The 57671-nt window shown below is 60.7% G+C and carries 50 protein-coding genes and 6 pseudogenes (1 of these 56 running past the window's edge); 44 read left to right on the top strand and 12 right to left on the bottom strand.

Annotated elements, in window-relative coordinates; genetic code table 11:
* On the top strand, nucleotides 1-244 hold a 244-nt coding region (locus LRX75_RS20500), incomplete at its 5' end, for a transposase domain-containing protein (RefSeq protein ID WP_231816510.1).
* Between the two features lie 48 nt (nucleotides 245-292).
* Here LRX75_RS20500 and LRX75_RS20505 read toward each other — a convergent pair.
* Nucleotides 293-1312 (bottom strand): substrate-binding domain-containing protein, encoded by a 1020-nt coding sequence (locus tag LRX75_RS20505; RefSeq protein ID WP_231816511.1) that lies wholly within the window; start codon nucleotides 1310-1312, stop codon nucleotides 293-295.
* Nucleotides 1313-1352: 40 nt separating this feature from the next.
* A complete protein-coding gene (locus LRX75_RS20510) occupies nucleotides 1353-2702 on the bottom strand; it encodes an ROK family protein (RefSeq protein WP_231816512.1) in 1350 nt (449 codons plus the stop codon).
* A gap of 254 nt (nucleotides 2703-2956) precedes the next feature.
* On the opposite strand from LRX75_RS20510, the gene LRX75_RS20515 reads away from it, so the two are divergent.
* The 11 genes and pseudogenes from LRX75_RS20515 to LRX75_RS20565 all read left to right on the top strand — a co-directional run.
* The gene (locus LRX75_RS20515; protein ID WP_231816513.1) at nucleotides 2957-3769 is read left to right on the top strand and encodes a sugar phosphate isomerase/epimerase family protein; all 813 of its coding nucleotides are present in this window, start codon (nucleotides 2957-2959) and stop codon (nucleotides 3767-3769) included.
* 73 nt (nucleotides 3770-3842) lie between these two features.
* On the top strand, nucleotides 3843-4964 hold the full coding sequence (locus LRX75_RS20520; protein ID WP_231816514.1) for a substrate-binding domain-containing protein: 1122 nt from the start codon (nucleotides 3843-3845) through the stop codon (nucleotides 4962-4964).
* A 120-nt stretch (nucleotides 4965-5084) separates the two neighbouring features.
* Nucleotides 5085-6257 carry a levoglucosan dehydrogenase gene (locus LRX75_RS20525; RefSeq protein WP_231816515.1) on the top strand — a complete coding sequence of 391 codons (1173 nt, stop codon included), beginning with the start codon at nucleotides 5085-5087 and terminating at the stop codon, nucleotides 6255-6257.
* A gap of 59 nt (nucleotides 6258-6316) precedes the next feature.
* Nucleotides 6317-7858, top strand: coding sequence for a sugar ABC transporter ATP-binding protein (locus LRX75_RS20530; RefSeq protein WP_231816516.1), 1542 nt, complete (start codon nucleotides 6317-6319; stop codon nucleotides 7856-7858).
* A gap of 1 nt (nucleotide 7859) precedes the next feature.
* On the top strand, nucleotides 7860-8816 hold the full coding sequence (locus tag LRX75_RS20535) for an ABC transporter permease (RefSeq protein WP_231816517.1): 957 nt from the start codon (nucleotides 7860-7862) through the stop codon (nucleotides 8814-8816).
* Between the two features lie 3 nt (nucleotides 8817-8819).
* On the top strand, nucleotides 8820-9122 hold the full coding sequence (locus LRX75_RS20540) for a putative quinol monooxygenase (protein WP_231816518.1): 303 nt from the start codon (nucleotides 8820-8822) through the stop codon (nucleotides 9120-9122).
* A gap of 541 nt (nucleotides 9123-9663) precedes the next feature.
* Nucleotides 9664-10716, top strand: a complete 1053-nt coding sequence (locus LRX75_RS20545) for an alpha/beta hydrolase (protein WP_231816519.1) — start codon at nucleotides 9664-9666, stop codon at nucleotides 10714-10716.
* A gap of 11 nt (nucleotides 10717-10727) precedes the next feature.
* A complete protein-coding gene (locus LRX75_RS20550) occupies nucleotides 10728-11255 on the top strand; it encodes a DUF4142 domain-containing protein (RefSeq protein WP_231816520.1) in 528 nt (175 codons plus the stop codon).
* 76 nt (nucleotides 11256-11331) lie between these two features.
* Nucleotides 11332-13140, top strand: coding sequence for a YbhB/YbcL family Raf kinase inhibitor-like protein (locus LRX75_RS20555; RefSeq protein WP_231816521.1), 1809 nt, complete (start codon nucleotides 11332-11334; stop codon nucleotides 13138-13140).
* 121 nt (nucleotides 13141-13261) lie between these two features.
* The gene (locus LRX75_RS20560; protein ID WP_269456291.1) at nucleotides 13262-14137 is read left to right on the top strand and encodes an SDR family oxidoreductase; all 876 of its coding nucleotides are present in this window, start codon (nucleotides 13262-13264) and stop codon (nucleotides 14135-14137) included.
* 590 nt (nucleotides 14138-14727) lie between these two features.
* Nucleotides 14728-15020: pseudogene (locus LRX75_RS20565) on the top strand (IS630 family transposase); the annotation flags it as partial.
* 822 nt (nucleotides 15021-15842) lie between these two features.
* Here LRX75_RS20565 and LRX75_RS20570 read toward each other — a convergent pair.
* From LRX75_RS20570 to LRX75_RS20595, 7 genes and pseudogenes are all read right to left on the bottom strand, one after another.
* Nucleotides 15843-16036 (bottom strand): annotated as a pseudogene (locus LRX75_RS20570) (MerR family transcriptional regulator); the annotation flags it as partial.
* A 40-nt stretch (nucleotides 16037-16076) separates the two neighbouring features.
* Nucleotides 16077-16766 (bottom strand): annotated as a pseudogene (locus LRX75_RS20575) (IS66 family transposase); the annotation flags it as partial.
* A 191-nt stretch (nucleotides 16767-16957) separates the two neighbouring features.
* Nucleotides 16958-17110, bottom strand: a pseudogene (locus LRX75_RS23465) (IS5-like element ISNeu3 family transposase); the annotation flags it as partial.
* 252 nt (nucleotides 17111-17362) lie between these two features.
* Nucleotides 17363-18046, bottom strand: a complete 684-nt coding sequence (locus LRX75_RS20580) for a hypothetical protein (protein ID WP_231816522.1) — start codon at nucleotides 18044-18046, stop codon at nucleotides 17363-17365.
* Between the two features lie 5 nt (nucleotides 18047-18051).
* A complete protein-coding gene (locus tag LRX75_RS20585) occupies nucleotides 18052-19185 on the bottom strand; it encodes a glycosyltransferase (RefSeq protein ID WP_231816523.1) in 1134 nt (377 codons plus the stop codon).
* A gap of 13 nt (nucleotides 19186-19198) precedes the next feature.
* Nucleotides 19199-20074: a glycosyltransferase family 2 protein gene (locus LRX75_RS20590; RefSeq protein WP_231816524.1), complete on the bottom strand. Its 876-nt coding sequence runs from the start codon at nucleotides 20072-20074 to the stop codon at nucleotides 19199-19201.
* Nucleotides 20071-22137, bottom strand: coding sequence for an HAD-IIB family hydrolase (locus tag LRX75_RS20595; protein ID WP_231816525.1), 2067 nt, complete (start codon nucleotides 22135-22137; stop codon nucleotides 20071-20073). Before LRX75_RS20595 ends, LRX75_RS20590 begins: the two co-directional genes overlap by 4 nt.
* A 30-nt stretch (nucleotides 22138-22167) precedes the next feature.
* Here LRX75_RS20595 and LRX75_RS20600 point away from each other — a divergent pair, with 30 nt between their 5' ends.
* The 9 genes and pseudogenes from LRX75_RS20600 to LRX75_RS20635 form a co-directional block, all read left to right on the top strand.
* Complete coding sequence (locus tag LRX75_RS20600; RefSeq protein WP_231816526.1) at nucleotides 22168-23238, top strand: glycosyltransferase family 4 protein; 1071 nt, start codon at nucleotides 22168-22170, stop codon at nucleotides 23236-23238.
* Nucleotides 23238-24431, top strand: coding sequence for a glycosyltransferase family 4 protein (locus LRX75_RS20605; RefSeq protein ID WP_231816587.1), 1194 nt, complete (start codon nucleotides 23238-23240; stop codon nucleotides 24429-24431). The genes LRX75_RS20600 and LRX75_RS20605 overlap by 1 nt, the downstream gene beginning before the upstream one ends.
* Nucleotides 24428-25009 (top strand): hypothetical protein, encoded by a 582-nt coding sequence (locus LRX75_RS20610; RefSeq protein WP_231816527.1) that lies wholly within the window; start codon nucleotides 24428-24430, stop codon nucleotides 25007-25009. Before LRX75_RS20605 ends, LRX75_RS20610 begins: the two co-directional genes overlap by 4 nt.
* A complete protein-coding gene (locus tag LRX75_RS20615; RefSeq protein WP_231816528.1) occupies nucleotides 24963-25997 on the top strand; it encodes a glycosyltransferase family protein in 1035 nt (344 codons plus the stop codon). The genes LRX75_RS20610 and LRX75_RS20615 overlap by 47 nt, the downstream gene beginning before the upstream one ends.
* Nucleotides 25998-26113: 116 nt before the next feature.
* Nucleotides 26114-26944, top strand: a complete 831-nt coding sequence (locus LRX75_RS20620; protein ID WP_231816529.1) for a type 1 glutamine amidotransferase — start codon at nucleotides 26114-26116, stop codon at nucleotides 26942-26944.
* Nucleotides 26945-27115: 171 nt separating this feature from the next.
* Nucleotides 27116-27276: pseudogene (locus LRX75_RS23470) on the top strand (IS3 family transposase); the annotation flags it as partial.
* 81 nt (nucleotides 27277-27357) lie between these two features.
* A complete protein-coding gene (locus LRX75_RS20625; RefSeq protein ID WP_231816530.1) occupies nucleotides 27358-27753 on the top strand; it encodes a helix-turn-helix domain-containing protein in 396 nt (131 codons plus the stop codon).
* 40 nt (nucleotides 27754-27793) lie between these two features.
* Nucleotides 27794-28312 carry an IS630 family transposase gene (locus LRX75_RS20630; RefSeq protein ID WP_231816531.1) on the top strand — a complete coding sequence of 173 codons (519 nt, stop codon included), beginning with the start codon at nucleotides 27794-27796 and terminating at the stop codon, nucleotides 28310-28312.
* Between the two features lie 9 nt (nucleotides 28313-28321).
* Nucleotides 28322-28649, top strand: a pseudogene (locus LRX75_RS20635) (IS3 family transposase); the annotation flags it as partial.
* A 687-nt stretch (nucleotides 28650-29336) separates the two neighbouring features.
* Here the strand turns inward: LRX75_RS20635 and LRX75_RS20640 are convergent.
* Complete coding sequence (locus LRX75_RS20640; protein WP_231816532.1) at nucleotides 29337-29786, bottom strand: cupin domain-containing protein; 450 nt, start codon at nucleotides 29784-29786, stop codon at nucleotides 29337-29339.
* A 184-nt stretch (nucleotides 29787-29970) separates the two neighbouring features.
* On the opposite strand from LRX75_RS20640, the gene LRX75_RS20645 reads away from it, so the two are divergent.
* The 3 genes from LRX75_RS20645 (at nucleotide 29971) to LRX75_RS20650 (ending at nucleotide 31592) form a co-directional block, all read left to right on the top strand.
* Entirely contained in the window at nucleotides 29971-30660 is a 690-nt protein-coding gene (locus LRX75_RS20645; protein ID WP_269456287.1) for a LysR family transcriptional regulator, read from the top strand.
* Nucleotides 30618-30890: a LysR substrate-binding domain-containing protein gene (locus tag LRX75_RS23315; protein WP_338110344.1), complete on the top strand. Its 273-nt coding sequence runs from the start codon at nucleotides 30618-30620 to the stop codon at nucleotides 30888-30890. Before LRX75_RS20645 ends, LRX75_RS23315 begins: the two co-directional genes overlap by 43 nt.
* A 192-nt stretch (nucleotides 30891-31082) precedes the next feature.
* The gene (locus tag LRX75_RS20650) at nucleotides 31083-31592 is read left to right on the top strand and encodes a hypothetical protein (RefSeq protein WP_231816533.1); all 510 of its coding nucleotides are present in this window, start codon (nucleotides 31083-31085) and stop codon (nucleotides 31590-31592) included.
* A 238-nt stretch (nucleotides 31593-31830) separates the two neighbouring features.
* Here LRX75_RS20650 and LRX75_RS20655 read toward each other — a convergent pair whose 3' ends face one another.
* The gene (locus tag LRX75_RS20655) at nucleotides 31831-32358 is read right to left on the bottom strand and encodes a Pycsar system effector family protein (RefSeq protein WP_231816588.1); all 528 of its coding nucleotides are present in this window, start codon (nucleotides 32356-32358) and stop codon (nucleotides 31831-31833) included.
* A gap of 229 nt (nucleotides 32359-32587) precedes the next feature.
* On the opposite strand from LRX75_RS20655, the gene LRX75_RS20660 reads away from it, so the two are divergent.
* Nucleotides 32588-36202, top strand: coding sequence for a FecR domain-containing protein (locus tag LRX75_RS20660; RefSeq protein WP_231816534.1), 3615 nt, complete (start codon nucleotides 32588-32590; stop codon nucleotides 36200-36202).
* A 35-nt stretch (nucleotides 36203-36237) separates the two neighbouring features.
* Nucleotides 36238-38049: a CHASE2 domain-containing protein gene (locus tag LRX75_RS20665; RefSeq protein WP_420851244.1), complete on the top strand. Its 1812-nt coding sequence runs from the start codon at nucleotides 36238-36240 to the stop codon at nucleotides 38047-38049.
* A gap of 169 nt (nucleotides 38050-38218) precedes the next feature.
* Here the strand turns inward: LRX75_RS20665 and LRX75_RS20670 are convergent, their stop codons facing one another.
* Complete coding sequence (locus LRX75_RS20670) at nucleotides 38219-39109, bottom strand: LysR substrate-binding domain-containing protein (protein ID WP_231816535.1); 891 nt, start codon at nucleotides 39107-39109, stop codon at nucleotides 38219-38221.
* A 157-nt stretch (nucleotides 39110-39266) separates the two neighbouring features.
* On the opposite strand from LRX75_RS20670, the gene LRX75_RS20675 reads away from it, so the two are divergent.
* From LRX75_RS20675 to LRX75_RS20760, 18 genes are all read left to right on the top strand, one after another.
* Nucleotides 39267-40028, top strand: coding sequence for an SDR family NAD(P)-dependent oxidoreductase (locus tag LRX75_RS20675; RefSeq protein ID WP_231816536.1), 762 nt, complete (start codon nucleotides 39267-39269; stop codon nucleotides 40026-40028).
* Nucleotides 40029-40056: 28 nt separating this feature from the next.
* Nucleotides 40057-40896, top strand: a complete 840-nt coding sequence (locus tag LRX75_RS20680) for a transketolase (RefSeq protein ID WP_231816537.1) — start codon at nucleotides 40057-40059, stop codon at nucleotides 40894-40896.
* The gene (locus tag LRX75_RS20685) at nucleotides 40893-41933 is read left to right on the top strand and encodes a transketolase family protein (protein ID WP_231816538.1); all 1041 of its coding nucleotides are present in this window, start codon (nucleotides 40893-40895) and stop codon (nucleotides 41931-41933) included. Before LRX75_RS20680 ends, LRX75_RS20685 begins: the two co-directional genes overlap by 4 nt.
* 66 nt (nucleotides 41934-41999) lie before the next feature.
* Nucleotides 42000-43004, top strand: a complete 1005-nt coding sequence (locus LRX75_RS20690) for a TRAP transporter substrate-binding protein (protein ID WP_231816539.1) — start codon at nucleotides 42000-42002, stop codon at nucleotides 43002-43004.
* A gap of 56 nt (nucleotides 43005-43060) precedes the next feature.
* Complete coding sequence (locus tag LRX75_RS20695; RefSeq protein ID WP_231816540.1) at nucleotides 43061-43561, top strand: TRAP transporter small permease; 501 nt, start codon at nucleotides 43061-43063, stop codon at nucleotides 43559-43561.
* The gene (locus LRX75_RS20700; RefSeq protein WP_231816541.1) at nucleotides 43558-44817 is read left to right on the top strand and encodes a TRAP transporter large permease subunit; all 1260 of its coding nucleotides are present in this window, start codon (nucleotides 43558-43560) and stop codon (nucleotides 44815-44817) included. The genes LRX75_RS20695 and LRX75_RS20700 overlap by 4 nt, the downstream gene beginning before the upstream one ends.
* An 11-nt stretch (nucleotides 44818-44828) precedes the next feature.
* Nucleotides 44829-46328 (top strand): sugar ABC transporter ATP-binding protein, encoded by a 1500-nt coding sequence (locus LRX75_RS20705; protein ID WP_231816542.1) that lies wholly within the window; start codon nucleotides 44829-44831, stop codon nucleotides 46326-46328.
* On the top strand, nucleotides 46325-47344 hold the full coding sequence (locus LRX75_RS20710; protein WP_231816543.1) for an ABC transporter permease: 1020 nt from the start codon (nucleotides 46325-46327) through the stop codon (nucleotides 47342-47344). The genes LRX75_RS20705 and LRX75_RS20710 overlap by 4 nt, the downstream gene beginning before the upstream one ends.
* A 42-nt stretch (nucleotides 47345-47386) precedes the next feature.
* Nucleotides 47387-48355, top strand: a complete 969-nt coding sequence (locus LRX75_RS20715; RefSeq protein ID WP_231816544.1) for a substrate-binding domain-containing protein — start codon at nucleotides 47387-47389, stop codon at nucleotides 48353-48355.
* Between the two features lie 54 nt (nucleotides 48356-48409).
* Nucleotides 48410-49303, top strand: a complete 894-nt coding sequence (locus tag LRX75_RS20720) for an amidohydrolase family protein (protein WP_231816545.1) — start codon at nucleotides 48410-48412, stop codon at nucleotides 49301-49303.
* 321 nt (nucleotides 49304-49624) lie between these two features.
* Complete coding sequence (locus LRX75_RS20725; RefSeq protein ID WP_231816546.1) at nucleotides 49625-50653, top strand: LacI family DNA-binding transcriptional regulator; 1029 nt, start codon at nucleotides 49625-49627, stop codon at nucleotides 50651-50653.
* Between the two features lie 247 nt (nucleotides 50654-50900).
* On the top strand, nucleotides 50901-51842 hold the full coding sequence (locus tag LRX75_RS20730) for a sugar ABC transporter substrate-binding protein (RefSeq protein WP_231816547.1): 942 nt from the start codon (nucleotides 50901-50903) through the stop codon (nucleotides 51840-51842).
* Between the two features lie 66 nt (nucleotides 51843-51908).
* A complete protein-coding gene (locus tag LRX75_RS20735; RefSeq protein WP_231816548.1) occupies nucleotides 51909-53447 on the top strand; it encodes a sugar ABC transporter ATP-binding protein in 1539 nt (512 codons plus the stop codon).
* A 28-nt stretch (nucleotides 53448-53475) separates the two neighbouring features.
* Complete coding sequence (locus LRX75_RS20740) at nucleotides 53476-54495, top strand: ABC transporter permease (protein WP_231816549.1); 1020 nt, start codon at nucleotides 53476-53478, stop codon at nucleotides 54493-54495.
* 140 nt (nucleotides 54496-54635) lie between these two features.
* Nucleotides 54636-55538, top strand: coding sequence for a sugar phosphate isomerase/epimerase family protein (locus LRX75_RS20745; protein ID WP_231816550.1), 903 nt, complete (start codon nucleotides 54636-54638; stop codon nucleotides 55536-55538).
* A 1-nt stretch (nucleotide 55539) separates the two neighbouring features.
* On the top strand, nucleotides 55540-56550 hold the full coding sequence (locus LRX75_RS20750; protein WP_110802785.1) for a Gfo/Idh/MocA family protein: 1011 nt from the start codon (nucleotides 55540-55542) through the stop codon (nucleotides 56548-56550).
* Nucleotides 56551-56558: 8 nt separating this feature from the next.
* Nucleotides 56559-57344, top strand: a complete 786-nt coding sequence (locus tag LRX75_RS20755) for a TIM barrel protein (protein ID WP_231816551.1) — start codon at nucleotides 56559-56561, stop codon at nucleotides 57342-57344.
* 77 nt (nucleotides 57345-57421) lie between these two features.
* Nucleotides 57422-57671 carry the 5' portion of a bifunctional 5-dehydro-2-deoxygluconokinase/5-dehydro-2-deoxyphosphogluconate aldolase gene (locus tag LRX75_RS20760; RefSeq protein WP_231816552.1) on the top strand. Its footprint extends 1688 nt past the window's final position, so 250 of the gene's 1938 nt are visible here — the first part of the coding sequence; its start codon is at nucleotides 57422-57424; its stop codon lies off the right edge, out of view.

Raw genomic sequence — 57671 nt, forward strand, 5'->3', positions numbered from 1 at the left:
GCGATCCATCAGGCCAATTGCCCTCAATCGCAAGAATGCGCTCTTCGCAGGCTCCGACGCCGGGGCCGAACACTGGGCGACCATCGCCTCGCTGATCGAGACTGCCAAGCTCAACAATGTCGAGCCGATGGCCTATATCTCAGACGTCCTCACCCGAATCGTCAACGGGCATCCAAACAGCCAGATCGACGATCTGCTGCCTTGGGCATACGCCGCAAATCCCGAACTCAAAGCCGTGGCCTGAGAACACCGCTTACATACTTGCGAATGGCTGATGCGTTTCAGGGAGTATTTAAGAAGGCGAGTGACCCTTTACAAGCTTGGCGCTGACAAGCACTTCCCGCGGTGCCTGTTTGCGCCAGACTTTCTGGAAGCTCTCGACGACGTTGTCGCTGGACACCGCAAGGCCCGGGAGTGCGACCCAGTTCGGGGTTTGCTTTCCCAGAAGTGCCAGCACGCAGGTCTGCGCAACAGTGACGCCCTGCAGATAGGGCTGCTGAGCACCAATGCCGCAAATCATACCATCCGAGGCGAGGTTAATGGCGGCCTCGCGTCCGAGATCGACGGTTGTTACCAGAAGGTAGAGGCCTGCCCGTTCCAGCGCCTTGACCACTTCCATGGCAGGCGTATCCCAGACGACGAAAAAGCCCGCGATGTCGTCATGGCGTTCTAACAGCGCCAGAGCGTCGGTGCCGGCGCTTTGGATGCTGTCGAATTTGCGTACATGTAGACAGATGTCCGGGCGGTTGGTCAGCATCCATTTGTTGAAGGCGATTTCCCGCTCATTGGTTGCGAAGAATTCGGCATGATAGGAAAGCACGCCCACGGCAGCGCCGTTGGCCAGCCGCTTCGCCAGAAACGCGGCTGCAATCGTTCCTAGGCCGAAGTTGTCGGCAGAAATCAGCGCAACGTAATCAGAGCCGGGAAGAAGGCCTGTCGGGACGTTATCGAGGAGAAGCAGCCGTATCCCCGCCTGCGAAACGCGCCGGTGCGCATCGGCGACAGTGGAATTGGCGACCGGGATGGAGATGATCGCGTCCGGCTTTTCGCCGCGCAAGCGATCGAGCGCGGCAACCTGCGCTTCCGGGGCGAAGCCGCAATCGACAACCTCGATCACGGCGGTTTCGCAATCGCCGAAGGTCGCCATGATGCCGGCGATCTGCTGTTTTGCCCAATCGCTGGTCATGGTGTGCAGGACGATCGCGACGCGGAAGCGCCCCACGCGGGCGGCGGCAATGTCGTCGGCAAGCAACGCGACGCGCTCGGGCGGCGCTGCGCGTTCACCATGTGGCCCCAATCCGGATATCGTCATTGCATCGATCTCGTTGTTGCTGGAAAGCCGGTATTACGCATCAGGGTGCAATTGCCTGATGGTCTTGCTCTGCGGCAAGTCCGGCCCGTTTTGTAGCACAGGACGTGCGCAGCGCCAGGAAGACGGGGTGAGCGAGGGGCGTGCCGTGCACGATCCAATCCTTCAGGCATCCCGGCTCAAACAGGCTTTCCACGACCACCATGGCCGCGCCAACGAGCCCTGCGGAACTGCCCATCTGCGACTTCGCGATGATCAGGTCGCGCGTGACCAGGGGGTGGCTTTCTCCATAGACCGTTTCGCGAACAGCGGCGAGCAGGAGATCATTGGTTTGCGCCATTGTGCCGGACAGAATGATCAGGTCCGGATTGAGCATGTTGGCGAGCATCGCAACCGAATGGCCGATCATGCGTCCGCTGATTCCGAGGATTTCCATGGAGGTCGGATCGCCGGATTGTGCGGCTTGGCTGACTTCGATGGCGCCGACATCGCCCCCCCGGCGCAGCGTATCGGCGAGCAACGGGCTTTTTCCCGATTGCGCCGCCGCCAGACCCTCGCGTGCGATCATGTCGCTGCCGGCAAGGGCGTCGAGCGTCGAGGTCCGGTCACCTGCCTGCACCGGCATCTGTCCGATCAGGCCGGAAGCGCCTTGGGCGCCGCGATAGAGCCGCCCGTCGAAGATCAGCCCGGCCCCGATGCGTTTTCCAACCTTGATGAACAGCATGTTGCGCGCGGTTTGCCCCGCACCCGCAAAGCGCTCGCCCATCGTCATCGTCTCGATGCTGGAGCGCAACCAGACCGGCGCACCAAATCGATCAACAAGCGTTTCCACGAAGGGAAAACCTTCCCAGGCCGGCAGAAAGGATGGCGTCTTTTCCATGAACGGCATCTCGTCGCCCTCGCTGACGGGGCCGGGAACCGAAACTGCCATGCCCCAGACCGGCCTATCCGGCGCGTGTTTGGCGATCAGCCAGTCAAACAGCGCGAGAATGCGTTGCGAGGTCGACGCCGCATCCGCGCCGAGATCGATGGCCTCGTGGTGCTCCGTGAAGAGCCGGCCTGAAAGATCGGCGATACCGACGCCCAGCGCCGACTGATCCAGCGTCGCGACGAGAATGCAGCCAAGATCGGTCTTGAACCGGACGAGGCGCGGAGCCCGTCCGCCGCTGGCAATGCCGAGTTCGCTTTCGACGATCAGTCCGATCTCCGACAGGGTTGCCAGGCGGTCGGCGACCACAGCGCGTCCTAGTTCGCTTTCGCGCTCCAGTTCCTGTCGCGTCGTCGCCTTGCCCGACCGGATCAGGTTTAGAAGCGCACCAAGGCTTGCTGCGGCCGAGTCACGCGTCGTTGGCCGGCCTTTTCCACGTATTCGGGATGTCGAGGCAATGGGCATGCTGCCGTATTCCCTTAGGCGTTCGCTTCTGAGGCTTCGTATCTCGATGCCGATAGCCACTTTTCATGGCATAAATCGAATACATGTGCGGGGCAAGAGCAAACTTATGCTGAAAATATGCAAAAGTACGATAACTTATGCGCAAATAATGTTGACTTACAAATTAAACGCTCATAACGTCACGGTCGGAGAGCGACGGTGTCGCGAAATGCGAGCGGGCAGGGAGCCTTTCGTTCGCAGCGGAGGAGTACAGAATGTCGGATTGGAAGCTGGCGTATCACGGCAATTGCTGGGGCATGCTTGGTGGCAACGCCCAGGGTGTGACCTCGATCACGCAGCTCAGCTATCGCACGTTTGGCGACATGGATCGCGCCTTCGACGATATCGCCGCGGCGGGATATGAAGGCGTCGAGCTGTTTGACGGAAACCTGCTCGACCACAGCGCTGCCGAGCTCCGCAAGGCCCTTGCCAACAGCGGCCTGACGCTGGTGGCGGCCTACGCCGGCGGCAATTTCATCTTCGACGATATCCTGCCAGAAGAGCTTGCCCGGGTTACCCGTGCCGCTGACCGCGCCGCCGAACTGGACGCGCCGCACCTGGTCGTCGGGGGCGGGGCCAAGCGTTTCGACGGTATCCGGGACGAGGACTATGTGAAGCTCGGCGCAGCTCTGGACATGGTCAAGGCGATCGCCGAGGCCCGCGGGCTGCGCGGCCATTATCACCCGCATCTTTCGACGATCGTCGAAGGGCCTGACACGGTAGATCGGATCTTCGGTCTGACATCGATCGATTTCTGCCCGGACACGGCGCATCTGGCTGCGGCCGGCGGCGATCCGGCAACGCTCATCCGCGATCATGCAGCGCGCATTTCCTACGTCCACCTGAAGGGTTTCCAGAAGGAACCCTTCGCCTTCACGCCGCTTGATCGCGGCGATGTGCCGACCGGCCCCATCCTCGCCGCCCTGCGGGAGGCAGGGTTCAAGGGTTGGGTTTGCACCGAACTCGATGCCTGGTCCGATCCCGCCGAAGGCGCCCGTATCAGCATGGACTATCTGAAACAGGCCTAAGGGCCTGGGTGGCCTGAAGGCCCGGCAAATTCTGGAGGCAATGATGCCTCGACTTCTTGGGAGGAGAAGAACTATGATTACGAGACGAACCCTGCTTGCAACCAGCGCCGTCTTCGCGCTGACCCTGTCGATCGCCGCACCGGCCTTCGCCGATCCGGATGCGGCTCTAGCCAAGCTGCAGGAGTCAGTTCTGTCCAAGGGACCAAATGGCGAAGCGCCGGCCGCTGCGTCCTCGGTCACATTGACCGATGAGGATCTGACCAAGATCAAGGGCATGAACGCCACGGCGGCCATCGTCATGCACTATGGCGGCAATGACTGGAGCCAGGCGCAGATCAACGGGTTGCAGACGCAGTTTGCAGCCATGGGCATCAAGGTCATCGCTGTCACCGACGCCGGCTTCAAGCCTGAAAAACAGGTCGCCGACCTTGAAACCATCATGGCGCAGAAGCCCAGCATCATCGTCTCGATCCCGACCGATCCTGTTGCAACGGCCGTGGCCTACAAGGCGGCTGCGGATGCCGGTGTGAAGTTGGTGTTCATGGACAATGTTCCGGCAGGTTTCACGGCCGGTAAGGAATACATATCCTCGGTGTCGGCAGACAATTACGGCAACGGCGTCGCCTCGGCCCATCTGATGGCTAAGGCCCTCGGCGGCAAGGGCGAGATCGGTCTTGTGTTCCACGCAGCCGACTTCTTTGTCACCAAGCAGCGCTATGAGGCGTTCAAGGCAACGATCGCGTCGGATTATCCCGACATCAAGATCGTGGCCGAACAGGGCATCGGCGGCCCGGACTTTTCTGGTGATGCGGACAAGGCGGCTAGCGCGATGCTGACCTCAAACCCGAACCTCAACGGCATCTGGGCCGTCTGGGACGTGCCAGCTGAAGGCGTGATTTCGGCGGCCCGCGTTGCCGGCCGCGACGACCTCGTCATCACCACCATCGATCTCGGCGAAAACGTTGCCATCTCCATGGCGCAGGGAGGTTTCATCAAGGGTCTTGGCGCACAGCGTCCCTACTCGCAGGGTGTCACAGAGGCGATGCTGGCTGGCTACGGCCTGCTCGGCAAGCAGGCCCCGGCTTTCGTGGCGCTCCCGGCCCTTCCTGTCACCAAGGAAACCCTGGTCGAGGGATGGAAGGCTGTCTACAACACCGAGCCGACCGCCAACGTGAAAACCAGCCTCGGACAATAAGCCTGTTCCGCCACCACTACGTTCTTGCGGGCGGCGCAGACGCCGCCCGCCCTTGAAGGCCGGAGAGGCTTTCTGGGCAGACCGGGCCAAGGCCCGCCCCTTCATTGACGGAGAAAGACGATGACCAAAGTGATGAACGTCGCCATGATTGGTGGCGGCTTCATGGGCAAGGCGCATGCCATGGCCTATGCTTCCATGCCGATGTTCTTCTGGCCGGCACCGGCCATCCCGAACCGCAAGGTCGTTGTCGACGTGACGGATGCGATGGCGCAAACCGCCCGCGACCGCTACGGCTTCGAGGAGGCCTCGAGCGACTGGCGCGCGGTTGTCGCGCGGCCGGACATCGACGTAATCGATATCTGCACGCCAAACAATGTTCACGCCGAAATCGCGATTGCCGCCGCCGAGGCCGGCAAGCACATCATTTGCGAAAAGCCACTTGCCCGCACTGTCGAGGAGGCCCGCTCCATGGCCGCCGCCGTCAAGAAGGCCGGCGTCATTCACATGGTCGCCTTCAACTATCGCCGCACGCCGGCGGTGGCGCTTGCCAAGAAATACATTGAGGAGGGCCGCATCGGCCGGATTCTCAACTTTCGCGGCACCTATCTGCAGGATTGGTCCGCCGACCCGGATGGCCCGCTGTCCTGGCGTTTCCAGAAGAAGATCGCCGGCTCCGGCACGGTTGGCGACATCGCCACCCATGTAGTCGACCTCGCGCACTATCTCGTCGGGCCGATCGAGACGGTCAACGCGATCACCACCACCTACAACAAGACCCGACCCTTGCAGCAGAGTGGCGTCGACAAGCTGGGTGCTTCTGAGAAGGCATCCGGCGATGTCGAGCGCGGCGAGGTGGATGTGGACGATGAAGTCATCAGCATGTTGCGCTTCGAAAACGGCGCGATCGGCAGCCTCGAGGCGACGCGCAACGCCTATGGCCGCAACAACTTCATCACGCTGGAAATCCACGGCACCAAAGGGTCCATCCACTTCAACTACGAGCGCCGCGACGAACTGCAGGTGATGTTTGCCGATGATCCGGCCGACAGTCGCGGTTTCAGAACCGTCTACACCGGTCCGGCCCATCCCTATGGAGACGGTCTCTGGCCGATCCCGGGCCTCGGCATCGGCTATTCCGAGACCAAGATTGTCGAGTGCTTCGATTTCTTCACTGCGATCAAGACTGGACGGCTGCCCTCGCCGAACTTCGACGACGGCCTCTTGACGGAACTGGTCGCGGATGCCCTCCTTCGTTCGGGAGAAACCGGAGCGTGGGAGCGCGTAGGCAGATGAATACCAAGGCCGCAGCCGTCAGCATGCCCCTGGCGTCAAGCATGCCATTGGCCGTCAGCATGAAAGGGATTTCCAAGTCCTTTGGCGGTGTGCGCGCCTTGAACGACGTCAGTCTCGATATCCGGCAGGGCGAAGTGCATGCCCTGTTGGGCGGCAACGGCGCGGGAAAGTCGACCATCCTCAAGGTTCTCAACGGCGTCCACCGACCGGATTCCGGGACAATCACGGTCTGCGGCACACTGTTGGAGGATGTGACGCCGGAGGCGGCACGGGCGGCCGGCATTGCCATGAACTTTCAGGAGTTGAGCCTGATCCCGACGCTGACCGTGGCGCAGAACGTGTTTCTCACGCGCGAAAGCAAAGGCGGTCTGGGACTGATCGATGACCGCACCGCGGAGCGGCGCGCAGCCGAACTGTTTGCGATGCTGGAGGTCGAGGTCGATCCGAAAGCGCTGGTGGGTGATCTCGGTGCTGGGCAGAAGCAATTGACCGAAATCGTCAAGGCGATCTCGCAGGATGCCCGCGTGCTGGTGCTTGACGAGCCCTCCACGGCGCTGGCTGTCAGCGACGTCGATCGCATGTTCACCTTCCTGCGCAAGCTGAAGGCGAAAGGCGTCGCGATCATCTACGTCTCGCACCGGATGGACGAGATCGCTCGCATCAGCGACCGGGCAACCATCCTGCGCGACGGCGCCCATGTCATCACAGCGCCTTTGTCCGACCTGCCGATCGATACGATGATCGAGCATATCGTCGGCAGGCGCTCGATGGGGCTCTCCGATGTGGCGCGCGGCAATGCCACAAAGGGCCAGGTATTGCTGGAGCTGCGCAATGTCTCGGGCAAGTATAAACCCGAAAACATCAACCTCACACTCCATCGCGGCGAGGTCGTCGGCCTTGCCGGTCTGCTCGGCTCCGGCCGATCAGCGCTGGCGCGGGTGATCGCGGGTATCGAGCCGGCAAAGTCGGGCGAGATCCTGATCAACGGCCGGCCTTTGAGGATCCACACGCCAAGCGATGCGATAGCCGCCGGCGTGGCGCTGGTGCCGGAGGCGCGGGCAACGCAGGGCATCATTCCGGCCCATTCGGTGGCATCCAACATGGTGCTGGCGGTGCTCGACCGGATTTCTTCCGCCGGACTGGTTGATGGCGCAAAGGCCAGAGCGGTCACCGACGAACAGATCAGGCGTCTTTCCGTCAAGACAGCAAGCCGCGATCATCCGGTGTCGACGCTCTCGGGCGGCAACCAGCAGAAGGTGGTCATCGGCAAATGGCTTGCCACCGACCCGGATATTCTCGTCCTCGACGAGCCGACCGCTGGCATCGACATCGGCTCGAAATCCGAAATCATCAAGCTGGTCCGCGATCTGGCGGCCGCCGGCAAGGCGATCGTCTTCATTTCTTCGGAGCTGAGTGAACTGTTGACGGCCTGTGACCGCATCGTCGTCATGTCGGAAGGCCGCATGTTTGCCAATATTCCGCGCGACCGGCTCGATGATCCGGCGATCGATGCACAGGACACCGCCCACCGCCTCCAGGCGGCCGAGCAACGCTTGCAGATCGAAATTCAGGAGGCCCTGAAGCAAGGGCAGAAGGTTTGACATGACGACGGCAAATCCAACGCCCGCCGCGAGCTTCAAGGCAAACTGGCGGCAATACATCATCTATATCGGCTTTGCGGTGATCTTCGTGATCTTCGCGCTGACGCTCAACGAAAAGGGATTTCTCAACCCCAACAACCTGCTCAACATCGTGCGCCAGACGGCCATGATCGCCGTCATGGCGATTGCGATGACCTTCGTGCTATCGGCCGGCGAAATCGATCTTTCGGTCGGCGCGGTCGCGGGGCTTGCAACCGTCACGGTCGCCATGGCGATTGCGGTGGCGGGACCGGTCGCCGGGGTCTTTGCGGGCCTTGCAACGGGCCTCGCCGTCGGCATGTTCAACGGCTGGCTGACGACCCGCATCGGCATACCGTCATTTCTGACGACACTGGCGATGATGGGCATCGCCAAAGGTGTTGCGATGTGGATTTCCAACACGGCTGCCGTGCCGATCCTCAGCCCCGGCTATTCCTGGCTGTTCGGTGGTGGATCGCTGTTCAAGATTCCGGTCCTTCTGTTCTGGATGGTCGTTTTTGGGGCGATCGGTCACGTGGTCCTGCGGCGGACAAGCTTCGGCCGGCGCGTTCTGGCGACCGGCGGCGGCGAGACGGCAGCGCGTTACTCAGGCATCGACACTAAGGCGATCAAATTCCGCGTACTCGTCATGTCCTCGACGGCCGCGGCCTTTGCCGGCATGCTTTATGCGGGACGGCTGCAGTCAGGCCGGTTCCAGCTTGGCGAGGGTGACGAGCTTTCGGTGATTGCGGCAGCGGTTCTCGGCGGCACCAGTCTGTTCGGTGGCAAGGGAACGATCATCGGCACCATCGTCGGCGCCCTGATGATCGGCATGATCAACAACGGGCTGATTCTGATGGGGCTGGAATTCTCCCAGCAGCTCATCGCGCGGGGCGGCATCATCATCCTCGCCGTCGCCCTGTCGCAGAAGCGGAGCTGAGCCATGTCCCATGTCACGATTATCGGCACTGTCACCGCAAAGCCCGAAATGCGCGAGGAGTTGCAAAAGCTCCTTTCGGCCCAGGTGGCACCGACGCGCTTGGAATCCGGTTGCATCAACTACGACTTCCATGTCGATGCTGACGATCCCAACATGTTCGTGTTCTACGAGAATTGGCGTAGCCAGGCAGACCTCGATGCCCACATGAAGATGCCGCATCTGCTGCCGCTTGTGAGCGAGGTCGACAGACTGCTCTCCCGCCCCGTCGAAATCCGCCATCTGAGAATGCTCAGCGGAATCGCGTAGTCGCGTTGACACAAGGCACGGGTGTGTCGCCGCCGTGGCATTTTTTTGCTCCGCTAGGTAAACTCCAAGGGGCGAAACTAGAGGAAACGGGGCGTGGGTTCGAATCCCTTTAAGGGGAAGATGCCCGTCGGAGACTGTTCCACAATGCCAATTGCGGTTGAAGCACGATGGCTCTGTATGGTTTCCTGTTCGTCGGGCTTGATTTCTTCGAGGTCGGGAGAAAAGCGGACGGGCGTAGAGGTCGGCATGCGTAACTCCTTCTAAACGATCAAGAAACGCCAACGGATCGGGATAGTTCCAAGGGGGTAATCGTGTGCGAAAACAAGAGGCGGCAAGCTGTTACAGCGCCCTATGAGTTTTAGGACGTTAGACTGACGCTTCCCCCATCTCTTTGCAGGCTGGCGATATTTTTGACGTAATAGAACAGCACAGCGCTCGTTGCCCAAAGTTCGGCGATCCGGGTAGTTCTCTTTTAATTTTTGCTTAAGGAACAAATTCTTACGCCTCTTGGTTTCAGCCACACCGAAACCGGAGAGCTACAATGCCGTTAAAAAATTTTACACAATCTATTCCTTTCGCACTGGTGCTGTTCGTCCCGCTGGCGTCTGCTTTTCCGGCGTCCGCTCAGGAAATGGCCAAGCCAACCGTCGAAATGCAGGCTGTTCTCGACAAGCTTGCCGCACTTAAAGCAAAGCCGTTTTCAACGCTGACGGTACCGGAGGCCCGCACGCAGGCAAGTCCGGCGGATGCCGCCCATGCGGTCCAGTGGGACAAGCGTCTGTCATCCAACCCTGAAGCGCAAGTCACAACCAAGGACATCTCCATCCCAACCGCCGAAGGTGGTGTTGCTGCGCGCGTTTATATCCCAGGCGGCAAGGGGCCGTTCCCTGTGGTCGTCTATTATCACGGTGGCGGCTGGGTCGTGGCCGATATCAATGTCTACGATGGCGCTCCCCGGGCGCTGGCACTCGGAACGAATGCGATCGTCGTGTCCGTCGAGTATCGTCACGCGCCTGAACACAAGTTTCCCGCTGCCCATAACGACGCTTGGACTGCCTACAAATGGGTTGTCGAGAACATTCATGGGCTGAACGGCAATTCCGATAAAATCGCCGTTGCAGGTGAAAGCGCCGGTGGCAACCTCGCCGCTAACGTCGCCCTGATGGCCAAGGAAATGAAAACCAAGCAGCCGGTCCACCAGCTTCTGGTCTATCCGGTCGCCGGCAACGACATGAACACGCCATCCTACAAGGAAAACGCCAACGCCAAGCCGCTCGGCAAAGCTGACATGGAATGGTTCGTGAAGAACACGGTGACGTCCATGGGCGACACGAAGGATCCGCGCATCAATTTGAACGGCAGGTCGGATCTGGCGGGTGTCGCCCCGGCGACGGTCATCCTGGCGCAGATCGACCCGCTACGCTCCGATGGAGAGACCTATGCGTCAAAGCTGAAGGATGCCGGTGTCGCTGTGGACGTCAAAACGTTCAATGGCGTCACGCATGAATTCTTCGGCATGGGCAAGGTCGTGCCCGAAGCAAAGCAGGCGCTCGTTCTGGCCGTCGCCGATCTCACAGCCGCATTCAAGAATTAAGGATAGTGACGATGAACAGAACAATTTCCGCTTCGCTCCTGTCACTTGCGCTTCTGACAGGCACGGCCAGTTTCGCCGCGATGCCGGCCTCTGCCGACAAGGCGGCCGCTGCCATGAATGTCGACAAGGCATCCTTCGTGAAAGTCGTCACGAGTTCAAATGCTTTTGAGATCGAGTCCAGCAAGCTTGCCGAACAGAAGGCGAAGGACGCCGACGTCAAGGAATTCGCTGCCGCTATGATCAAGGATCATACGATGGCAGCCGAGGAATTGAAAAAGGCTGCCAAGGTGGGGGATGAAACACCGGTCCTGTCGCCGAAACATGCCGCCATGCTCGAGACGCTTAAGGGTGCATCCGATCAGGATTTCCAACCACTTTACATCGAGATGCAGACAGCAGCGCATATGGAAGCCGTAACGCTGTTTGCGACCTACGCAAAAGGTGGCGACGACGCGGCCGTGAAGGCGTTTGCGACAAAGACGCTTCCCAAGCTGGAAATGCACAAGATGCACGTCACGAAGCTGGTCGCAGCCCACTAACCGCGAAGATTGTTTCACAAGCCCGGCGATAACGCCGGGCTTGTTCGTTCTGTCTACCGTTTCCCGAGGAGCTCCCATGAACACCCGTTTGTCCGCACTTGCCCTATCCGTCTCCACGCTCACCCTCATGATGCCAACCGTCACATCTGCGCAAATCAAAGGCATTGTCGGCGAAGCGTCCGACGTGACCATCCAGGGGTCGATCCTCGAACCTGAAAAGCTTCAGGTGAAGGATGACGCCAAGCTGACGGGACTGATCAAAGCTCCGGAGGAATTCAACGTCGAGGTATTTGCCCGCGATCTCATCAATCCGCGCATGCTGGCGGTTTCGCAGAAGGGTATCCTTTATGCCACCCGCCGCACTGTCGGTGACGTGATCATGCTCAAGGACGACAATGGCGACGGCAAGGCAGACGCGGCGATCACCGTTGCCAGCCGCCCCAACATGCATGGCGTCGCGTTCGACGGCAACAAGGTCTTCCTCGTGACCATCCACGACGTCTACACCGCCGACGTCAATGAAGACGGGACATTCGGGCCTTTGACCCGGATCATCAACGATCTGCCGGACGCGGGCCAGCATGCCAACCGGACAATCGGCATCGGCCCGGACGGCATGATCTACATCACCTCAGGCAGCACCTGTAACGAATGCCAGGAAGACAATCCGGAAAATGCCACCATTCTACGCGCCAGCAAGGACGGCAAGACACGGACTATCTTTGCCAGCGGTCTGCGCAACACGATCGGTTTCGACTGGGAGCCGACGACAGGCGCGCTCTACGGCATCGACCATGGGATCGATTGGCTAGGAGACGAGGTCCAGATCGAGGAGCTGAACCGGATCGAGGAGGGCAAGAAATACGGATGGCCCTATGTCTACGGGATGAGCGGGATCAACCCCCATATCAATCCGCCCGAAGGCGTAACGCTCGAGCAGTGGGCTCAACAGTCAACCGAGCCGGTCCTTGGCTATACTGCCCACAGCGCCCCCATGCAGATGGCCTTCTACAAGGGAAATGCCTTTCCCGCCGATTACAGCGGTGATGCGTTCATTGCGATGCGCGGATCCTGGAACCGTCGTCCGCCGAGTGGCTATGAGGTCGTCCGCGTCAATTTTGAGAACGGCAAACCGGTCGGCTTCGAAAAATTTCTCGAAGGGTTTCTGCTGCAGCAGGAAAACGGCAAATATGGTTATCTCGGGCGGTTGACGGGCATTGCAGTTGGAAAGGATGGCGCGCTTTTCGTGGCCGACGATAGCAATGGTGTCGTCTACAAGGTCTCCTACCATGGCAGCGAGAAGGCGCTGTCGTCGGAGGCTGCGGCGATCCCCAATGTCGTCACGGACATGCCAGTCTCGAAGATTGCCATTGATCTCGTCAATGCGACGAGCACCGATGGAATCGTGGTCAAAGCGGCGTTCGAAAAGGATGGCCCCATTCCCGTTCAATATACAGCTGATGGTGACAATGCCTCGCCTGCGATTGAATGGACGAAAGCACCGGAAGGCACAAAGTCTTTCGTCCTGATTGCGGACGATCCAGATGCCGCCAAGCCGAAACCATTTACGCATTGGCTGGCCTACGACATTCCAGTTGGGACCACAAAGTTGCGCGAGGGCATTCCCGGTACCCCGGTGCTGCAGGAGCCGAAGATGATGAAGCAGGGTGCCAACAGCCAGGGATCGACCGGCTATACGGGCCCCAAGCCGCCCGCAGGCGAACCTGCCCATCACTATCATTTCCAGGTCTTTGCGCTCGATATCGAGACGCTCGGTCTCGATCCGGGTGCCAAACGCGACGCCGTCCTGAAAGCCATGGAAGGCCATGTCATAGCGGAAGGCCAGGTGGTCGGCACATTCGAACGCAAGATCGCAGGTCAGTGACATGTCGAAGACACGCTTCTTCCAGCTGACTCGTCGATCGGTGCTCGCTGCAACATCGGCGACGCTTGGCGCATCGGCTTTCCCTGCGTTCTCGCAGGCAACATTGAAAGATATATCCAGCATGCAAGACCCTACAACGAAGTATCCGAAGCCGCCGTTTCAGGAGCAGAAACAGCCATTTCCAGGCTTGGCAAGCAAGATGACGCCGAAACCGGATCACGGCGAGACGTCCTACAAAGGGTCCGGCCGATTGAAAGGCCGCAAGGCCCTGATCACAGGCGGTGATTCAGGATTGGGCCGGGCAGCAGCTATCGCCTATGCCCGCGAGGGAGCCGATGTGGCCATCAACTACCTGCCTGATGAGGAGCCGGATGCGCGAGAGGTCATCGCGCTGATCGAGATGGAAGGCCGCAAAGGCGTCGCATTGCCGGGCGATCTGCGCGACGAGGCGTTCTGTGAGAAACTGATCGAAGATGCTGCAAAGGCATTGGGCGGTCTCGACATTCTCGTCAACAATGCAGGTCGCCAACAGCAGGCGGCCTCCATCTCCGAGATTACCACCGAAGCCTTCGACGCAACGATGAAGACCAATATCTACGCCATGTTCTGGCTGACGAAAGCTGCGCTGAAGCATCTTCAGCCAGGCTCTTCCATTATCCAGACGACGTCGGAGCAAGCCTACGATCCCTCCGAGAACTTGGTCGATTACGCGATCACCAAGGCGGCTGGCATGAATTTTACCAAGTCCATGGCCAAACAACTCGGGCCCAAGGGCATTCGCGTCAACGGCGTCGCGCCAGGTCCAATCTGGACCCCGCTCCAGGTGAGCGGCGGCGCCACGATGGAAAAGCTGGTGACATTCGGCGGCGATACGCCAATGGGTCGACCTGGGCAGCCGGCCGAACTGGCCTCCATCTACGTACAACTGGCGGACAACGACGCCAGTTTCTCCACAGGCCAGGTCTATGGCGCGGCGGGTGGTGGTGGCCAGCCGTAGTCCGATAAGGGGACCTGGACAGCTTGCCTTTGAGATACGGTAACTTAATGTCGCCGAGCGAAAACTATGAAAGGCGAGTACTCGGTGAAGGCCATCTTGCCGAGGTGAAGCGAGTGTTGGCCGTCCCAGGTTCGGTAGTCTCAACCACCAGGTAACGATCGCTGCGAGTGCGATTGCGCCCACGAAGTTCCGATGTTGCGGTCGAAGCGGGTTGCGATGCGACACCGGCCCTTGAGGCGACAGAGCATTCGCTTGGTAACGTTGCGGGATTGTACCGTTCTAGCGCGGGGGACCATGGCCTTGGGTATCAGGCTTGTTGGGCCACTCGCGCAGAGCCTTGCTGTCGTTACCTTTTCAGGCGACGCATTCAGTAGCGGGTAACAGAACCTCGATACAGCGCATTTCACCCTTGCAATCATCAGCGTTCCGGGCGTCAGGAGCAGGACGCAAGGGCAGCTTTTGGTGTCGCAGATTGCATGAACTTTGGTATTCTATCCACTTTGAAGCGTTTCCCTCACTGAGTGAATCGGATCGCTTCAAAAATCAGTCTGCTTCTGATTCCAACTATCCGCCGATGGAGGTCGGCAGATATGTTAAAAGTGCTTTCCGTTGATCTTCGCATACGTGTGCTCGCCGCCGTGACGTCGGCGCATCTCATAGAGAGGCTGTCGTGCGTTTCGACGTGAGCCGTTGGTGTCACTTGCAAATGCAGCAGGTAAATGTTCGACCCGGTCAACTCGGCCGCGACAGCGATTCCCACGAGACGGAAGCGCATGCCGATCGGATCATAACCTGGCCCGGAGAGCACCGGGACGGCACCCTTTTCCAGCTTCTCAAAGCCCTGACTGACGAAAGCGTTTCCATCTGCAAGTCGGCGCTACACCTTTCCGCCACCTTACTGCGTCCCCGAACTGTCTGCCAAAAGCCCTTCGGGCGCTCATCACACGAAGATGTATCTCACGCGGCCACAAAGGCCCGACTCGCGAAAACGAAAAATGGCCGCCAGGCGTTGGCGCCGGGCGGCCATTCCAAGACTGTCTTGTCAGACGAATTAGTTTGCCGGGCAGTTTGCGCCTGTCGAGGTAGAACCGGACGTTGCGGCACAAGGCTGGTCGCCCGTCATCGGAGCTGTCTTTGCAGGCGGGGCCATTGTGGTCCCAGAGGTACCCGCTGCAGCAGAACCTGACATGGAACCGCCCGTGCTGCTGCCGTCACTTGTGGAAGGCTGGTCGCCGGTCATCGGTGCTGCTCCGCTTGCGGAGTTGGCAGCACCGCCGGTCGCGCCAACGGCATCGGAACCCGACAGGTTGCTCGAGCCGCCACCAGTCTGGGCAACAGCCGCGCCTGCAAGGCTGAGGGCTACGAAGGCGGCGGTCAGATAGGTCTTTACCATTTTCTCATCTCCTGATTTCCCGCCGGCTATTTTGCCAGCGTTGAGGTCTGAAGAACCCATCGGAGGAAAAGGTGTTCCTTCCCGCGCTCGAATTGACGGCTGCATTCACGAAGGGTCCAAAACCGGACGGTCGACTGTGTCGCGGGAACAAACGAGAATAACGAAACCCACTTAAAGACAAATGGTTAGGCACAAGCTGTATGCATGAGAATTGACACCATGCCGCGCATAAACATGTGCCTACGCTGCAAAAACCAAAAAAGGCGAGAGAAAGCCCGTCGAGAGGAGCGGCACAAAGGGTGGACTTACATTTTACCGCATTTGGTCCAGCAAGCGCTCGCATTCCAGGAGGTCGTACAACACTTTCTGGAGCAATGCCCAATCCTCCTTTTTGACGAAGGTCTAGCCGAAGGAGACCTCCGGCATATCGCCGCTGCCTGCACCGAACGAGAAAACGTAGCGGCTGATGGAAGTTTTGCCCGGTCGACAATCTGATGTTCTCCGGCATTCCGATCTCAGGATGCTGCGCCGCCGCCAGCAGCGCATCGTTACAACCGCAGCGGATGTCGCCTGGCACGCGGCGACACGGGCGTCAAGTCTCTGGCCACAGGCCGCTTCTTCCATCTGCAGGGCTTCGCCGTCGCGTTGGTGATCTTGGACCTGTCCGAGGCGTGGGGCTCGTGGAACTTACGCTTGCTGTGGGACCAGCAGTCAGCAAATACGCCGCCATTGTCGCCGTCCGATCTGGCAAGCTTGTAGAGCACCATGGCCGTCAGCCAGCAGGATACTGCGATAGCCACTCAGATGCCGGGCGACCCGATCGCCGGCGCGGCAATCTTCAAAGCGATCGGCAACCATCGGCAGGCTACTGCCACCGAAGATACGCTCAGCCTTATTGATCTCGGTGAGGTTGCAGTCGGCCAGGATATCGAGTTTAAAGCCGAGCTTGCCCATCCATAGGGCCATCAGCCTGCGGTCAAGCTCGACCTTGTCGCGTGCAGAGATGGCCTCCTGCCGATAGAGCGGAAGGCCATCGGCATACTTCGGGTAACCATGACGCGGAACGTCGCCGGCACGACGTCCAGTTGCTCCGACACATCTCCTTCGATCACCACGACGAGACGTTCCAGATGAGGTTGCCAAGCCCTTGCGCGGTCAGGGTGGATGTTTGCCATCGGTATGGGCGGTGCCCTTGTTCACCTCGGCTCGAAATACCGCGATTCCGGTCTCGATCTCGGTCGCAGACCTGAAAGCCAGAAACGTCGATGCTTGTCGATCTCATGGGGGTTTCAGGCTGTGGAAGCCCAGAGCGCCCGAAGCTGCTATGATCTTGCTTGAGACGTATGCCAACGTCGATGTACTCATCACGGATATCGATATGCCGGATCTAGGGACGGTCGGGAACTAGTCCGTCGTGCTCGCGGTATCTATCCACACATCGTCATATACCCGTTGTCGCGATCGCCCGTCGGCGTCTCGGAGACCTCTTCCCAGATGCCGGTATTGCACCGACGGCTCAAACGGTAACGCACCGTCTTCCACTCGCCATAGCAGTCCGGCAATTCGCGCCAATGTGCCCCGGAGCGTAAAACTAGAGACGATCATTGATAAACAAGTATCCGTCCGACCCAGTGCACCCCGGATCCCTCATCTTGCCTGGCGACAAGGACGCAATCCCGGTCCACTGCCCATGGCTCAGTTTATATCGCTTCGCGGCCATGACAGGTCTCCGCAAACCATCACGGAATCTTACGGATCAGCGATCAACCGGTTTGGGAAACCTGAATGTCGATTCGTCTTCGCAGTGCAGCAGGTAGTGCGAGCAGCAGGCCTTATACAAGATGCAGTTTTCTGAAGCCGCCTGCAGTTAACCGTGTCTCGCGCCAGACATCCTGCACCGCCTGGATGGCCGTATCCGGCTTAGATTCACCGATGAAAATGATGATTGGGCCCTGCTCCACCTGAAGGGGGTCGTAGAAGTCGAGCAGGTCGGGATGGCGGGTCTGCAGGAACTCGGGCATGAGACCACCGTGTCGCAATAGGTGATCGACCACGACCTGGTCGCCATGAACGGAATTGGGTACCTCTCCACAGGAGCCGGGCTGCATCCAGCGGTCGGGCTCAGCCTTGAATCTTTCGTAAACATGGTCGAGCTCGTTTCCTCGCCAGCGCATGAGCGCAGTGGAGAGGCGGCCTTTCAGAAAATAGTCTTCCATGGCGGCCATGCTGTCATCGACCAGAGCGCCCGCGTCTCCGGTAAAGACCGTATCAAGATCACAAAGGATGGTAAGTTCGTCGGCAAGATCGGTGCGGTAAGCCTCGAACTTCGACCACCATGCTGGCCAGTCATGGCGCAAGGGCACGCTATCGACCCCTGCCACCTGAAGATCGAGGTCAGTGAGGCACACGACACGGTCGAGGCCGGGGATCGACCGGCGCGCGCCGGCGTTCAGCCGCTCGACCCAAGTTACGTCATAGCGGCCACCGCTTTTTAGCACCGTCGTCAGCGTGACCATCTTGGCTATACCACCTTAAGAAGCGGCTGTTCGCTCACGCTGGCACGCCGCCAAAGGTCGTCACAGAGCGTCTCGAGCCAGTTGGCCGCCGTGCGTGCAGCATCCGGATTATGCAAGGAGCGCAAAATCGCAGGGTCTATCGCCTCGGCGGCCTCCAGAAGTTGCTGCCATCCCCGATAGTCGCCCGGCCATGCAGACGCCGTGACCGCGGCACCCAAGGTGACCAGTGCCTCGGCTTTGCGGTGCTGCTCGGCAAAGTAACGCCATTCCGGCATGACGACGAATTTGGAACCTGCACGGGCGATCTCGTGGACCGTATTATCGCCGGCCGAGGCGACGACGATGTCGGCAGCGGCGATATAGTCTGTGACGTTCTCAACCCAGCCAAGTTCCTGAAGGTTGGCAAAATTGGTCTCATGGCCTTCCCGGTGGACGGGTCCGGCGACCAGCCACAGAGCGTCGGGCACGGCGCGCGCGGCAATCGTCAGAGGTGCAAGCGGCGTTCCGCTGCCGCCACCGCCTGTTAGCACCAAAATAACCTTGCGGTCTTCGGCAAGGCCGAGCTTTGCCCGAGCAGCCTGTCGCGTCGGTACCGCATCCCGTGTTGTGCAAAGTCCGCCGGTATAGATGGTCTTGGCACGGAGGGTCTGCGGATAATCGCTCTGCTCCAAACGGGCATCAAACGGCGCGATCATGCCGACGCAGGCCTCATAGGAGCCGATATGCCCAACATCACTACGATCGCCGTGCATGCGGATCTGCACTGTTGGCGTGCTCACGATGCGGCCGAGCATGCCGATTTCCGCGGAGACGTCGACGACGAACAGACCAACATCGCGGTCATCCAGATGATCGACGATGGTGCGCATCGTGCGGCGCATGGAAGGCAAGCCGAGCGGTACGCAATGCATCACCGATGGTGTGGGTTCGGCAAAAAGCCGCGGCGTCGGAACGGACTCGCCGATCATGTTCGGCAGGGTGATGACCTCAATGCGCGGATCGGCCTTGGCAAAATGCTCAGGTCCCGCGGTTAGCACCGAAACGGGGCGATCCTTGCTGAAGTGCTCGGCCATCGCCATCGTACGATTGGCATGGCCGCGGCCCTGATGATGGACGAAGAAGGCGATCGGTTTTTTCATGAATCGGGTCCCGTTAGGAAAAGAGAATGTGCTCTGGCTGGCGTGCGGCGACTGTTTCACGGTCATCCGGGCGGCGAAGCTCGCGGATTTCACATGCCACGCTCGTCCATTCGATCAGCCCGCGCGCCGCGAACTGTCCCAGCCAGTAGTCCATGCACCAGATGCCGTGTTTTGCGTGGTACAGGCGCGCATTGCGCAGAATATGGTCGAAGTGCTGGAGCGGCGGAATATAAACGGTGTGGTGCTGGTGGTAGGCGCGCGCGCCGCCGACCCGGTAAGTCGACAACTTGGCTTGCGACGCTCTGCGTGCAAAGTCCGTTTCTTCACCGCCATAGCCGTAGAAGGCCTCGTCCATTCCACCGAGCGACGTCCAGGTTGCCCGGCGCAATGCGAACGAGAGGCCCCAGAGTTGCCCTGAATCTGGCTCTTCGACAACGCCGATGTCGGGGAATGTGGGCTTCGAGGGGTGAACCAAGCCATGTTTTTCGAGCATGGCAACGTTGCCTGTGTAAGTCGGCAGGCCGCCCGGGAGATAGTGGACTTCGCCAAGCATGATGCCGTCGTGCTGGGTTAGCGCCTCGGCGTAAGCCTCGACGGTGGTGGGCGAGGGTATGCAGTCGACATCGAGGAAGATGAGATACGTGCCAGAAGCAGCTTCCGCCGCGCGGTTACGAGCGGCGGCAAGCGGCATGTCAACGCCCTCGACAAAGACATGACGAACCGGGAAGGATAGGACAGGCAGCGCTTCAACCTTCTCGGCCTGCATCCAGGCGATCACAAGCTCGCAGGGCGGTATGCTTTGCTGCGACAAACCAGTCATCAAAGCCCGGAGATGATCGGCCCTCCCACGCACGATGGTCAGAACGCTCGCTAAGACCTCTGCCGTCATACGGAGAGACCCGAGGATTTGGCTTTGTTGCGGAAGTGGAGAACTCCTTCGATGATGCCGGCAGCATGGGTGTTGGAGGCGATGTAGGAGTGCTTCAATGCGGGAAGCTTGCCAAGATTGTCGGAATAATTGGCAACGATGATCGACTGGGGAATGGCCTGCAGCATCTCGATATCGTTGCCGCTGTCGCCCGCGACGAAAACGGAACTTTCTGGTAGGCCGTAGCGACGGCGCACATGATCGACGGCCGTGCCCTTGGAGGCTTTGATCGGCAGGATATCTAGATAGCGCCTGTGGCTGTGAATAACCGAGGCGAGCACACCGGCATTCTCAAGTGCTGCGCGTACGCGTTCCACGGTCGCATGGTTGCCATCGCTGAAGTAGCTAAGCTTAAAATCTCGCTGTTCCAGTTGCGCCTGAGGTACCAGACCGGACACGCCACGCAACACGCGCTCCACGGCCGATCGCTGCCAGTTTGCCGCAATCGTCTTCAGCCAGCCCTCGTCCTGCTCGTAGGACACCCCATTCTCCGAGAGTGTGTAGATCTCCGACCCGACCGAGGTGATCATCACTTCGGGACGGGGCACGTCCTGCTGTTCCAAGATGGCCATCGCGCTATGGAAGGACCGTCCTGTGGCAACGCCGAAAGCAAGGTTTTCCTGCACGCGACGCCAGTTGCCGAAGGCGTGAAGATGCGGAACAGAGCCGACCAGCGTGTTGTCGATGTCGCTGACCAGCAGCTGGATGGCGCGCTGGGTCGGCAAGTCCTGTGGGTACGCGATATCGTGCACGAGGCCATGATACCGCATGACGTGCCGCTCCCAGTCATAGGCCTTCACAGCCTTGTCGCCCGACGCAGAAAAACGATCCCACATCTCGGCATCTCGGAAGATCCGCAGCAGCGCATCAGCAATGCCAGTCGCATCGCGGGGGTCAACCAGCAGTCCATTGCCGCAGGTTTCGATAATGTCATTCGGGCCGCCACTATCTGTCGCAACCAGCGGCAGGCCGGCGGCGGCAGCTTCCAGAAGTGTCAGGCCGAACGGCTCGTTGAAGGCTGGGTTGACGAAGACACCGCGCCTGTCCCGTGCATAGGCGTAATAGGCGGGTATATCTTCGCCACGATGGCTCTTGGGATAGGCCACCTTGCCATAGAGGTCGTAGAGGTCGATCAGACGCAAGAGCTCACGAAGGTTGGCCGCCATATCCGCTTCCAAGGCATCGATGTCTTCGCGCGAACCTGCTACGATCACAAGATTGGCTGCGGCCCGCAAGGCGTCCGACTGGCCATAGGCTTCGATCAGGCCTGCAAGGTTTTTCTTGGCGACCGGCCTTGCGATAGCGAGGATGACGGGCTTATCCGGCTCAACCAAAAATCGGGTCATTTCCTGCTCGACGGTAGGCGAGGATGCCGCGCAGCAAAACGCCTTCAGGTCACTCCCTGGCGGCAGCACGCGGATCTTCCCGGGATCGTAGTTCTCATAGTCTTTGTATTGAAGTTCTGCTTCGTCGCGGGAGGATGCGATCACGAGAGAGGCTCTGGCAAGAGCCAGCTCTTCCGCCGCGATCCGCTTGGCAAAGCTGCTATTCAACAGGCAGGATGGTAAAGCCTTCTGCTTGACCTTGCCCAACGAGTGGCCGGTAAAAAAGAAGGGGATGCCAAGCGCATCCTCGATGCGGGCTGCCACCACCGCAGCGTCAGCATAGTGCGCATGGAGCATATCCGGCCGGATACCACCTTCCAAAATGTACTCGATCAGCGCGTTTGAAAAGCTTTCCAGTTCGGTGTGCAGGTCCTCCTTAGGGAGGTATCGCGAGCGCGTCGTGCGGAAGCGGACGATGCTGGTCGTCTCGTCCACGCTCTCCACAGCTTTAATGTAATCGTCGCCAAAACCTTCGAAGGCACGCGTCGCGATGACGATGCGTTCGGCTTGCGGGTGATTTTTGCAAGCATCGACCAGATCCAGGAGGTAGCGGATATGTCCGCCCGTATCCGTCGTCAGGCCATATTCGACATTGTTTCCGCGAAGGCACCCTTGAAGTGCGACGTGAAGAACGAACATACATGATCTCCCGTGCAGTCAGGACCTGAAATGCCGAACCGCGACCGTGAACTGAGTGAGCCGATAAAAGTTGCACAGGTTGCACCAAGTATTTTTCCCGTGCCCCCTCTCAACCATGGCGGGACGGAGAGGGTCATCCATGACCTGTCCGTCGGCCTGCGTGATCTGGGTTGCGAGGTAACCCTGTTTGCGCCATCCGACAGCGCGTGCCCCGTGCCGCGCATAGGTTCGCTCCCCAGCCTTCAATTCCTTGAAAAGAAATATGGTTCCGTTCCTCCCTCGTTACCGTCCGTTCTCGAAACGGTGCGAATGGAAGAGGTTCGCGGCCTGCTGGCGACGTTCGACGTCGTCCACTTCCACGGCGAGTTCTTTCACGCCGTCACGCTCGGCGAAAACCGTCGGAGATCGCTGACCACGATTCACTGGCGTGTGGACGAACTCGACCGGGAGTTGTTCTTTTCGGCTTTTCAGGATTTGCCCGTCGCGGCAATCTCGAAATCGCAGGAAGCCGCCTTGCCGGTCGCAAACCGCGCAGGGGTCGTCCTGCACGGTGTCGATCCCGCCCGCTTCGAGCCCAATCTTGCGCCGGAACCCTATCTCGCCTTCATCGGCCGCATGACCGACCAGAAGCGGCCGGACGTCGCCATCCGCGTCGCGCAGGCCGCCGGGCGCCCGATCCGGCTTGCGGGAACCATCGACGTCGGGAACCCGCTCTATTTCGACACGTATGTTCGTCCCCATCTGTCGGCGGATGCCGCCTATGTCGGTCCCGTCGACGACGCTGCGAAGAACGATCTCCTGCGCGGGGCGAGCGCGCTGCTGTTTCCTATCGACTGGCCCGAACCGTTCGGGCTGGTGATGATCGAGGCCATGGCCTGCGGGACGCCCGTGATTGCCTGGAACCGGGGGTCCGTGCCCGAAGTCGTGGAGCACGGCGTGACCGGCTTCATCGTCGAGACGGAGGCGGAGGCGATCTCGGCGCTGTCGCGCATCGATGAGCTTGACCGGAGCGTCATCCGCGCGCGGTTCGAGGCGCGCTTCACGGCGGACCGCATGGCGCAGGACTATCTCGACATCTACCGGAGGCTTCTGCAGCGATGATGCGCACCGCCCTGATCGCCTGGGATTACCCGCCCTCGCCGAGCGGCCTGTCGACGGCTGCCCGGGAGATCGCCGAAAGTCTCGTTGCCGAGAATTGCGAGGTCACGGTGTTTTCCGGCGATCGAACCGGCACCAGCATGCAGAACGGCGTGCGGATCATCGGCTGCGATATCCCGCGGCAGTCGTTCCTCGGTCGCCTGCGCACCACGGCCGGCTTCGGGCATCTTGCGGCACCTCGGCGCTTTCGCGATGCCGTTCTGTCCGCGCATGCAGCGACGCCGTTCGATGTGGTGGAGGCGACCAACTGGTACGCGCCGGCCGTCTTGCTGGCCGGACGCAAGGATCTGCCCCTCGTCACGCGCAATTCGACGCCTGCCTCCTGGTCGCGGGACGGTGCGCAATCCCTGCGAAACCGGTTCGATGGCTGGGCCGCCGACCTGTTCGAGCGCCGTCAGGCGAACGGCAGCGCGGCGCTGATTTCGAATACCGCGGAGCACGGCCGTCGCATTGCGGATCTCTACCGGCTGGGCGGCCGGCGGCCCCACGAAACGATCGGCCTCTCGTTGTCGGAGTCGATGCTGGAGCGAGCGGGCAAGGCGGGATATCCGTCCGGCAGTGTGCCGCTGCGTCTGCTGTTCGTCGGCCGCGCGGAGCCTCGCAAGGGCTTCAGGGAGCTCATGGATGCCGTGGCCGACGTTAGCCGGGATGCCGATCAGGGGCAGGTCCCGGACTTTCGGATCGACCTTCTGGGCGTGCCCGAGGACGATCTGCCCGAAGCGCTCTCACTTTCGGCGCGCCGGCGCATCCACGCCCTCGGGCGGCAGCAGGATGCCGTGCTGTTCGATCTCTACGAGGCGGCCCATATCGTTGCGGCCCCTTCGCGCTACGAAAGCTTCGGCCTTGTGTATCAGGAGGCGATTGCCTTCGGCCGCCCCGTCCTTGCATCAGCGGATGATCCGAGTGCGCGCGAATTCGTCGGCGCGACCGGCGCGGGCGTGCTTGCCGCCTCAACGCATGGCGAGGCCATCGCCGCCCGGCTGCGAGACTTGCTGACGTCGGAGGAATTGCGGACGCGCCTGCGTGCAAGCGCGCTTGCGGCTGCCGGCACCTTCACCCGCGCCACGCTCGGCCGCCAGACGCTGGATGTCTACACGCAGGCGATCGCTGCGGCGCGATCGGGGAAACCGTCATGAAGCACCTTGCGATCATCGGCAACGCACCGGAGTTCGACAGGCGGGCGGTAGACTTCGCCGACTTTGACCATATCGTCAGGTTCAACAACACGGCAGGCTTCGGCACCACGAGCGGAACGAAGATAAGCGAGCTAGTGCTGGTCAGTCGCGGCGGCCAGCCGGCCGAATGGCTGGCCGATCCCGCCTTCGTGCAGAGGCCGGCGGTACGGCAGGCGCGTCTCGTGACGCTCGTCTTTCCGCCATCGGACAAGCCTGACGACGCCTGCCATGCCGACGCGCTTCAACGCCTTCTGTCGCCGCATGGCAAGGCGGTCCGGTGCATCGATGCGGCGACGGAGGGCCGGGCACGCGCGTTGCTCGTTGCGCATGGCGGCGCTGCGACTGCCGCTCTGAGTTCGGGTTTCCTCTATACGTTCATGGCGCTCGAGGCCGAGGAAAGCCGCGCAGAACCCTTCCATGTCTTCGGGTTCGGCTTCGAGGGCTGGGACGGCCACGCCTGGGATGCCGAGCGATCCTGGTTTGAGGCCGGCCATGACGCCGGCCGGCTGGTTCTGCATCCCTTGCGACAGCGCGGATGACCTCGTGAACCAGACGCCGATGCCCCGTTGTCCCCTCTGCCAGGCGCGCGGCCTGGCGCCGACGACGCGCAGCTTGGCGCTGGAGAGCGAAGAGATCCGGTCGTTTCGCCTCGCCTGCTCGCATTGCGGTCTTCTCCTCGACGATGCCCCGGGCGCAGATGCGCAAGCCGCGTTCGAGGCGATCTGCGCCCGGCGTCCCGCCCATCTGCGGCCGGAGGACGTCATCGGGTGCGATATCTACACGTTGCGCACGCTGGCGACCCGGTTCGGCCTCGCCGCCTATCCGGCAGATCCGGCGCAGGCGCGGGACCTAGCAAGTCCGCACGGGCAGCGCGCCGGAAAGGCCGATCTGGTCGCACTTTCGAGCCTGCCGGCAACGCCTGTCTCGGTCGGAATCATGTGTTCCGAACGCGAGGCGGAGGGGGTGCTGGATACGGTGGCGCGGTATCGCGCATGGGCAGACGTCGTCGTCGTGCTGGTCGATCGCGCCGCAGACATGCCGATGCGTGCGCACGTCCGGCACGAAGACGGCATCAGCGTGGTGTCGCGGCATCTTGGCGGTGACTTTGCCGCGCAGCGGAATGCGCTGCAGGATCTCTCTCCCAGCGCCTGGATGCTCCAGCTCGATGCGGACGAGGATATCTCCGGGAATCTCGGGCGCGACCTGAAGCGGCTCGCCACGCTCGGCGACCAGCAGGGGATCCTCTCGATCGGCCTGCCCCGGATGAACTTCGTCGATGGCGTCCAGTCCGATCTCTACCCGGATCTGCAGTACCGCCTCAACCGCCGCGAGGTGCGGTATGAGGGGATCGTGCACGAGCGGCCGGCCCGTCCCTGGCAACGAAGCTTCATCGCGCTGTGCGGAGAGATCCGTCATCACCTGACCGCCGAGCACGTCGCCCGGCGATCGAAGGCTTATGAGGCTCTGCAACCCGGCGGTGGACGGCTCTTCGAGGAAGACGCGCTGAGCCGGCTGTTTTCGGCATGATCAGGTGCGACGTGACGCGATCGTGATGGTGCATCTCGCGCTGACTATAGGGGCGGGCGAACAATGATCGGGGCAACGCGTTGTCGCGTGCCCATCATGACCGAATAGGAATGCTCTTGCCCCTTCGCCTCCTCGTCGTCGACAGCGAAACTGCCGACCAGAAAGCCGAACGTCGTAAAACCAGCGGCGCTGCCTCCTTCCAATCCTACGCCTCCACGCTTCGCAAACTCTCTCCCGACGCCACCATCGCCACGGTCTGCTGCGTCGAGGGTCCGAACGACGTCTCGTTCGACCTTGGAGAATACGACGGCGTCCTCTTTGCCGGGTCTCCCATCCAGATGCATCAAGACACGGCCGAGGCCCGGTCCGCCGCCGCCTTCATGACGGGTGTCTTTGCGTCGGGCATCCCGGCATTCGGCTCCTGCGCCGGGCTGCAGATCGCCGCGACCGCCGCGGGAGGGCGCTGCAAGCCGCGCGATGCCGGCATGCAGGTGGGTTTTGCCCGTGATATCGTCGCGACGACGCCCGGCAGGCAGCATCCTCTTTTGGATGGACGCCCGCAGGTCTGGTCAGCACCCGCGATGCATTCGTGCATCGTTGATCAGTTGCCGCCGGGCGCAATCCGGCTTGCCGAGTCCCGCTCGACGCCCGTCGAAGCCGCGGAAATCCGGTCCGGCAACGGCGTGTTCTGGGGCGTCCAGTACCACCCGGAGCTCGATCTGGCGGAAATTGCCGCGTCCATCCGCCGCCAGAGTGATGACGTCATCGAAGAAGGACTCGCCGAGAATGAGGAGGCGCTGGACGCCTATGCCCGGACGCTGGAGACGCTGAACGACGATCCACAACGCCAAGACCTAGCATGGCAGATCGGCGTCAACGAGCAGGTGACCCTGCCAGTACGCCGGCAGACCGAACTCGCCAACTTCCTGAGGTTCCTGAAGACCTGACAAAACAGTCAACCTGTAACCGGAGCACGCGAGGGGGCTCATTTTCGGGTCAGACATCGCCAGCAGAGCGGCGGTTAACGGCAAGCGGCGGCCGATCAAGTTTGTGCTCTTGAAGGTGCTGGCTGGTGCATAGTGGAGCTGAACCGGATCTGGCACCGATGTACGTTGTCTGTGGCCTTTTGGCAGGGCTTCATCTACGTCGCGTTCGTAAACGATGCCTTCGCTCGCCGCATCGTCGGTTGGCGGGCAAGCCGGACCGCCCATGTGGGCTTTTTCCTCGATGCCCTCACCAGTCACTCCATGATCGGCAGGCCATCCATCGAGGCGGGCTAAAGCGTGTCGCGTCATACCGGATTCGGGATTCCCGTTTTTCTTGATCTGTGATTCCCTTTGCCCATGGAAGGAGAAGCACCATGGGCAAGCCGCATCCGATCGAGTTGCGTGAGCGTGTCGTTGCGTTTGTGAATGAAGGCAACAGTAACCGGGAAGCGGTGCGGCATTTCCGCGTTTCGCCTCGGTTCGTCAACAACATGATGATCCTGCAGCGTTCATCTGGTTCGCTTGCCGCGGCCAAGCAGGGCCATCCGCCTGGGGGAACAAAGCTTTCTGCCCATGTGGACTGGATCAGCTTGCGCGTGGCTCTCCACGGCGAAGTGACCTTGGACGAACTGTGTGTCGAGCTTGCAGAGCGCGGTATCGAAGTCCATCGCGCGACGGTCGGCCGGTTTCTGCACCGGCTCGGACTGAGCAATAAAAAAAAGCCTCAAGGCAAGCGAACAGTGCAGACCGGAGATCGCCAAGGCGCGTGACCTGTGGATCAATCGCCGAAAGCCGTTCTTCAACAAGGCTTTGTCGCAGCTGATCTTTATCGATGAGACGTCCACGAACACGCGCCTGACAAAACGCACCGGATGGTCAGCCAGAGGCAGCCGTTTTGCCGCCTATGCCCCGTTCGGCCACTGGAAAACCCAGACATTCATTGCCGGTCTGCGGTCCTATGGTCTGACCGCGCCATGGATCGTCAACGCACCGATGAACAGCCGCATCTTCGAAACATGGATCGAAACACAACTGGCGCCGACACTGTCGCCCGGTGACGTCGTTATCCTCGACAATGTCGGCTTCCACAAAAGCGAACGAGCAGAACACCTGGTCAAGCAGAAGGGGGCGTGGCTTCTGTTCCTGCCCCCCTATTCCCCGGACCTGAACCCTATCGAGATGGCGTTCTCAAAACGCAAGGCGCTTCTGCGAAAGCGAGCCGCACGCAGCTTCGATGCAATAACCCAGGCGCTCGGCGATATCATCAGCCTCTTCTCCGTTGCCGAATGCCGAAATTTCTTCAAAGCGGCAGGATATGAGGCAGAATAAATGCGACACGGTTTAGTTCATCATTCCGACCGCGGCTCGCAATATGTGTCCATTCGCTATTCCGAACCGCTGGTGGAGGCGGGCATCGAGCCTTCCGTCGGAAGTGTCGGCGACAGTTTGACAACGCTCCGGCGAAATGATCGACGGTCTTTACAAAGCTGAGGTCATCCATCGACGTGGGCAATGGCGCAACTTCGAAGCAGTGGAGTTTGCCACTTCGGAATGGGTAGATTGGTTCAACAACCGCCGCCTTCTGGAGCCCATCGGCATTACACCGCCAGCCGAAGCCGAAGAACGATACTACGCCATGCTGGACGCACCAGCAGTGGACCCGTAACTTAAACCACGCGGTCTCCTGTAAAGCCGGCGCGATTTAATCCGGCGGTGCTGCCCTTCTACTTGCATGTATTGGAAGACAGCGCGCGATTATGGGTGGTCGAAATAGAGAGGCTCATGGTCGCTGATCGGCATATCGTGACCAACGGTTCGATTCCTATCGAGAGCATATCTAGGGCACGTCATTTTCAGAAGGGGCGAAGAGCCTAAATTTTGATTGGAAACACTTAAACCATGGTCGTCGTTCCGCAATTTGACGCTAACCGCAAGTAGACTAGTCGCTGAGTGAAAGTCGCAGGAGTTTTATTCTCGTTCTTCATCGTGGATTAGAAGCAATATTCGCTTCAAATTGCTCATCTAACGCTCGGAAAAAATCAGTCGTCATCCTGCTTTTTTGCCGCTCTCTCTATTCATTGCTGCTGATAGGCTGTGTCGTCATTCCGTCGAACTGCTTCACGAAGGCTTGCTTTTTTACCGCAAGCGAAAGCCTGCCCAGTTTATATGATAGAAGGCCTCGCTCGACCGCCCAATCCGATCCCAAATCAAGGCACTCTACGCTTGGACAAAGAAATACGTTCGCAGCTTGCATGCGCGAAAGTGAATACGATGAGGTTCGAGACCGGCTCGCCTGATCACGATACCGGCTACCACGTTGATATAAGCGGCGGAGCCACTTTGTTGGACGGTCTCAGTCGATCGGCGGGCCCACGAATTCGATGCCGTTCTTGTTGCAAAGCTCGGCAAGCTTCTGCTGCTCCGCTTCTGTAAACGGCAATTGGGGAGGAATTTCCGGCCGTTCGGCAGGTGTCGAGGCCGCGCGGACCATGTCTTCGAACGTGCCATTGGTGATCGTCAGGAACCGGACCCGTGGTGAGACGATCTTGAATGCATGTACCTTGCCGCCAGCGACGTTAAGCGACCCGCCAGCGCCGATTTCTGAGATGGCTCCCTCCACCATAAATCGCACTGTCCCTTCGAGTACGTAAAAGGTCTCGTCCTCATTGTGGTGGACATGCGGTGGAACGAAGAAGCCATCAAGCATATGATGCTCAATCAGTGAAACGCCAGCAGCGCTTTCCGATTGCGGAAGTAAGATGTTGAGATATGCGTTCATGAACCAACGGCCGTCTTCGGACATGGGAAACCTATTCTGGTTGGGAGGCGTGCGTAACATTCAGCCACGCCACTTGAGCGGAGAAGCTTTGCATCTACCGAGGCATCTCGCCTTCGATCCCGGCCGGTCTCGCTCGGTGGTCCGTTCTAGCGAAATAAGCAGATCTTGATAAGATCGATGATCGATCATCACTGGCAGGATAATTTGCATGAGAACCCTCGATCCTCTAGCGGGTATTGCCGCCTTCCTCAGTGTTGCAGAGACCCTCAGCTTCTCGAGGGCAGCCGAGGCCCTCGATCTGTCGCGAGCAACGGTCGGTGCCCAGGTGCAGGACCTCGAGCGCCGCCTAGGAATCCGGCTTCTGCAGCGCACGACCCGGACAGTTTCTCTCACCGAAGCAGGCAATGCCTATCTACAGGCGCTCAGCGGCGTGCTCCCTCAAGTGCGTGAGGCTGAGCGGGCCGCGAGCGCGTTCCAGAAGGAAGCGATCGGTCGGCTGCGGGTATCCTCGGCACCCGATCTCGGGCCGGACCATCTCGTTCCCGTAATCGCAAAGTTTTTGGAGCTAAATCCCGGCCTGTCCATAGACCTGGACCTGTCTCTTCAAACCGTCAACCTGGTCGAGGAGAAGTTCGATCTGGCTATCCGCGGTACGATTTCGCTAGAGCCTCACGTGATTACGCGGCAGATTGGTGCATCGCCGATCGTCGTATGTGCCTCGCCGTCCTATCTAGCGCGCCACGATAAACCAAAGCACCCAGATGAGCTCTCACAACATTCCTGTCTGCATTTTCGAAACTGCGCTGGGGTAGGGTATGGCACTTCCGACAAGACGATATCAGTGTTCGTGTCCCGATCGTACCGCGGCTTGAATGCAATGACGGGCGCAGCCTGTTAGCCGCTGCCATATCGGACATGGGCATTGCATTGGAACCCGCGTTCGTCGTGGGGCCCGCAATTCGCGCCGGACAATTGGTTCAGGTCTTAAGCGATTGGGACATTGCCACTATCCCGGTGCATGCGGTCTATCCCGCCAACCGCCATATCGCCATCAAGGTCAAAACGTTTGTGTCGTTTCTCGTCGATCAGCTCTCCGACCATCCTGATCTGCGAGAAGAACTGGGTTGAGCATGTGTGCCCATTAGCACCTGAGATCAGCTACTGGACTGTCATTCCGCGCATCGCGTGCGAACCTGACAAGTTTGAATCCGCCACGATCGGTCGCTCGCTCGCTCCGCAAGATGGAGGGATAAGTATCTTGTGGAATCCGAGAGGCCGGGCGAGCGGTAGGGCCTTGTTCACCCTAACGAGATGCGCCGGATGCCCGACAGTGAAGCCGGTTTCATAACAACCATCCGGGAAATGTCTACCAATTGTCGAGGTGGCGTAGTATCGCACGCCGTCCTCGGGGGAAATCAGATGCGTTACTCGATATATTTTGCGCTCTCTGCGGCGGCCGCGCTCCTATGTGGCTGCCAAGGGGCATCGTCGCCGGGTGCGCCGGCGACACAACTGACAGCGGCAGACGACAGAAACGCCAAGCCTGCAACGGCGGAGGAAGAGGCACGATTTCTTGCGGCCGGCGAACGGCAGAACCGGATGGCTCCTGCCCAGGTAGCCTCATCGCTTGACCCGACTGGGCTGTCGCAGAATGCCGTTCAGGCCGCAGCGCGGCCCGATATGGAGGAGATGCAGCGGCTGATGCCCGCTATGACAGCCAGGAACAGGCAGCGGACTACTGAGTTCTGTGCCGCGCGTCCGCAAATGGCCGAGTGCCAAGAATACGCGCGTCTGATGAAGGAAGCGCGACAGCAGGGGCTTGCCGACTGATCTCGTCAGTTCACATCCTGCTATATGGTCGAGGCGGCTGAGGCTGACGAGAGGTTATTTGTAGAAGTGTTGTGGCAAACAATCATACGGCAGGTTCAACTTCGGTAATAGGAGCCTGTCCAGCCGAAGACCAGTACTAAAGTGACCGCAAAGCTTTGAACCCATATCTTTGTTGAGGCGCGTCTCGCTGGTCCGTGTCGGCACAAGATGACGAAACAGCCAGAGAACGAAGCGTGGTTCAAGTCGTAATTAGGAGCAGCACGTAGCTTAGTACCGTGACGACGAGGCCACGAAAAGCCAGGGTTACGAAACGGTACTTGCTCTGCGCGATCACTGAAAGCACGTCGACGTTGTCGATGTACTGGCGGAAAAGATAGTTGATGTCGCGCGCCGCGGCAGCCGAACTAAACGCATCCTTGTGCTGAGCCCAGCCGCCCCAGAACAGCGTCGTGGTCTTGACCGCGCGTCTTGGCAGGATAACCATGATGGCGCAGATGATGCAGAAAATCGTAGAACAAGCAAGGATAGCTGATGGGAATGCCGTCTCGATCCGGAACGGGACATAGCGACCGAACGAAAATACGCCGCGCCCATCACTCGACGAAATCAGAAACGCAAGCATGAACGTGAAAATATAGGCCGCCTTCTGATCCGATATTTTTATCTGGTCATAGAAAATCTCGTTCACGGTTTTGATGTGGTCGAAATACTCTTTGTCGGCGAGAGCGCTTTCCACGGTGCGCGCGGCTGTGCGCGCATCATACATGCCATCTGCGTCCATTGCTCGCCTCCACGTGCGCAGTGTCCTCGTGTTGCTAAAATCATAGTTGAAAACTTTATGCAACGTTTGGCTACCCAAGTATCTTGACTTTTTGCTGAGCCAAATTCAGTCATCAGCCGGGGTCTGAGGGAAATTTGGGATGAGAAGCGGCATAGTGGCCGTCGTGGCGGCGTCCGCAACTATAATGTGCGCAGGCGTAATGAGAGCCGAACCCTTGCTGCGGGCACAGTCTGCAGCAGGCTCCGTCATTGCGCGTAAATCCGGTGAAGAGATCCGGTTTGTCGAGAAAGACGGCTGGTCGATCGTCGATCTCTCCCAGGACGTCGTCAATGGCGATATTCTTCGCACAAATGCCGCCGGGCAGCTTGCCGTCCTCTTCTCCGACCGAACGCAGATGCGCCTTGGTCGCAACACCTCGCTGCTCGTCAAGAAGGTCAACGGTGGTGGGGCCGATGCCAGCGTTGAGCTGCAGTCGGGAACTATATGGGCCCGGGCTGAGCGCGGCGGGTCCGGACTGGCCATTGACACACCGGCCGCCACGGCTGCCATCCGCGGAACCGATTGGACACTTTCGGTGGATGCAGGAGGTAAGACCTCACTCACCGTTCTCGACGGCGTCGTTGATCTCAGCAACGCACTCGGGAGCGTGCGGGTAACGAAAGGAGAGGGCGCTGTTGCTGCCATTGGGCAGGCCCCACGCAAGGTGATTGTCCTCAATTCGAGCGATCGCGAGCAGATGCTGTATTACCTCGAACTGCGGGATGCCTTTCCGTTCCTGCCGGCATCGCCCTTGCCGGGGCCGGATATGCGACGGAGCCGTGCCGCACTTCTCGCCCTTCCGCCCGAGCGTCGTACCGCCGAGGACTGGCTGACGCTGGCCGAGGTGAACTTCACCATTTCGGGCAAGGCAGAGGCTCTGGCGACGCTGGCCGCGGTGCGCCGGCAGCGCCTGAATACGCGACAGGGCGCGCGGGTCGCTCTTCTCGACGCCCTGATCGCCGGATCGGAGCGGCGCTATGACGAGGCCGCGGCGCTGTTTGACCGCGCCGCGCCGAACCTCGATGATGCGCGCAGGTCTGTCGCGCTCTATGGTGCATACTTCGCCAGTTCCCTGGCGGATCCAAGCCATGTGGAACGGCCGCCAAGTGTCGGCGTGGGCGCCGCCGCGATCGTCGGAGAAGTGTTTACGGTCGGTTTCCGGGACAATCTGCGGGCAACAATCGACTTGTTGAAAGGTGCTGAAGCCCGCTACCCGAACAACGCCCTTCTACCGGCGATCCGGGCGAAGGTCGCTCTGGTTATGGGCGACCGTGAACAGGCGCAGGCCGCCATTGCCGTCGCCCTAGCCCGAGACCCCGGCCAGGCCACGGCTTTGGAAGCGCGAGCCGATTTCGAGGCCGGCGTGCGTGGCAATCTCGGTGGAGCCTTGGCCGACCTTCAAGCGGCGCTTGTTTCCGAGCCGGGCAATGCCACGATCTGGAATTCCCTCGGCCTGCTTCAATCTGCTCGCGGCGCAGGACGAGAGGCGGAGACGGCGTTCCGAAAAGCCATCGCGCTCGATCCGATGTCGCCCCTGCACCACGCCAATCTCGCCGGGCTCTATCTCGAGGAACAGCGGGTCGAGGACGCGAGGCGTGAGATTGACCGGGCGCTCGAGATCGAGCCTGGTTTCGACATCGCGCTTATCACACGGGGACGATATTATCTGCAGACCGGCGAGAAGGACAAGGCGATCGCCGATCTTCTAGCAGGCTCGACGGCCAATCCCGCTTACGCGCAAGGCCAGCTCCTGCTCGCAGCCGCCCTCTACGCAAATGGTGAGCAGGGTGCTGCGGATCAGGCGCTGGACAACGCCGACCGGCTTGATCCGAACGATCCCGTGATCGCGGCCTATCGCACGTCCATCGCGATCGAGGATCACGATGCGGATGGCGCCATACGCAACGCCCAGGACTATCTGAAGCGGTCACGGCAGCGTGGGGGCGATTTCGGCTCCGTGGGCGCAAACCAGGAAGCAGGCTCGGTTCTCAACGACGCGTTCCGCCTGCAGGGGCTTGATGCCTGGGGGCAGTTCTACGGCGATATCGTCTTTGATCCGTTCGCCAGCACGTCCTACCTCGACCAGACCGTGCGCGGCAGCGTCAATCCGTTCGCCAACAGCTTCAGCTATGGGGTCAACACGATCGATCCCTCCGGCAACGGAAGCAGCTACTCGTCCTTCCTGAAGGCGCTACTTCTCGATCCGCACCTGCTTGCCGGCAGCGAACGCCAGGCAAATCTGGTGCGCATGCCGTTTACCGAAACCGCGCTGACGACGGGCATCAACTTCACCAACACTGGCTCGGAATGGGTTAAGGGCGGGCAGATACAAGGCTTCACGCAAACGCCTTTCCCGATCAGCTTTTTCGGCAACCTGTCATGGGAAGCGCGTGATGACGAGCGCGTCGGCGCAGACGGCACGGATGCTTTGAGTGGAACCACCGATATCACCGGCGGCAACGGCTACATCACAGCCAGCCCGACGCCGGACGATCATATCGTTGCCTATGTCAATAGCGGTGACAATGACAGTCTTGTCGAGGCCGATAGGCGCTTCCTTGCGGGCATTCCGGCTGAGTCGTCGTCTCGCGACACAAACCAGCAGCAGAGCGCAAACTTTGGTATCGGCTGGAGCCATTCGTTTGGATACAAGAACATTCTGAATGCCGCAATCTTCGGGAGCAATATCGAAGGCTCCAGCCGCGCGGCCGGCGACTTCTCGTTGGGCGGCATTCCTTTCGGATTCGAACGTCAGCAGGATCTAGGCGAGAAAAGCCGGATTGCGGCCTTCGGCTATACGATCGGCGCAGAGGCGGCCACTCTTCGGGTTGGCATTGAGGGTGGAAACGTCAACGCAACGTCAAGATCAATTTCACGTCTATTTTTTCTCAACGGAGATCGCACGCCCGGTCCGCTCATTGAGGATGTGGTCTCAATCAACGACGCAAATGTTACGACCTGGATATCCTACATTGACGCACTCTATGATGAAATCCCGGGCCTGAGACTCGAAGCGGCTTTGTTTGCGCGCAGGATGACAGGCGATACCGTGGATGTCGCCCGATTGGAGCCGCGTGCGGGTCTTGCCTGGGAAGTTGCTGAGGGGCAGTGGCTTCGTTTCGGCTATCTTCGGGAAGGCTTTACACAGTCGACGCCCACCCTTGCGCCCGTGGGGGTCGTCGCGCTGCAATCTAACCAGCTGCCGCTGTCGATCGATGGCTATGCCGATACGCTGGCTGCCCGCTGGGATGCCCAGTGGACGGACCGCTTCTTCACGGCCGTCGACTATCAGCACCAGGCCGTGCGCAATCTCCTGATTGCCGATCCCCTGTCGCTCCCCGTCGTCGATCTCGTCGGCGGCAATGTAGCGCGCGGGCGGATCGACCGGGTCAGCGTTACCGGCAACCTCGCCCTCGGCAGCGGCGTCGGCCTGACCGCGACCTATGCGCGGGCGTCTTCGCGCAACGACGACCCGACAAGTGGCGGCTATCGCGACGCCTTAACCTATGTCCCGCGGGATGCCGCCCAGCTCGCACTGACCTTTGTCAATCCGATCGGCATCGCAGCGACGGTCGCCGGAAATTACACGGGCCGGCGGGCCAGCAATCTGGCCGGTAAAACGCTTGGCGACTACTGGACGCTCGACGCAAATGTCAGCTGGGAGTCGTCGGATGGCCGGGTGCAGCTCGATCTCGGTGGCTACAACCTCACAGACGAGGCCTTCTACGTTTCGGCGGGCACCGCAGGATGGGCGCGGTCCGTGAAGGCACAGATGACGGTTCGCTTCTGATGGCACGGCGTCGAGGAGAGGGCTGTCCGGCAGGGGTGCCCGATCTTGCCGCCGTCGATTGGAGGAAACGCCTGTATGGCCTCTCGATCGTCACGCTTCTTTCGGTGCTTCTGTTTGCTTCCATCGCCCAGACATCACCGTGGCATCTTCTGGAGATGCGGGCCTTTGACTACCTGTCGACGATTGCGCCTCCGACACGCCCCGCCGATAGTCCCGTGATCGTTGCGATTGATGAGCCCTCGATGATGGAGATCGGCACACAGTGGCCCTGGCCCCGCTCATTGCACGGAGAACTCGTGACGGCGCTTCGGGCGGCAGGTGCACGTGCGATCGCGCTGGATATCATTTTCGCCGAGCCCGCGGCGGATCCAGCACAGGATGCACGGCTTGCTGCAGTGCTCGGGCCGGACGTCGTGCTCGCTGGCGATGAAGCTTTGATCCGAACCCCTCACGCCGATCAGTTCGTCCGTACGGAGCCGCTTGCCCAACTGACGACGACCGGTGCCCGGATCGGCATTGCGTCTGTTAGCCTTGATGCCGATGGAGTCCTGCGACGCGTCCCCGCCTATCACGACGGTCTTGCGCGTCAACTCTTGGACGTTGCCGGTCGACCTGCAGAGATCGCGGCAGGCGAGAAGCTGACACAGACATTCGGACCGGCCCGGACTTACGATACGGTGTCCTACTATCAAGCGCTTCATCCGGACCAATTTCTTCCCCAGGATACCTTCAGGGGACGCACGGTGATCGTCGGTCTGAGCCTTCAAAATGCCCCGACGCTCGATGCGGCTGCGGCCGATGCCTTTCCGACATCCGATACGCTTCATAGCGGCCGTCTTGTATCTGGTGCCGAAATTCAAGCGACGCTGTTCGACAACCTTTCGGCAGGTCTTTTTATCAAGCCGGCCGGTCCGCTCCTTCGCATGCTGAGCATCGTCGGGGCATCGGTCATCGCTGCTATCATTGCTCGTGGCGAAACTGGTTGGACAACGGCGCAAGCCGCCCTGTTTGTCGTTGGTGGTGCGGTCGTGGGCGCCGGCCTGTCGTTGCGGTACGGACGCGTTTTCATTCCACCGCTCGCACCGCTTGGCTCCTTTCTCCTCGTTTGCGGCGTCAAGGCGAGCGTCGATTTTGCTGCGGAGCGCCGCCGCCGCCGCGCGATCACCTCCGCGTTTTCGCAGTATCTCGCCCCGGCTGTCGTCGCAAAGCTCGCAGCAAATCCGACAATGCTGAAACTTGGCGGCGAGCGGCGCGTCCTGACGATCCTTTTTTGCGACGTTCGCGGGTTCACCACGATATCCGAAGCTTTGAAAGACGATCCTGAGCAGTTGACGACGCTTATCAACCGGCTTTTGACGCCCTTGTCGGATATTGTGCTGGAAAGCGGCGGCACCATCGACAAGTACATCGGCGACTGCATTATGGCCTTCTGGAATGCTCCGCTCGACGTGCCTGATCACGCCGTTCGCGCGGTTCGTGCCGCCCTTGCGATGCTCGAAGCGGTGGATATGCTGAATGGACAATTGCAGGCCGAAGCACAGGATGCAGGCCGCGATCCTCCACCGTCATTGCGGATCGGCATCGGCATCAACACGGGTGCCTGCATCGTCGGGAACATGGGTTCGACTCGTCGGTTCGACTACTCGGTCCTCGGAGACAGCGTCAATCTGGCTTCGCGCCTGGAAGGCGAGTCCAAGAATTATGGCGTACCGCTTCTCATAGGCGAAACCACTGCCGCTTTGGTTCGCGATACGATCTCCGTGACTGAGCTTGACCGTATCACAGTCAAGGGACGTACCGGCCTTTCTGCCGTGTTTGCCGTCCTGCCGGTTCACGGAAATCAGTAGACAACGGCGTCTCGCACAACCAGGCTCAATTTCTGCGGTTAGACGCGTGGGAGGTTCGAATCCCTTCATGGCGTTAAACCTTAGAATCTATGTGCCTCGCAGAAACAGTTCCCCTACGCCAGGAGGCCATTATCCTGGACTCCGCCTCAACAGCCGTTCCAGCGTTCTGTCAGAGTCCTTTTTCTCCTGACGTATCCCCAGTCAACCAGTCCGCAAAGATACGCGCCAGCCGCCGCTGGCTGCCGGATTTCGGGTAGGCGAGATAATGGCCGATATACCTGTTGTGCCGGCACTTGGGCGAAAACGGCCTGACAAGGAGACCACTCTCGAGTTCCCTTCGCGCCAGAACGCACGATTCAAGGGCAATTCCTAGACCGTTCACGGCCGCGTCCAGCACAAGAAAACTTCGGTCGAAACTCATGGATGGCGCAGGGGGTGGGCCGAGATTGTTGGCTTCGAACCAGTCGATCCACTGGATGCGCTTCAGATCGCTCCGGATCAGGGACTGATGCACAAGGTCGCGGGGAGATGTGAGGCGCCGTGCAAGGTCCGGCGCGCAGAGAGGAGCAACGATTTCCTCGCCAAGAGGAATGACAATTAAGTCCTCGCGGTTGGTGGGCTCACCATAGACGATGTCGGCATCGAACAGCCCGTCCACGAAGCGCGCGTAGCTCGTGCTGGCCGCAACCCGCACCTCGACGCCCGGATTTTCCTTCAGGAACTGGGGCAGGCGCGGAGACAGGACCTTGGCGGCATAGCTCGGCGCGCAGTGCAGCCTGAGCAGCAACGCCTTATTCGATGTAATCTGTTCAATTCCCCGCCGCAGTTCCTCGAAGGCGCTCGATGCATGGGCGAGCAGGGTCTGGCCCGCCAACGTCAGTCGCACATTGCGTGTCGTCCGCTCGAACAGCGCGACGCCCAGATCTCGCTCAAGGCGGGTGACCGCATGGCTCACGGCGCTTGGAGACAGGTTCAGCTCCTCGGCGGCGTTTCGGAACGACCCGAGACGGGCAGCTGATTCAAAGATGCGCACGGCAGAAAGGGAGTTCATCTGGAACATCGGATTAGTGAACCAGATTCACCTGATGGTGTAAACTTGGCGTTTGTTTGCGGGCCACTTTCCGATCAAATTCGTCATGTCGGTGGAGGTGATCCCGACTAGAGAAACCAGATGCCGTTGGCCGGATGTGTCCGGGACGGGATCGGGAGGAGAAAAAATGCTTCTGACAGGCAGGACCGCAGTCATATCAGGCGCGGCGAGCAAGCGCGGTATTGGCCGCGCGACGGCGGAACTGTTCGCCGAACATGGCGCCCGTGTGGCGGTTCTCGATCTGGATGCCGAGGCGGCGCAAGAGGCGGCCGCAGCGCTGCCGAAGGTCGGTCATGGCGAGCATATCGGCGTCCGCTGCGACGTTGCCGACCGTGCATCGTGCGAAGCGGCGTCCGTTGCGACGATCGGGGCATTCGGCGCGATTAACATTCTCATCAACAATGCCGGCATCACGCAGCCAGTGAAGACGCTCGATATCACGGGCAAGGACTGGGAGCGCATCGTCAGCGTCAACATGACCGGCGTACTTCATCTCAGCCAAGCCTTCATTCCCAACATGCGCGACAATGGCGGCGGTTCGATCGCCTGTATGTCATCGGTGTCTGCGCAGCGCGGCGGCGGCATCTTCGGCGGCCCGCATTATTCGGCGGCGAAGGCGGGCGTGCTCGGCCTTGCTAAGGCGATGGCGCGGGAGTTCGGGCCCGTCGGCATTCGCGTCAATTCGGTTACGCCCGGATTGATCCAGACGGACATTACCGGCGACAAGCTGACGCCCGAGATGCGCGTCGATATCCTCAAGGGTATTCCGCTCAACCGGTTGGGCGAGGCGCGCGACGTCGCCAACATCTATCTTTTCCTCGCTTCCGACCTGTCGGCCTACGTCACCGGCGCCGTGCTCGACGTCAATGGCGGCATGCTCATCCACTGAGCTGCCGTACCGAAGGGAGGAATGCCAGATGGTCCAGATCGGTCACAATGTCACTCTCGCGGAGCGGGCGCGGCGTATCCGCCGCCATGCGCTCCGCATGGGCGAGGTCCAGGGACAGGGCTATATCGCGCAGGCGCTCGGCGTCGCCGATGTTCTTGCGGTCTCTTATTTTCACGCCACGAACTACCGGCCGGAGGATCCGGAATGGGAGGGGCGCGACCGCTTTCTGCTGTCGATCGGCCATTACGCCATCGCCCTTTATGCGGCGCTGATCGAAGCGAAGATCGTGCCGGAGGACGAGCTGGAGACCTACGGCACGGATGACAGCCGGCTGCCCATGTCCGGCATGGCCACCTATACGCCCGGCATGGAGATCACGGGCGGCTCGCTCGGCCACGGGCTCGGTATCGCCGTCGGCATGTGCCTGGGCCTGAAGCGCAAGAAATCCCCGGCTTTCGTCTATAATCTGTTCTCCGATGGCGAGCTGGACGAAGGCTCGACCTGGGAGGCCGCCATGTCGGCGGGTTCCTACAAGCTCGACAATCTCATCGGCATCGTCGATGTCAACCAGATGCAGGCCGATGGCCCTTCCATGGGCGTCCTGAATTTCGAGCCTCTTCTGCCCAAGTTCGAAGCTTTCGGCTGGTTCGTGCAGCGCGTGGACGGCAACGATCTCGATGCGCTGGTCGGGGCCTTCGACAAGGCCCGCCATCACGCCGGTCCCGAGCCACGCATGATCATCTGCGACACGAAGATGGCGAAGGGCGTGCCGTTCCTGGAGGCGCGCGAGCGCAATCACTTCCTGCGGGTCGAACCGCTGGAATGGACGGAAGCGCTCCAGATCATCGACGAGGGAGTTGCGCCATGAGACGCTCCAAATATATCCGCCCCGATCACCTGACGGCCTCCGGCGAGATGAAGCCGCGCCTGACGACCTCAGCCATGATCGCATCCATCGCCGGTCCCGGCCAGCCGACACGGTCCGCGCCCTTCGGGCATGCGCTCGCGGCGCTGGCGGAGGAGGACGAGCGCATCGTCGGCATGTCGGCCGATCTTGCCAAATATACCGACTTGCACGTTTTCCGGGCCGCGCATCCCGACCGCTTCTACCAGATGGGGATGGCCGAGCAACTTTTGATGATGTCGGCCGCCGGCATGGCGCGGGAAGGGTTCCAGCCCTGGGTCACCACCTATGCGGTGTTTGCCTCGCGGCGCGCCTATGATTTCATCTGCCTGGCGATTGCGGAAGAGATGCTGGACGTGAAGATCGTCTGCGCCTTGCCTGGATTGACCACCGGCTACGGACCCAGCCATCAGGCGACCGAGGACATCGCCATGTTCCGGGGCATGCCGAACCTGACGATCATAGACCCGTGCGATGCGCTCGAGATCGAGCAGGCGATGCCGGCGATCGCCGCGCACAAGGGGCCGGTCTATATGCGGTTGCTGCGCGGCAACGTGCCGCTCGTCCTCGACGAATATGGCTATACCTTCGAGTTCGGCAAGGCCAAGCTCATCCGCGACGGGCGCGATACGCTGATCATCTCTTCGGGGCTCATGACCATGCGGGCGCTGGAGGCTGCGAAGGCGCTTCAGAAGGACGGTGTGGATGTGGCGGTGCTTCATGTGCCGACCATCAAGCCGCTTGACGAGGAGACGATCCTTGCCGAATGCAGGAAGCAGAACCGGCTGGTGATCGTGGCGGAAAACCACACACTGATCGGCGGGCTCGGCGAAGCCGTGGCCGCGACGCTGATGCGCTCCGACGTGCGTCCGGCGGCCTTTCGCCAGATCGCGCTTCCCGACCAGTTTCTGGAGGCAGGCGCGCTTCCGACGCTTCACGACCAGTATGGGCTCTCCACGAGCCGCGTCGTCGCGTCGGTCAAGGAGTGGCTCGATCGATAGACCATGAGGACCCGTCCGGCGAGGAGGAAGCCGGGCAGGTCATGACCAGCCACAATGGAGGAGACCATGCACTTGCAGATCCAGAGACGTTCCTTTCTTCGTTCCGCCGCCGTGGCGCTTGCCGCGCCGGCGCTGCTCACGACCCTTCGGGACGCACAGGCAGCAACGACGCTGACGCTGGGCCATGGGGCAGCTCCCGGCAATCCGCGCACGGTGGCCGCGGCGAAATTTGCAGAGCTCGTCGGCCAGAAAACGGAAGGCCGCGTCAAGATCAACGTAGCTGGCGCCGAAACCCTCGGCAGCGATTCCGCCATGCTGACCAGCCTGCGAACCGGGGCGCTCGATTTTACCGCCAACAGCCAGGGCGCGACATCCGCGCTCGTTCCGGAACTGTCGGCGCTCGGCCTGCCGTTCCTGTTTGCGACGACCGAAAAGGCGATGTCGGTTCTTTCGGGCGCCGTCGGCGGCGAACTCGACAAGCGCTTCGAGGCCATCGGGATCATGCCGCTGGATTGGTGGGACAATGGCGTCCGCCATCTCACCAACTCCAAGCGCAAGGTGACGACACCGGCGGAGGTCGCCGGGCTGAAGGTTCGCACCCCCGCCGATCCGATGACGATCGATATCTTCCAGGCGCTCGGCGCCAGCACGGAACAGATCGCCTTCGGCGAACTCTACATCGCCCTGCAACAGGGCGTCGTCGACGGGCAGGAAAATCCGCTTGCGAATATCGAAAGCTCCAAGCTGTACGAGGTCAACCGCTTCGTGAGCCTGACCGCGCACAAGTGGGAATCGACCCCCTTCCTGATGTCGATGATCGCCCGTGCCCGGCTCGGCAAGGATCTGGAGGCCGTGATGGCTGCGGCGAAGGAGGCAGGTGAACTGCAGCGCTCGTTGTCTCGCGACAAGGCGACGGAAGTGCTTGCGGCATTCAAGGGCAATCCGGCGGTCGAGGTGACGGAGGTTGATCGTGAGGCATTCGTGAAAGCGACGGCGCCCGTTGCCGATGTCTGGAAGCAGAAGCCGTTCGGCGAATTCGTGGCTCAGGTTGAGGCGGAGGCAAGGGCGTGAGCCCTACCTCCGGGCGGCCGGCGGCCACGACCGGCGCCATACAGACGATCGATCTCGTGGCCGGCGTCATCACACGGCTCTGCCGCGTCGTTCTCATCATCAGCGGAATCGCGCTGACGGCGGTGACGACAGCGAACGTGCTTGCCCGGTATGCCATGGCCAGCGGCGGATTTTCGTTTGCCCAGGAATTGCCGATGCTGATCTTTCCCTGGTTCATTCTGGCGGGGATCGTGCTTGCCGCGCATGCCGGCGGGCACATGGCCGTCGAGTGGATTTATGACAAGCTGGGCGAGCGGTGGCGCATTCTCGCTTTCTGCCTCGCCAATTCCATCAGCGCCGCTGCTTTCCTGTGCCTTGGCTATCAGGCGACCATCGTTGCGGAGATCGCCAGCGTGGAGCGTAGCCCCGTCCTGCAATTGCCGAACAGCATCGGCTACTACGCGCTCGCCGTCGGTTCCGTCCTGGTATCGCTCGTCATTGTCTCCGCCACCGCAAGGGTTTTCCGCTTTGGCTGGGAGCACCGAACAGAGGTGAAAGCCGAGGAGATGCCGGTATGACACTCGTTATGATCGCCGCGTTTTGCGTCCTGATGATCCTTGCGGTGCCCGTCGGCTATGCGCTCATTATCTCGGCAGCAGCGGGCGTTCTCTTTAATGGCTATGTGCCGCTGTCGATCGTCGCCCAGCAGGTCTATGATCAGACGCAGTCCTTCCCCATGCTTGCCCTTCCCTTTTTTATGCTCGCCGGGACCCTGATGCTCGGCGGCGAACTGGGACGGCAATTACTGGAGCTCGCCTCGAAGGCCATGCAGCGCTGGCGGGGCGGCCCGCTTTCCACGACCGTGGTTTCGTCCGTAGTCTTTGGCGGCGTGTCCGGCTCTGCGGTCGCCAATGCCAGTGCGCTCGGATCAGTGCTCATCCCGTGGCAGAAGAAGCAGGGATATCCGCCGGCCCTTTGCGCCGCGAACAACGCGACGTCGTCGGTCATCGACGTACTGATCCCGCCGTCCATTCCGATGATCCTGTATTCGCTGGTCAGCGGCGTCAGCGTCGGCGATCTCTTCCTTGCCGGCATCCTGCCCGGCCTGCTGATGGCCGTGGGCTTCATCTTCGTCTGCTGGCTGATCGCTGTGCGACGGGGCTATCCGACGAATGCCGAGACGATGCGCAAGCGCGATATGGGGGCGCTCGTGTTGAAGAGCTTTCCGGCCATCCTCCTGCCCATTCTCATCATCCTGTTCCTGCGCTTCGGTCTTGCCACACCGACGGAAGTCGCGGTGCTCTCGGTGGTTTACTCCCTGGTGCTGAGCCTCGTCTTCTATCGCGACCTGACATGGAAGCGCTTCTGCGACAATATTGTCGAGGCGGGCATGGGAACCGGCGTGGTGATGCTGGTTATCATGGGCAGCGCCGCGGTCGGATGGGTTCTGACCTTCGACCAGGCGCCGCAGCAGATGGCCGACTGGGTCGCGCTCCACATCTCCAATCCGATCGTCATTATATTGATGATGAATGTCCTGATGCTCATCGTCGGCATGCCGCTCGACATGCCGCCGGCGATCTTGCTGCTCGGCCCGATCTTCGTGCCGCTTGCAGACCAGATCGGTCTCGACAGGGTGCAGCTCGGCCTGATGATGGTCGTCAATCTCGGGATCGGCCTCTATACGCCGCCGATTGGCACGACGCTCTTTATCTCCTCGTCGATCGCCAAGGCGCCGCTGGGCGAGACGACGCGAGAGCTGTGGCCATATTTCTCCATGGCCATGCTGCTCCTCCTCGCGGTCAGCTTCATCCCCGCCCTGACGCTGTATTGAAGGAGGACGCGATGACCGAGGACAGCAACTACGCTGTGACCGTGCGGGGACTGACAAAGTCCTATGGAGCGACGTCCGTGTTGAAGGGCGTGAACTTCTCCGTTCGAAGAGGCGAGATCCACGCGCTTCTTGGCGGCAACGGTGCAGGCAAGTCGACATTGATCCGGATCATCACGGGATCGGCATCACAGGATGGAGGCACGATCGAGTTCCGCGATCGAGCCGATAGGTTGCGCACGGAAGCAGAAGGGCGGCGAAAGGTGGCGGTTGTTCACCAGGAGCTTGCGCTTCTTCCAAACCTGACGGTCGCGGAAAACATCGCCCTGCCGCACTTTTCGCGTGGCTTCGGACTGTTCAATCGCAAGTGGGCGATAAAACAAGCCCATGCCGCCCTATCGATGATCGACCGCAGTTTTGCGGACGCTTCACTGCACTGGTTCGTCGGCAGCCTCAGCCTGCATGAAGGGCAGATGGTGGAGATCGCCCGGGCACTGGCGTCCGGGGCGGAACTCATTCTCCTCGATGAACCGACTGCCAACCTGACGGCGCTTGAAACCGAACGGCTGTTCTCGGTTTTGCGGCGGTTGACGCAAGAGACCGGCCTTTCGGTGGTCTTCGTCTCTCATCGCATGAAGGAAATCCGGCAGATTGCGAATACCTGCAGCATCATCCGCGACGGGCGCACGGTCATCGACCGCGAACCGATGGCAGGATTGAGCGACACGGCAATCATCGAGAAGATGGGACAACTTTCGCAGGCGCAGGCTCAGGTCCAGGAACGCCCCGCAGCGGACATTTCCCGCGCCGAAGGTCACGGCCGCCTGACCATTCGTGAGAATGGGCTCGAGATCTCCCTGGAGCCGGGCGTGATCCTTGGCGTCGCCGGCGCGCCGGCCGGTCCGCAAACGCTGATCGACACGCTTGTCGGCGCTGCGCGCTCGAAGCGCTGGACGGTGTCCCATGCGGGCTGGCCTGCAAGGTTCTCGTCGCCGCATCAGGCCGCGACACTCGGTTCAGGTTTCATAACCGGCGATCGCTCCCACAAGGGTGTCCTGCACAGTCTGCCGATCATCGACAATGTGCTCGCTTCGCGCCGCATCGTCCGGGGCAGCCTTTTCACCGGGGCACGCGAGAGCGTCGAATGCCTCGATCTCATGCAGGCCCTGAAGGTGAAGGCGGCTTCCATCTGGGACCTGCCGAACACGCTGAGCGGCGGAACGCAGCAAAAGTTGCTCCTCGCCCGGTGGCTCGGCGTTCCCTCGCGCCTTCTCGTTCTAGAGGAGCCGACGCGCGGCGTCGATATCGGCACAAAGAAAGAAATCTATCAGCTTATTCGTCAGATGGCCGCGAGCGGCACAATGATCGTCTGGTGGTCAACCGAGAATACCGAGCTTCTAGAAGTCTGCGACCGCGTGCTGGCCTTCAATACGGATGGCCGTTGTGCAGGTGTGATCGAACGGCAGGACCTCACCGAAGACAAGCTTGCGGAACTCACAGGAATGGCGGCATGACACAAACACCTGCACAAACGGCAACCCCGCAACCGGCGACAGAGACGCAGCCGGCCATCCGGCATCGCGAAAGTCTCCTATCTGCCTACCGGACCGAAATCGCGATCGCCGTCGCCATCGTGCTTCTGGCACTTGCGGTCGGTTCGCAGGTGCCACAGGCACTGAGCTGGGGGAACTTCGCAAACATCACGCAAGCCGGCGCGCCGCTCATCATCATGTCGCTCGGCGTCCTGCTCGTCGTTATCACGGGAGGGATCGACTTGTCCGTCGGCTCGGTCTTTTCGCTGACGGGCATGGTGACGGCGCAGGCGATGGCCTACGGTTTCGGCGGGATCGAGGCCAGCCTGATCGGGCTTTGCGTCGGCCTCGTCTTCGGTTCGATCAATGGCTTCCTCGTGACAATTGCCGGGCTGGCGCCATTTGTCGTGACATTGATCACATTCGCGGTCGCAGGCTCGCTGTCCTTCATCGTCACCAACGGGCGCTCGATGCCCGTCAACGATCCGGATTTCTGGCTTCTCAACAGCGGAAGCCTTATTCCCGGGATGCCGAATTACATTCTGTTCTGCCTGGTGCTGGTTTTTGCGATTGAATTGTTCCTGAAAAAGCTGGTCGCTGGCCGCTGGTTTTACGCCGTGGGCAGCAGTGCAGCCGCCGCTTATCTTCTCGGCATTCCTGTAAAGCGGACAACGTTCTTTGCCTATGTAGCATCGTCCATGCTCGCATCGTTCTCCGGCCTTCTGACGATCTCCTACATTCTGAATGCGGAATCGACCGCAGGCTCCAGTCTGATGCTGCAGGCCATCGCGGCTGTCGTCATCGGCGGGGCGAGCCTCCTCGGCGGCACGGGCACCGCCGTCGGCGCCGTTCTCGGCGCGCTGATGATCACCGTCATCCAGAACGGCGTCAATCTCATCGGCATCAACAGTTTCTGGCAAGGCTCGGTGACCGGCCTTGCCATTCTCATCGCGGTCCTGATCGACCGTTTCAGTAAATCCCGGCGGGGAGCCGGTTAACAGTACCAGCATGAGGCTGGTTTCCTTGGAGGAGGAAAGACCATGGTTTGGAAATTTAACACTGTAATTGCGATCTTTGCAGCAGCGTCGCTCGGCGCCGTATCCGCGCAGGCGCAAGAAAAAAAGACTGTCGCCTATCTCGCCCCGTCGCTCGACATTTCGTACTGGCAGTGGGTGGGCTATGGCGTAAAGGAAAAGGCGCAGGCGCTCGGCATGGACTATGTAGAGTTTACATCCGAAAACTCGCCGGCCAAGCAGATGGACAATGCTCGTACGGCAGTGACGAAGGGCGTCGATGGTATCGTCATCGGCCCGGTCAGCTCTACCAGCACGCCGCCGCTGCTCGCCTATCTGAAATCCCAGAATATTCCGGTGGCCTTCGCCGGTATCGGGCCGCAGCCCGGGCAGACGGACTATACGTCATCGGTCACTGCCAACAATCTCGAGACCGGAAAGGCGCAAGGCAGCTTCGTCTGCAAACTCGCCAAAGAACGCGGTGGCAATCAGGTGGGCATGCTTTCCCTGCCGCAGGATCGCGAAAATGCGCAAAAATATCTCAAAGGGGCCGAAGAGGCGTTTAAGAGCGATGGATGCGATCTCGTGCAGATGCTGGAGACGCGTGGTCTGACCGTGAACGAAGCGGTGACGCAGGCAAACGATATGTTGACGGCGCATCCCGACATTAAAGCGATCTACGGCATGTATGACGAGGCAGGCACCGGTGCTGCCAAAGCGGTGGAGACACGCGGCCTAACGGGCAAGGTCGGCATTGCCGTCGCCGATGGAAGCCCGACGACCATCGGTCTGCTGAAGGCCAAAGCTATCCAGGGCATATTCTTCCAAGAGGCCGTGGGCCAGGGTATCGACGGGACGCAGCAGGTCTTCAACGCGCTGACCGGCGCGGAGGTGACCAAGGACCTGGCGCTCGTCATGCCGCTGGTCACGGCGGACAAGGTGGATTCGCCGGAAGCCAAGGCGACCATCGCCCGCGTTTTCCCGCCGAGCAACTGACGCAGTGAACGGTGCCCGTTTCGCACGGGCACCGTTCCCGAAGTGGAGAGCTTCATGAAAGACATACCCATCATCGACCCACATTTTCACCTCTGGGACCTTGAGAAAAATTATTATCCCTGGCTCTCGGACGGGGTCAAGCCATCCGCATTCGGCGACTATTCGGCCATTAACAAGACCTATCTCATCGGCGACTACCTTGACGATGCGAAGGGCCAGAACCTCGTGAAGGCTGTGCATCTGGATGTCGGCTACGACCCGAAGGACCCTGTGGGCGAGACCCGCTGGCTGCAGGGCGTTGCGGACCGGCACGGATTTCCCCACGGCATTGTCGGCTACGCCGATTTTCGCAAGCCCGACGTCGCGGCTCTGCTCGACGAGCACATGCAATACCGGAACTTCCGCGGCATCCGCCAGTCAATGAATTTCCACAGGGATCCGGCCAAGACCTATCTTCTGGAACCGGAGGTCAGCCGCACCACGGAATGGCGACGAGGCTTTCGCGAGCTAGAACGGCGCAAGCTGAGCTTCGATCTGCAGATCTACTATTGGCAGATGCAGGAGTTTCTGGACTTGGCATCCGACTTTCCCGACGTGCAGTTCATCCTCAATCACACGGGCATGCAGGTTGATGGTCCGGGTCATTTCCAGGGCTGGCGCGAAGGCATGGGGAAATTGGCCAAAGCCCCGAACGTGGCCTGCAAAATTTCCGGTCTCGGAATGGGAGACTGGACCTGGACGACGGAAACAATTCGTCCATACGTCGAAGAGACGATCGAAGCTTTCGGCATCGACCGGTGCATGTTCGCGTCTAACTTCCCGGTGGATAAGCTTTTCTCGACCTATGATGCGCTTTGGAAGGCATTCGGCGAGATCACTGCCGGGTTCAGCAACGGCGAGCGCCTGAAGCTGTTTCACGACAACGCCGCCTATTTCTATCGCCTTTGATGACTGCGCTCGAGCGTATCGCCAACGCCTGGCCTAGGAGCAATTTCGATGCACTCATGCCTTGGAACTACCCCCGCAGAACGGCCCTACGGCTTGCGACCACCTTCACCACGGCATCCTTGTGCTTGTGGCCAGTCGATTAATACGGTGTTCGTGCTCTCCATACAAATCAATCGAGCGGATTGCGAGATAGGCGGAAATTCCCCATGGATCGCTGAAGTTGCATGACCGAAGATGTCCAGGCAGCGAAACTGTCAACAAAGATTGGATAGTTTGCTAAAAACTGTCATGCTTCATTCAGGTGAATGATCGAGACAGAACATGAAACGCCCTACCATTGCCGACGTCGCGAAGGCCGCTGACTTGAGTGTTGCCACGGTTGATCGTGTTCTGAACGGAAGGCTGCCTGTTAGAGACGAGACAGCCCGCAAAGTATATGCGGCTGCGGAACGTTTGGGCTTTCACGGAGCCAAGATTATTCGCCAGCGCATGATGGCCGATTTGCCGTCTTATCGGTTCGGTATTATTCTGCGGAAGGAGCGGCAGCCATTCTATCAGGCTTTTGCCGAACAACTGAACGTAGCGGCAGCAGCCGTGAAGGATCGTCATATCAGCCTGACGATCAGCTATGCTGTTTCGGGCGAGCCAAGCGAACTGTCGGAGTTGATGCACGGCATGGCTGGCAAGGTTTGCGCCATCGCTGTGACGGGACCAGATCACTACGACGTGACGGCTGCCGTCTCGACCCTGAAGGCCAAGGGCATCCCGACGTTCGCCCTCCTGACCGATCTGGCGCAAGGCGTGCGCGAGGCCTATCTCGGGACCAACAATATGAAGGTCGGCCGAAGTGCGGCCTGGATGATCTCCAAACTGTCGCCTTCGCCGGGAAAGGTGGTCCTGTTTCTCGGCGGCCACCGGTTTCACGGACATTCGCTCCGTGAGATGGGTTTTCGCGCTTACATGCGCGAGTTTGCGCCGCAGTTTCAAGTTCTCGATGCCCATATTAATTTGGAAACCCGGCGGCTGACCTATGAACTCCTGATGGATACGCTGTCGCACCATCCCGATCTCGTCGGCGTCTACTGCATGGGCGGTGGTATGGAGGGTGCCATCGAGGCGCTGAGGGAGAGCAAGCGCTCGGAGAAGATCGCCTGCCTCGTCAACGAACTCACGCCGGAATCCCGGCAGGCACTGCTCGAGCGCCGAATCTCGGGCGTTTTTCAGACGCCGCTGGTCGAACTCTGTGCCGACCTGATTGCGACAATGGTGCACACGATCGAGCACGGCATGGCGGAAAGTCCCGGGCAGCGCTTCTTCCCGGCCCTTCTCTGGGTTCCTGAAAGTCTATGAGGGAATGATAGAAAAACGTCAGCCTCGCGAGAACGTTTCTATCAGGAATGACGGCTCGACGTTCTCATGACGTGTTGACCCGCCGGGCCGACTGCGGAATTGTCCCCCTGCGGTGACGAGGTAGGAGCTCACCGCTTACGCAACAAGATCCTTGTTTCCCGCCGCCGGTTCGCCAGCGGCATCGGACACGCATGCCCATGAACCGCCGCGTAGCAGCGGCAACCTAGATGAAGTGGAGGAGAACCCGATGAAGAAATATTTCTTGGCAACAGCGCTCGCGACGATGCTCGCAACAACGGCCTCGGCGGAGACTATTGGCGTCTCGATGGCGCTTTTCGACGACAACTTCCTGACCGTTCTTCGCAACGGCATGACGGACTACTCGAAGGATCTGAAGGACGTCACGCTGCAGATCGAGGACGCGCAGAACGATGTCGGCAAGCAGCTGAGCCAGGTGCAGAATTTCGTGGCGTCCGGCGTCGATGCGATCATCGTCAACCCGGTCGATACCGATGCGACCGTCGCGCTCTCGCAGGCGGCGGCCGCCGCCGGCATCCCGCTCATCTACGTCAACCGCCAGCCGGTAAATGTGGACGACCTTCCCGAAAAGCAGGCCTTCGTCGCCTCCGACGAAAAGGAATCCGGTACGCTGCAGACGAAAGAAGTCTGCCGCATGCTGAAGGCTGCCGGCAAGACCGAGGCGAAAGCAGTGGTCATGATGGGCGAACTGTCCAATCAAGCCGCCCGGGTGCGCACGCAGGACATCAAGGACGTGCTTGCGACGCCAGATTGCAGCTTCATCAAGATCGTCGAGGAGCAGACCGCCAACTGGTCGCGCACGCAGGGCGCTGACCTGATGACCAACTGGCTGTCGGCCGGCGTCCAGTTCGATGCCGTGATCGCCAACAATGACGAGATGGCCATCGGTGCGATCCAGTCACTGAAATCGTCCGGGCGCACCATGGACGATGTCATCGTCGCCGGCATCGATGCCACCCAGGATGCCTTGGCATCCATGGCCGCTGGCGAGCTCGATGTCTCGGTGTTCCAGAATGCGGCGGGCCAGGGCCGTGGTGCCGTGGATGCCGCGCTGAAGATCGCACGCGGCGAGACGGTCGAGAAGAAGGGCTACGTTCCCTTCGAGCTCGTGACGCCTGCAAACCTCAAGGACTATCAGGCGAAGAACTAACCCTCTTTGCCACAATGGGGCGAGGCGGCGTACGCCTCCCCCAACCCCATCATGGAGGGTTTGCACATGGTCAGTCCCCGCACGGCCGAAGCGATCAAGCACGTCATCGAAGAGACGGAACGCCACGGACTTCTCGCTATCGAGGGTATCCGCAAGGAGTTCCCAGGCGTCGTCGCGCTCGACAACGTCAAGCTGCGTGTTCGCCGCGGCACCGTGCACGCCCTTATGGGGGAGAACGGCGCCGGCAAATCGACATTGATGAAAATCATCGCCGGGATCTATCAGCCGGATGCCGGCGAAATCCGCCTTCGCGGTGAGCTCGTTACGCTGAAATCGCCGCTCGATGCGCTCGAACAGGGCATCGCGATGATCCATCAGGAGCTGGCCCTGATGAACTGGATGACGGTCGCCGAAAACATCTGGATCCGGCGCGAGCCGAAAAACCGCTTCGGTCTCATCGATCACGGCCGGATGGCCGAGATGACCGCCGATCTTTTCTCCCGCCTCCGCATCAAGCTCGATCCGCGCGCGCAGGTGTCGGAGCTGACGGTCGCTCAGAAGCAGATGGTCGAGATCGCCCGCGCCGTGAGCTACGATAGCTCCATCCTCATCATGGACGAGCCGACATCCGCCCTGACCGATCGCGAGGTCGAAGGCCTGTTCTCGATCATCCGCGACCTGCGCGAACGCGGGATCGGCATCGTCTACATCACCCACAAGATGAACGAGCTTTTCGAGATCGCCGATGAGTTCACGGTGTTTCGCGACGGCAAATATGTCGGCTCCCATCTGTCGACGGACGTCAACCGCGACGACATCATCCGCATGATGGTCGGGCGCGACATCACCGACATGTTTCCGAAGATCGAATGCCCGATCGGCGAGGTCATCCTCGAGGTTCGCAAGCTCACCATTCCCGGCGTTTTCCACGACATCTCGTTCTCGCTCCGGCGCGGGGAGATCCTGGGGCTTGCAGGGCTTGTCGGGTCGAAACGGTCGAACGTCGCCGAAGCGATCTTCGGGGTCACGCCTGCCACATCTGGCGAGATCCTGGTCAACGGCACGGCGGTGACCATCGGGAGCCCGAGCGCTGCCATGGCGCAGGGCTTTGCCTTCCTCACCGAGGATCGTAAGGAGACGGGCTGCTTCCTGAGCCTCAATTGCCTGGAAAACATACAGTCGGCGCTCATCACACGGTCGCACGTCAAGGGCGGTTTCGTTGACCAGTCCACCGTGACCAAGCTTGCCGAGGACATGGCCCACGAGTTGAGGGTGAAAACACCGAACCTCTACGAGACTGTCGAGAACCTCTCGGGCGGCAACCAGCAGAAGCTGCTGATCGCCCGCTGGCTCCTGACCAAGCCGCGCATTCTCATCCTCGACGAACCGACGCGCGGCATAGACGTCGGGGCCAAGTCGGAAATCCATCGGCTCATCACCGGTCTCGCGGCGGAGGGGGTCGCGGTGCTGATGATTTCGTCGGAACTGCCGGAGGTGCTGGGGATGAGCGACCGCATCGTCGTCATGCATGAAGGTCGCGTGTCCGGCGTCCTCGACCGCGCCGACGCCACTCAAGTCAAGATCATGGACCTCGCTGCGCGCTAGTCGTGCACCGCGGGAGGAGACAGCGAACATGAACACCATCACGCAACCCGTTCCCCAGCTGCAGCAGACGCGACGGCGCGTTCCGCCGGAACTGACGATCCTTCTGGTGCTCGTCGGCATCTCGCTGACGTTCGAAATTCTGGGCTGGATCCTGCAGGGGCAGAGCTTCCTCGGCAACACGCAGCGGCTCTCCATCATGATCCTGCAGGTCTCGGTCATCGGGATCATCGCGATCGGCGTCACGCAGGTCATCATCTCCGACGGCATCGACCTCAGCTCCGGATCGATCGTCGGGGCAACGGCGATGATCGCCATGAGCCTGGCCCAGGTCGGCACCTTTGAGCGTGCGCTCTATCCCGGCCTGACGGATCTTCCGGTCATCGTGCCCGTCGTCGCCGGGCTCTTCGTCGGCGTCGTCTGCGGGGCGATCAACGGGCTCCTCATCGCTTACTCGCGCATTCCGCCGTTCATCGCGACGCTCGGTATGATGGTCACCGCACGGGGCTTTGCGAAGTGGTACACCAAAGGTCAACCGATCAGCTTTCCCACAGACAGCTTCGCCGCGATCGGCAAGGGGCTTGCGCCCGTCCTGATCTTCCTCATCGTCGCCGCCATCATGCATGTGGTCCTGCGCTACACCCGTTACGGCAAGTTCACCTATGCGATTGGCGCAAACAAGCAGGCGGCCCGCGTCTCCGGCATCGATGTCGAGCGTCATACGGTCAAGGTCTATGCAGTGGCAGGCCTTCTCTCGGCTCTGGCCGGCATCGTCGTTGCCTCCCGCGGCCTGACCGCCCAGGCCGGCATGGGTACGAGCTATGAGCTCGACGCCATCGCCATGGCCGTCATCGGCGGCGTGTCCCTTTCGGGCGGACGCGGCTCCATCCTCGGCACCATGATTGGCATGGTCATCTTCGGGGTCATCATCTCCGGGTTCACCTTCCTCCGGCTCGATGCCTATTACCAGGAAATGCTCAAGGGCATCATCATCGTCGCCGCCGTCGTGGCCGACGTCTATCGCCAGCGAAAGCGTGTGAAGAAGGCCTGACCGTTCGAATGCCAGCTTAGTATTCGGCCTTGAACTCCCATTCCATCCGCAGAACGGCGTCGTCGATGCAGCGATCGACACGAGGTCCGAGAGGCTTGACGCATGCGCGGGGAAGACCAGCAAGAAGGAGACATTCCCTCATGAAACACACACTCGACCCCCACATGTTCCGGCACCTGTCGCTGGAGGACACCTGCCGCAAGGTGGCCGATCTCGGCTACGATTACGTCGAACTGTCCCCGCGTCCGGATTTTCTCTCCTGGTGGACGCGGCCCAAGGTCTATCCGGAGCGCGTTGCCAGCTTCAAGAAGGCGCTCAAGGATCATAGTGTCGGCCTCGCCACCCTCCAGCCGATGTATCGCTGGGCGAGCCCCTATCCGGATGAATGGGACAACGCGATCGACAACTGGAAGCGCGTCATCGAGATCGCGGTCGAGATGGATGGCCCGATGCTCGTCTCGGAGTTCGGCCGTGGCGGATCGCCGGAGCGCAGCCTGAACGATCGTTCCGGCCTCCATCGTCCCGAAACCTGCGAGGCCCAGTTCTTCCGCGCGATGGATATTCTCGTGCCGCTCCTCGAGAAGGAGGGCCTCGTCCTGTCGCTGGAAGCGCACCCGGAAGACTGGATCGAACAGATCGCGCCGGCCGTCGACATCATCAAGACGATCAACTCGCCGTCCGTCAAAGCGTCGTTCATCGCGCCGCACACGTTCTTCTACGGTCCCGACATGGTCGCCAATCTGCGCGCCACGGAGGGGCATCTGGTGCATGTCCGGCTGGCCGACACCTACGACCACAACAAGTCGTCGGAACTCCGCTACATCGTCAACCCTCCCGGTTCCAAGGTGCGCGTCCATCAGCACACCGACTTCGGCCAGGGCGAGATCGATTTCGATACGTTCTTCGCGACGCTCGCAGACATGAAATTCGACGGTGTCCTCTCGAACTGCGTGTTCGCCTGGGAAGACCGCGTCGACGAAAGCGCGCGCTTCATGCTCAACGAAACCCGGCGCTATGTCGCCAAATACTGGAATGAGGTCTGAAATGACTGTGAGAATCGGTGTTATCGGCACGGGCGCCATCGGGCGCGATCATGCGCGCCGCATCAACCACGTCCTCGGCGGCGCGAAGATCGTCGCTCTGAGCGACGTCAACCGGGCCTCGGCCGAAGCGGTCAAGGCAGACGTCGCACCGGATGCCGCCATCTTCGAGACGGGCGAGGCGCTGATCGCGTCGCCGGATGTCGATGCCGTTCTCGTGACCTCCTGGGGCGCGACACACGAGCAATATGTTCTCGCAGCGATCGCTGCCGGCAAGCCGTGCTTCTGCGAGAAGCCGCTGGCCACCACGGCGGACGGCGGCAAGCGCATCGTCGATGCGGAGGTTGCCCATGGAAAACGCCTCGTGCAGGTCGGTTTCATGCGCCGCTACGATGCGGGCTACGTCGCTTTGAAGAAGGTGGTCGACAGCCAGATCGGCGCGCCGATCATGGTGCATGCCGCCCACCGCAACCCCGCCGTGCCCGAGCAATACGTCACCCCGATGGCGATTCACGACACGATGATCCACGAGATCGACGTGCTGCGCTGGCTGCTCGACGACGACTACGTCTCCGCCCGCGTTCTCTTTCCGCGGGCGTCCGCCCGCAGCCATGCCAAGCTGCGCGATCCCCAGATCGTCATTCTCGAAACCGCCAAGGGCACGATCATCGACGTCGAGATTTTCGTGAACTGCCACTACGGCTACGACATCCAGTGCCAGGTCGTCGGCGAGGACGGGATCGCGAACCTGCCCGATCCCATGGCGATCCCCATGCGGCTCGGTGCGCGCCAGCAAAGCGAGATCCTGACCGACTGGAAGGACCGCTTCATCGCCAGCTACGACGTCGAGCTGCAGGACTTCATCCATGCAGCCGCCAGGGGCACGGCCTCCGGCCCGAGTTCCTGGGACGGCTATGTCGCCGCGATCACGTCGGATGCCTGCGTCAGTGCGCAGGATGCCGAAGGGGCCGCCGTCGCCATCAACCTTCCCGCTCGTCCGGCGCTTTACAACTGAGGTCTCCCATGCGCTTTGCCATCAACCACATCACGGCCCCGAACCTGTCTCTCGAGGACTTCTTTTCCGCAGCCCGCCGTCTCGGGCTGACAGAGGTCGAGATCCGCAACGACATTCCGGATGTCGTCAACACGATGGATCCCGCCGACGTCAAGGCGGCGGCGGAAAAGGCCGGCGTCGAGATCGTTTCGATCAACGCGCTCTACCCGTTCAACGTCTGGTCGGGGGACCTGCCGGCTAAGGCTCTAGCCCTTGCCGACTACGCGGCGGCAAGCGGTGCAAAGGCGCTGGTCATGTGCCCGCTGAACGACGGGACAAAGGTTTCGTTCGATGATCTCGTGGCGGCGCTGACCGCCATGAAGCCAATCCTTCAAGAGCGCGGTCTGACAGGCCTCGTCGAGCCTCTGGGGTTCCCGATCTCCTCCCTGAGAACGAAGGCGGAAGCCCTCAGCGCCATCGACGCCGCCGGTGGCGGCGATGTCTACAGACTGGTGCACGACACCTTCCATCATCACCTTGCCGGCGAAACCGAGTTTTTCCCGAGCCGCACGGGCCTCGTCCATATTTCGGGTGTGGTCGATCCGGCGGTTGCCGTGGACGACATGCTCGACGCGCACCGCGTGCTGGTGGATGGCGCAGACCGTCTGGAGAACGTGGCCCAGATCAAGGCGCTGATCGCCGCCGGTTTCGATGGGGTCTTCAGCTTTGAGCCCTTCGCCGAAGAGGTCCACGCGCTTGATGATCCGGAAACGGCCGTCCGCGACAGCATCACCTACGTGTCGGCACAGCTCTGATGCCTGGAAATCCCGTGTCTGCGTTTCCGCGCAGGCATGGTCCAACCTTGGAACCACGGCTCATGCCGGAGGATGAAATGAACAAGTCACTGGATGTCATCACGATCGGTCGATCATCCGTCGATCTCTATGGCGCACAGATCGGGGGACGTCTGGAGGATATGGGGTCCTTCCGCAAATATATCGGCGGCTCGCCGACCAATATGGCTGCGGGAACGGCCCGGCTCGGCCTCCGGTCCGCCCTGATCACGCGGGTCGGCGACGAGCATATGGGGCGCTTCATCCGCGAGGAACTCGCGCGCGAAGGTGTCGATGTCACGGGCGTGA

This window comes from Rhizobium quercicola (genome assembly GCF_021168455.1).
Classification (GTDB): domain Bacteria; phylum Pseudomonadota; class Alphaproteobacteria; order Rhizobiales; family Rhizobiaceae; genus Ferranicluibacter; species Ferranicluibacter quercicola.

Coding starts and splice junctions, on each gene's coding strand:
- LRX75_RS20505 (WP_231816511.1), bottom strand. CDS start 1,312: ATGACGATATCCGGATTGGGGCCACATGGTGAACGCGCAGCGCCGCCC.
- LRX75_RS20510 (WP_231816512.1), bottom strand. CDS start 2,702: ATGCCCATTGCCTCGACATCCCGAATACGTGGAAAAGGCCGGCCAACG.
- LRX75_RS20515 (WP_231816513.1), top strand. CDS start 2,957: ATGTCGGATTGGAAGCTGGCGTATCACGGCAATTGCTGGGGCATGCTT.
- LRX75_RS20520 (WP_231816514.1), top strand. CDS start 3,843: ATGATTACGAGACGAACCCTGCTTGCAACCAGCGCCGTCTTCGCGCTG.
- LRX75_RS20525 (WP_231816515.1), top strand. CDS start 5,085: ATGACCAAAGTGATGAACGTCGCCATGATTGGTGGCGGCTTCATGGGC.
- LRX75_RS20530 (WP_231816516.1), top strand. CDS start 6,317: ATGAAAGGGATTTCCAAGTCCTTTGGCGGTGTGCGCGCCTTGAACGAC.
- LRX75_RS20535 (WP_231816517.1), top strand. CDS start 7,860: ATGACGACGGCAAATCCAACGCCCGCCGCGAGCTTCAAGGCAAACTGG.
- LRX75_RS20540 (WP_231816518.1), top strand. CDS start 8,820: ATGTCCCATGTCACGATTATCGGCACTGTCACCGCAAAGCCCGAAATG.
- LRX75_RS20545 (WP_231816519.1), top strand. CDS start 9,664: ATGCCGTTAAAAAATTTTACACAATCTATTCCTTTCGCACTGGTGCTG.
- LRX75_RS20550 (WP_231816520.1), top strand. CDS start 10,728: ATGAACAGAACAATTTCCGCTTCGCTCCTGTCACTTGCGCTTCTGACA.
- LRX75_RS20555 (WP_231816521.1), top strand. CDS start 11,332: ATGAACACCCGTTTGTCCGCACTTGCCCTATCCGTCTCCACGCTCACC.
- LRX75_RS20560 (WP_269456291.1), top strand. CDS start 13,262: ATGCAAGACCCTACAACGAAGTATCCGAAGCCGCCGTTTCAGGAGCAG.
- LRX75_RS20580 (WP_231816522.1), bottom strand. CDS start 18,046: ATGGTCACGCTGACGACGGTGCTAAAAAGCGGTGGCCGCTATGACGTA.
- LRX75_RS20585 (WP_231816523.1), bottom strand. CDS start 19,185: ATGAAAAAACCGATCGCCTTCTTCGTCCATCATCAGGGCCGCGGCCAT.
- LRX75_RS20590 (WP_231816524.1), bottom strand. CDS start 20,074: ATGACGGCAGAGGTCTTAGCGAGCGTTCTGACCATCGTGCGTGGGAGG.
- LRX75_RS20595 (WP_231816525.1), bottom strand. CDS start 22,137: ATGTTCGTTCTTCACGTCGCACTTCAAGGGTGCCTTCGCGGAAACAAT.
- LRX75_RS20600 (WP_231816526.1), top strand. CDS start 22,168: ATGCCGAACCGCGACCGTGAACTGAGTGAGCCGATAAAAGTTGCACAG.
- LRX75_RS20605 (WP_231816587.1), top strand. CDS start 23,238: ATGCGCACCGCCCTGATCGCCTGGGATTACCCGCCCTCGCCGAGCGGC.
- LRX75_RS20610 (WP_231816527.1), top strand. CDS start 24,428: ATGAAGCACCTTGCGATCATCGGCAACGCACCGGAGTTCGACAGGCGG.
- LRX75_RS20615 (WP_231816528.1), top strand. CDS start 24,963: ATGACGCCGGCCGGCTGGTTCTGCATCCCTTGCGACAGCGCGGATGAC.
- LRX75_RS20625 (WP_231816530.1), top strand. CDS start 27,358: ATGGGCAAGCCGCATCCGATCGAGTTGCGTGAGCGTGTCGTTGCGTTT.
- LRX75_RS20640 (WP_231816532.1), bottom strand. CDS start 29,786: ATGTCCGAAGACGGCCGTTGGTTCATGAACGCATATCTCAACATCTTA.
- LRX75_RS20645 (WP_269456287.1), top strand. CDS start 29,971: ATGAGAACCCTCGATCCTCTAGCGGGTATTGCCGCCTTCCTCAGTGTT.
- LRX75_RS20650 (WP_231816533.1), top strand. CDS start 31,083: ATGCCCGACAGTGAAGCCGGTTTCATAACAACCATCCGGGAAATGTCT.
- LRX75_RS20655 (WP_231816588.1), bottom strand. CDS start 32,358: ATGTATGATGCGCGCACAGCCGCGCGCACCGTGGAAAGCGCTCTCGCC.
- LRX75_RS20670 (WP_231816535.1), bottom strand. CDS start 39,109: ATGTTCCAGATGAACTCCCTTTCTGCCGTGCGCATCTTTGAATCAGCT.
- LRX75_RS20675 (WP_231816536.1), top strand. CDS start 39,267: ATGCTTCTGACAGGCAGGACCGCAGTCATATCAGGCGCGGCGAGCAAG.
- LRX75_RS20680 (WP_231816537.1), top strand. CDS start 40,057: ATGGTCCAGATCGGTCACAATGTCACTCTCGCGGAGCGGGCGCGGCGT.
- LRX75_RS20685 (WP_231816538.1), top strand. CDS start 40,893: ATGAGACGCTCCAAATATATCCGCCCCGATCACCTGACGGCCTCCGGC.
- LRX75_RS20690 (WP_231816539.1), top strand. CDS start 42,000: ATGCACTTGCAGATCCAGAGACGTTCCTTTCTTCGTTCCGCCGCCGTG.
- LRX75_RS20700 (WP_231816541.1), top strand. CDS start 43,558: ATGACACTCGTTATGATCGCCGCGTTTTGCGTCCTGATGATCCTTGCG.
- LRX75_RS20705 (WP_231816542.1), top strand. CDS start 44,829: ATGACCGAGGACAGCAACTACGCTGTGACCGTGCGGGGACTGACAAAG.
- LRX75_RS20710 (WP_231816543.1), top strand. CDS start 46,325: ATGACACAAACACCTGCACAAACGGCAACCCCGCAACCGGCGACAGAG.
- LRX75_RS20715 (WP_231816544.1), top strand. CDS start 47,387: ATGGTTTGGAAATTTAACACTGTAATTGCGATCTTTGCAGCAGCGTCG.
- LRX75_RS20720 (WP_231816545.1), top strand. CDS start 48,410: ATGAAAGACATACCCATCATCGACCCACATTTTCACCTCTGGGACCTT.
- LRX75_RS20725 (WP_231816546.1), top strand. CDS start 49,625: ATGAAACGCCCTACCATTGCCGACGTCGCGAAGGCCGCTGACTTGAGT.
- LRX75_RS20730 (WP_231816547.1), top strand. CDS start 50,901: ATGAAGAAATATTTCTTGGCAACAGCGCTCGCGACGATGCTCGCAACA.
- LRX75_RS20735 (WP_231816548.1), top strand. CDS start 51,909: ATGGTCAGTCCCCGCACGGCCGAAGCGATCAAGCACGTCATCGAAGAG.
- LRX75_RS20740 (WP_231816549.1), top strand. CDS start 53,476: ATGAACACCATCACGCAACCCGTTCCCCAGCTGCAGCAGACGCGACGG.
- LRX75_RS20745 (WP_231816550.1), top strand. CDS start 54,636: ATGAAACACACACTCGACCCCCACATGTTCCGGCACCTGTCGCTGGAG.
- LRX75_RS20750 (WP_110802785.1), top strand. CDS start 55,540: ATGACTGTGAGAATCGGTGTTATCGGCACGGGCGCCATCGGGCGCGAT.
- LRX75_RS20755 (WP_231816551.1), top strand. CDS start 56,559: ATGCGCTTTGCCATCAACCACATCACGGCCCCGAACCTGTCTCTCGAG.